The following is a 57,671-nucleotide window of genomic DNA, read 5'->3' as shown; positions in this document are numbered from 1 at the left end:
CCTGAGCTGGCTGCGCTATACCCTGATTCATTTGCCAGCCGTGTTTATGAAAGTAATTGGCAACACTGGCAATTACTGCGTCATCATCATTCATTAAATCTTTTTTAGGATTACCACTGAAATCTGCTGCATAATAGCGATAACTACTTGGCATAAATTGGGGTTTACCCATGGCACCCGCATAAGACCCCAAATATTGGGTGGGGGAAACCCGATGTTCACGACACAACAGCAAATATTCGCCTAGTTCTTTAGTAAAGAATGCTGAGCGCTTGGGATAGTTAAAAGCAAGAGTCGACAAGGCGTCCAGAACGCGATAATTCCCTTGATGTTTACCATAAAGTGTTTCAACACCAATAATGGCAACGATAATATTAGCGGGCACACCGTATTGTTTTTCAGCTTTCTCCAGAGTAGATCGGTTTGCTTGCCAAAATTCCATTCCTGCCTGAACTCGTTGAGGCGTTAAAAATAACTGCTTATAAACATCCCAGTTTTTTTTCTCATAAGGCTTATTCATTGATTCAATGATTTGGGGTTGTAATTGAACATTACTCATGACGTCAGAAAGCTCTTTTTTGTTAAATCCATGCCGTTTAACCATAAAATTGATAAATTGCTGCACGTCTTTACGCTGAGTAAATGCAAGGTCTGCATAAGAGGAATAAGAATTGAACAGGATCAAGAGGCTGAAGCAGAAAGTGATTAGCCGTCGCATGGATTATCCTTCTCTAGGAATTCAAAAAATTTCATTGTAGTAAAAAAATAAATCAGCAGCAAATTTTTTCGTATCTGATCAATAGACCTGCGCAGTTTTTGCAGGGGTTATTCATCTTCTCCCATAATTAAGCTAGAATAGCGCAATTTACCACTAGGTTTTTTCCGTTGACTGATCTAACACAAATCCGCAATTTTTCTATTATTGCCCATATCGATCATGGAAAATCGACTCTCGCAGACCGTTTTATTCAAATCTGTGGCGGCTTATCTGACAGAGAAATGTCAGCACAAGTGCTTGATTCCATGGACATTGAGCGAGAACGGGGAATTACCATTAAAGCCCAGAGCGTTTCTCTCAATTACAAAGCGCGCAACGGTAAAACTTATTTGTTGAATTTTATTGATACACCCGGTCACGTCGATTTTAGTTATGAGGTTTCACGCTCACTGGCTGCTTGTGAAGGCGCTATTTTAGTGGTCGATGCAGCTCAGGGAGTTGAGGCACAGACTGTCGCGGTCTGTTATACGGCTATCGATCAATCATTGGAAATATTGACTGTTTTAAATAAGATTGATTTGCCGCAGGCTGAGCCTGAGCGAGTGATTGCCGAAATTGAAGATATTATTGGTCTTGAAGCGCATGATGCAATTCGTGCCAGTGCCAAGAGCGGACTTGGTGTTGAAGATGTTCTTGAAGCGCTGGTAGAGAAAATTCCACCACCTCAGGGGGATGTTGAGGCTCCCTTGCAGGCTCTCATCATTGACTCCTGGTTTGATAGTTATTTAGGCGTGGTTTCTTTGGTACGCATTGCCAATGGCAGTTTGCGAAAAGGGGACAAAATGCGTGTGATGTCAACTGGTCGTACCTATGAAGTTGATCAAGTAGGTATTTTTACACCCAAACGCACGAAACTTGATGTCTTGCAAGCTGGGGAAGTAGGTTATGTTGTCGCAGGCATAAAGGAAATTCAGGGTGCTCCGGTAGGAGACACCTTAACGCTTGAAAAAAATCAGGCATCGGCTCCTTTACCAGGATTTCAACGGGTTAAACCACAAGTCTATGCCGGACTTTTTCCTATTAGTGCGGATGATTTTGAAGCGTTTCGAGAAGCTTTGGCAAAATTAAGCCTTAACGATGCTTCATTATTTTACGAACCCGAATCCTCTGAGGCTTTGGGTTTTGGTTTTCGTTGTGGTTTTCTTGGCATGTTGCACATGGAAATCATTCAGGAGCGGCTTGAGCGGGAATACAATCTGGATTTAATTTCTACAGCACCCACTGTAGTTTATCAGGTCGTTACCACCAAGGGTGAAACGGTTATGATTGATAATCCTTCTCAATTGCCGCCTACCCAGCAAATAAAACAGATGTTTGAGCCGATTGTGCGAGCGAATATCCTTGTTCCGCAAGATTATTTAGGCTCAATTATCAGTTTATGTATAGAGCGTCGCGGCGTACAGGTTAACATGATGTATAGTGGCCGTCAGGTTTCTGTAAGTTATGATTTACCCATGAGCGAAGTGGTTTCCGATTTTTTTGATAAATTAAAATCAGTCAGCCGCGGTTATGCTTCACTCGACTATAATTTTGTACGTTTTCAGGAAGCTGATTTGGTAAAAATGGATGTATTAATTAATAGCGAGCGGGTAGATGCTTTAGCTGTTATTGTGCATAGAGATTCAGCCTATAGTCGGGGTAAAGCGCTGGCTGACAAGATGCGAGAACTGATTCCACGCCAGATGTTTGATGTGGCCATTCAGGCGGCTTTGGGCAATCATATTATTGCCCGGCAAACCGTGAAAGCGCTACGTAAAAATGTGACTGCAAAATGTTATGGCGGAGATGTCACGCGTAAACGTAAGTTACTGGAAAAACAAAAAGCAGGAAAAAAACGTATGAAACAGGTGGGCCATGTAGAAATCCCACAAGAAGCATTTATGGCCGTTTTTCAAACCGATAGAAAAAAATAGAGTTGTAAAATAGAGTCTTTTTTCTAAAGCTGTAAGCAGAAATATCAGCCAATTTTTAAAATTGGGACCGGTTTCTGTGCAATAGAATAGTAATAAGGAAAAATTAAGCATGAATTTTGCTCTGTTGTTAGTTGTTCTTTCTTTGGTAAGTGGAGTTATTTATTTATTCGATGTGCTTTTTTGGGCAAAAAAACGTACCCCAGAGCAAAAACCGGGGAAAATTATTGAATATTCACGTTCTTTTTTCCCCGTTTTTTTTCTTGTTTTATTATTACGCTCTTTTTTGATTGAGCCTTTTCGTATTCCTTCGGGTTCTCTCGAACCTACTTTATTGGTAGGCGATTTTGTTGCTGTCAATAAGTTTGCTTATGGACTCAGATTACCTGTCTGGGAAAAGAAAATTATTCCTGTTGCTAATCCAAAAACCGGGGAGATTGCTGTTTTTCGCTGGCCGCCCGATCCGGGCTATGATTATATTAAACGCGTTATCGGTGTGCCTGGCGATAAAGTGAGTTATCATAACAAGGTTTTAACGATTAATGGTAAAGAAATGAAGCAGAATTTTCTCGAATATACTATTGATGAAAGTTCAGGCAGGGCAGTTGCTAAATACCGAGAAAATTTAAATGGAATAGAACATGACATTTATATTCGTCCAGATGTTCCCGCCGAAAATTTTGACATTGAGGTACCTCAAGGCCATTATTTCATGATGGGAGATAATCGTGATGATAGTGCGGATAGTCGTTATTGGGGTTTTACCGCTGATAAATATTTACGTGGAAAAGCGTTTTTAGTATGGATGAGCTGGGACGGCAAAACGGATAGGTTACGTTGGTCGAAAATAGGTCGACTGATTAAGTAGACTAAGCTATATGTTTTTAAGAGGTAAAGTTTGGTTCAGATCAATTTACAACGCCTGAGTAGACAACTGGGTTATGAATTTAAAAACCTTGCTCTTTTAAAGCAGGCTCTTACCCATCGGAGTGCGGGTAGTGAAAATAACGAGCGCTTTGAATTTCTAGGCGATGCAATCTTAAGTTTTGTTATTGCTAATACTTTATTCGAAATGTTCCCACAGCAAAGTGAAGGACAATTAAGCCGCTTGCGTGCTCTTTTAGTAAAAGGGGACATGCTGGCAGAAATTGCTACCGAAATTGGATTGGGTGATTATTTATACCTTGGTCAGGGCGAATTAAAAAGCGGTGGTTTTCGTCGTACTTCCATTCTGGCTGACGCTTTGGAAGCGATCATTGCGGCTGTTTTTCTGGATGATGGTTTTCCTGCAAGTCAAAAACTTATACTTAAATTATACAACTCGCGTTTAAATGATGAAAATTTAGGTAACAGTACAAAAGATGCGAAAACGCAATTACAGGAGTATTTACAAGCAAAAAAACAACCCTTACCTGACTACAGTTTAACTAAAGTAGAAGGGGAAGAGCATGAGCAAATTTTTTATGTAACCTGTAAGATAAGTGGTAATAAAAAAATGGCAACTGGCTATGGCACTAGCCGACGTAAAGCGGAACAGCATGCAGCCACCCAGATGTTACAAGCCTTGAAAAAAAATCTATATAGCGGCTGACTTCTTTTATAGAATAACCTGCTTTAAGAGGAGACACACCACTCACGGGTAAATCTGATTTTGAGAAGGATCGCTTTCCTTTTCTATTTCTTCAAGGCTGTACTTTTCTTCATCAATTCGATTGAACGAACCGTCTGAAGACTTCACATATCCCAGTGCACCCCATTTGTTTTCATCAATAGGAGTAGGTGTGAAAAAACTTATTGTTTGTCTTCTAATAACCTTGGCTTTATGAGGGTTGTCTTCTTCTACCAGCCACTCCTCTTTGTTAGATACCCTTGTTGCATGATAAACCTCTGAGGGAATTTCTTTTATTACCACACTAATAGGTTTGCCCGTCATCAATCGCTGAGAGAGTAAATAGGTATTTGTTTCATTTACCTTATTGATATCCCTGATCGATCTATCCTGAAAAGACAATTTATATTTTTTCTCGATGGGAACAGGATTTCTCTGGGGAGGGGTAACCTTCGATACTGCTTTTAATTTATCTAACCGTGTGTCGTCATCAAAGTCATCTATTCGAGCCTGAGGAAATTTACTTTGCACATACAAGCTGGTTGGTTTATGAATATCGCTTCTTGTTAACTCAAGAATGTTTTTAAATGTTATCCACTCTTTTCCGGAACGCTGTTGGTTAGCAATATGGCTGACATGGCGTGAAATCTGGTCAATCAAAATATCAAGAGATTGTTTTTTACTCGCATTAATAACATTGAGAATTTTTTGACTTATCTTAATACTGATTTCGGTAGATTGTAATTTATTATCCACAACAAATTGGCGTAATTCTTCATGAATGATACGATGTATGGTATTTTGATTTTTATCATACACCACCTTTTTAAGTTGCCGAGTTAAATCACACAGAAGAGAGTTAAATTCTTCTTGCTCAATGTTTTTAGTAGTCAGTTCTTGAATATATAAATTTAACACCTCCTGGATGCGAAGTAAGGTATCAGGATCATTAATAATAGTCTGAATTTGTAAACGTAAATTTTCCTGAATAGATGAGACTTGCTCTTTATCGGCATGAAGAAGCTGTTTAGTAGCATGATCTATTATCTCATAGAGCGTTTGTCTATTTCCAAGCTGGTGCTCTTTTGCTTGTTTTTTTTGTTTTTCCCTATTCTCATCAGGTGGTTTATGCCCAACAAGGTTTTCCATTTTCTGTTGCAATTTATTCTTTAATGAGTTGACAAGATTATAATACTGTTGACAAGCAGTAGCATTCCAGTTTGAGGAAATGTTTTCAATTGTATTCGTGTCATTTTTAGTAAGAGATTGGTCTGTACTATCGAGAGCGGTTTGAATCTTTCGCAACTGCTCTTTTATTTTTAGAATTTCACTTTCGTCGGTTGTCATTTTTAATTGATCATCTAACTCTTTAAAAATGTTCTCTAATGTAATTTTTAATTGTTCATTTATCCCTTTAAGCGTTTTCTTTAAATAGGACATTTCGGAGCTTGCCTTTAAAGACGCTTGCACTGTTGCAGGTAAATACGTAAAGACAGGATCATAAGTCAGGTTGCGAATTTGTTGATCAATGGAGAAGGAAATATCTTCGAATTTTAAATGAGTGTTTGTTAATGTTTGAATCGTGTCGTTCAAAATATCCATTACGTTTATATTGGACAGGCGCTGTGTTAGTGTAGTTTGATCTTTTTCGGTGTGCAAAGACCACTCATTATTTGAAAAAGGTTGCAGTGGATCACTCCCTGCATTAAATAATTTCAATGCATAAACCATTGTTGGATGGTTATTATAACCTTGATTTTCGTTGAAAAAGAGGTCGTGGGTCAGGAGTCTACCTAAAGGAGTGACTCCTTTTTTGTTAGACCAATTTAAAGCGGTATGGTTTTTCTCGGTTCTTTTTAACAAATCTTCAAGTAATTTCTCATGATACCAAATACCACGGGCATAATAAGCATTAACGCCCATATGTAGAGCGTTATTGCCTTCATTATCATTGTTATTTAAATCCAAATGAGGTGCAAAAGCAAGTATACGGCCAGTAATGGGGTCAAAATATCCAGATTTGACGTAAACATGGAGTAAAGTGTCGCCGTTTTCATCTTTTTTATTGATTAAATGAGGATTATTAGCTAAAGCCAGGAACAACTCATAGCTATTTTGATGATCAAGTAATTTTTTAAAATATTCAGATTTGGTTTTTGTTTTAGGAATAAAGTCAATTCCAGGTAGAGAAAGTTTACCTAAAATATGGAGTTGCCAAAGTATGTCAATGGTATTTCTATTTTGAACAAGTAATTCAGCTAAATGGTATTCTTTTTCTTTATAGTTAATAACAGCTTGAATGAGCTCCATGTTGTTATTCGGGGCTAGCTGAACGAAGCAGTTGCAAATGAATTGGGGATCTAAATTCAGTGCAAAGGTTTTTTCAACCGCTTTTTTAATTAATAGGCTATCATTTTTTTGTATAATTTGTGCGAATGCATTACTAGCCACATAAAATTGTTCGATGTGTTTGGCATAATTCAAGATTTGAGTATAGACGGAAAGGATTTGTTGTGAAGTACCCTTTTTTGCCAGTTCTGAAAAAGCCTTTTGTATTACAGCATTGAAGCGAGCATTGAATCTTTGTCCGCAAAGAGAAGTAAGAAGTTTATCAAGGGGAGTGATTCCTTTGCTATTCGGTGCATGAAATGTGTCATAATTTATATTTTCTCTTTTTAATAATGCGTTAAATAAAGGCGTGTCAATTCCTATATGTAAGGCATTATTACCTTCATTATCGGTGAGGCTCAAATCTAAATGAGGTGCAAAGGCAAGTAAATGGAGAGATACTTTTTCAAAATGTCTCATCTTGGTATAAACATGTAAGAGCGTATCGCCCTGGTTGTCTTTCTCAGTGGTTAATTCCGGATGATGAGCTAACACTAAAAATAATTCATAATTATTCTCACCATTGAGTAACTCCTGGATAGAGCGAATTGATGGTCTGGAAAGTGAAAGTTTATTCGAGGCTTGGAGTTGCCAGAGTGCTTCGATACTGTCGCTGTGTCTGGAAAGTAACTCAGCTAGAGAATATTCTCTATCTGTAAGCACAATTCTGTTATCAGACTGCTCTATGAGGTCAGCCTTGCCCTCTTTAACCAATTGCACACAACCGTTGCGAATAATTGCTTCGTTTTGATAAGCAATAGATTGTTTGAAGGCTTGTTTAATCAGACTATTGTTCTTTGTTTTTATAATATTTTCAAAGATATCGTTCACAATATAAAATCTATCAGGATTCTTAATGGAAGCCAGAATGGAATCATAGGCGTCAAGAACTTGTGCTGCATTGCTGTTCGTTAATAAGGATGAAAAAGCAAATCGAACCTCATCATAAAATTCCTTGTTAAGCAACGTCTGAAAGAATAAGCTAATCTCGTCCGTCGTATTGTTTTCCAGAGTGTGTAATAGTTCTCTTAGTTCGGCAGAATAGGTTTCAAAATTGTCTTCGGTGTTAATTTTTTCAATAATCTGCTGAATAGTCATAATAATTCCTTTTAAATCTAATTTAAATTGAGCGCCTTTGTACTGGACAAGTTTTCTCTTTCCCGCATAGGCGCTAAGTGATCCTCTCATTTTTTTGTGTAATTGATGTTTAGTCTATTTGAAATTATTTTAACCACCTATGATTTTATTTTTGTCGCGAAGGCGAGGATGGATCTGTCTTTCAATCAGAATAACCGTAATTTGAGAAATAGATTCCCGTTTTCACGGGAATGACTTAAAAATAATTGAAAAAGGTATTTAACAATAACACAAAAAAATGAGAGGATCACTTAGCGCATAGGCGGGAATCTATTCATCACATTACTTTTTCATTTTGTTTGTGAGGTGGTTCGCCTTCGCGGGAACAGGGTATTTGTCTGGCACAAAGACAAATCATTAGAGTTCTTGCATAACCTGCATCTTTTCCTTTATTGCCGCGTTACAAGCGTTCTCCGGTGCTCATTGCTCACCTATAAACTCCGCCCCTCGAACGTTTTGTGCCTTGCACTAAAGCAAAATCTACAGGTTATGCAAGAACTCTATTGAAAGAATCCAGAAGTAAATTAATTGAATTATTTTTTATTGTCTATCTCTGTCTATTCTTTTAGAATAATTTCTTATCATATGCGCGTAAAACCCCGTCCTTTAGAGCGGGGATATAAGTGCCTCCTTGGGCAGCATCGTTGAAGCACGAACCTACTGATGATCTCATCAGGAATCCCTGCACTTTAGGGTGAGGAGGATGTCAATATAATGATTCCAAAGTAGTCATCACTCCCAACCATTCTTCTTCGGCCTGTAAGTATTCTTTTTGAGCGATTTTTTGTTGTTCCAATAACAGCTTCAACGTTTGTCGTTGTCCTTCTTCGTAAAGGGATAAATCAGCTAAAGTGGTTTCGAGTTGTAACAGGCGTTTTTGACCTTGATCAATCATTTGCTCCAGCTTTTTCAGGCGATTCTGTAGACTCTTTTTTTCTCGATAAGGGTTCTCGTTCTGAGTTTGCTGACTTTCTTTATTACCCCCTTTATTGAGTAACCATTGATGATAATCATCCAAATCACCTTTGAATGGTTGCACCTGTTGTTGATAAATCAAATAAAAATCATCCACCGTGGTGCGTAAAAGATGCCTGTCGTGTGATATCAGGATTAAAGCGCCTTCATAACTTTGCAGGGCGATTTCTATCGCGGCTCGCATCTCCAGATCAAGGTGATTGGTAGGTTCATCAAGGAGTAAGAGATTGGGTTTTAACCAGACTAGCTTTGCCAAAGCCAAACGTGCTTTCTCGCCGCCTGAAAAGTAATGAATTGGTTTGGTTGCCATGTCACCGATGAAATTAAAACCACCTAAATAATCACGGATGGTTTGTTCCCTGGCTTCGGGTGTCAGGGCCTGGATTGTTTCCACGGGACTAAATTCATTATCCAGTTCTTCCAACTGGTGCTGGGCATAATAACCTGTTTCCAAATGAGGTGAACGATGAATAGTTCCTGCAAGTGGAAGCAGGGCATTAGTTAATGTTTTAATAAGCGTTGATTTTCCTTCACCATTGGGACCAAGTAAGGCAATTCTATCGCCTGGATTAATGACCAGATTTATCTTTTTTAGAATAGGGTTATCGAGATCATAACCTGCAGAAACCTGTTCCATACGAATTAAAGGATTCCCTGCACGGGGGCAGGGATAAAAACTGAATGAAAAAGGGGAATCAACCTGAGCTTGCGCCACAAGGTCTATTTTAGTAATGGCATTAAGGCGACTTTGAGCCTGCTTGGCTTTCGATGCCTTGGCGCGAAAACGATTCACATAAGCCATCATGTGATTAATTTTTTGCTGTTGCTTTTCATACATCTGCTGTTGTAAGGCTAATTGCTGCGCACGGGTTTGTTCAAAACGACTGTAATTACCGCTGTACAAATTCATTGTTTGATGTTCTATATGCAGAATATGAGTCACAAAAGCATCGAGAAATTCGCGATCATGAGAAATAAGAAGAATGCTGCCAGGGCATTGTTTGAGCCATTTTTCCAACCAGAAAATTGCTTCCATATCCAGATGGTTGGTTGGTTCGTCTAATAAGAGAAGATCAGCCGGTTTCATTAAACAGCGAGCAAGGCTCAAGCGCATGCGCCAGCCGCCTGAAAAACTATTGACAGGCCGTTTTTGTTCGTCAGATTTAAAACCCAGGCCCGCCATGATTGATGCTGCTTGGGCTGGTTTGCTGTAAGCGGCTGTTTGAGTGAATAATTCGTGACAAAGCAGCACTTCAGCATCATTACCTTGTTGTTCTGCTTTAGTTAAGCGGCGTTGGAGTGCTATGTAGTCCTCATCGCCCGCGAGAACAAAATCAAGAGCAGGTTCATCACTATCAGGCAGTTGTTGTGAAAGGTGGCTGATTCGCAATTGAGGATTAAGAAGACATTCGCCAGTATCTGCCGTTAAATGACCTAAAATCAAGGCAAACAATGTGGATTTGCCACATCCATTATGCCCAACCAAACCAATTTTTTGTTTTTCCTGAAGAGTTACATTCGCTTTGTCCAATAATAGTTTATTACCGCGGGATAGAGTAATTTGGCGCAAGGTTAACATAGTGTGAAAACAGTATTAAGTTGCGGCTATTCTACCACAACACAGCTTAAATCCTGACTATTATTTCCATATCACACTACACTTGTTTTTACTGGCTGCCTTAAGCATGTTAATCAAAGGTACAGCCCGGGTTGCCAGACTGATTGGTGGTTCTTCGTCATCGTCTGATTGAACAGAAGGGGTGTTTTGTAGTCTGGTTTGTGCAATCCCATTCTCCAGACGAGCCAAGGCATCAGGTATTTCTTCGGCCTTAAGTGCTCCGGGCACCGTGGCACTATGTCCCATTAAGGTTAATAAGCGTTTTGCAACCTCGCCAAACATCGTGATATTTTCATAAGCCTCACAAGAAAATGTTACCAACATAGGATATTCCTTTATTTGTTTTAATTTACTTTGTGAAAAATAATAAGCGCAAATTTTCTAAAGATTCAAGCAATAATTTAATTCTCCTAATTTGATTGCAGCGCCACATAAACGCTAAGTCGCTTTTTTATTCCATGTGAAGTTAAACTTCGCCCTGCTTTAAGCTATAATGGTTAATTTTAGTTGTCGCTCTCAATGAACAAAAGTGATTTTTATTTTGATTTACCGCAAGAACTGATCGCTCAGTACCCCTTAAAAAATCGCAGTGATTCCCGTTTGCTGACCTATGATCGTAAAACGGGTTTAAGTACCCATCAGCACTTCAAAGAAGTAGGTAATTTTTTTCAGCCTGGCGATCTTCTGGTAATGAATAACTCGAAAGTTATTCCGGCACGTTTGTACGGTCATAAAGCAAGTGGCGGTAAGGTTGAATTATTAGTCGAACGCATGCAGGATAATTATTCCTTTTTAGCGCATATTAAAGCCAGCAAGGCGCCAAAAGCGGGTACGGTTATCCATTTGGAAAATAACTGGCAATTAGAGGTGCTTGGCAAACAGGATGATTTGTATCATTGTCAGGTATCAGGGGATGCTGATACGATGCTTCATCAAATAGGCCACATTCCGTTACCGCCTTACATTACCCGCCCGGACGAATCGATGGATTCAGAGCGTTATCAAACAGTTTATGCAAAACACAAAGGCTCTGTTGCGGCCCCCACTGCCGGGTTGCATTTTGATGCCTCACTTATTCAGCAGTTGCAGGAAAAAGGGGTAAATATTGCCTATTCTACCTTGCATGTGGGAGCAGGTACGTTTCGCCCGGTTCGTTGTGAGGCTATCAAAGAGCATAAAATGCACAGCGAGCAATTTACAGTCAGTGAAGAATTATGCCAGGCGGTACGCCAGACTCAAACAGCGGGCAAGCGAGTAATCGCTGTAGGTACAACGGCATTGCGTTGTTTGGAGAGTGCGGCTATTAATGGCGTATTATATCCTTCCTGTCGTGATACTAATATCTTTATTTATCCCGGTTATCAATTTCAGATTTGTAATGGGTTAATTACCAATTTTCATTTGCCAGAATCTACTTTAGTCATGTTAGTCGCTGCTTTTATAGGTTATGAGCAAACCATGAGACTTTATCGGGAAGCAATAAAAGAAGGTTATCGATTTTTTAGTTATGGTGATGCGAGCCTGTTACTTTAGGTGATTTTAATGAAGCAAAAAAACGACAGAAGTTTTATACCGGTGCTTACGTCACCCGCTGGGTCATGTTTAACTTTAGCCAATTGGCAGGAAGCAGGTATTAACACGGTAGCCTGCTATCTTGATACTTTGTTGATAAAACCCGGGCTTTCTTTTTTAAAATCGCTTAAAAATTTACGTGCTTATTGTGGATGGCAGGGCGAGTTGGTATTAAATGCAAGTACCATAACGGCGACTAGGCGAGGTACATACACAATACGTTCTCCTTATGATGGCAGTATGGTAAGTATTGATAATAAAGCACTTGTATCGTTAATGATTAGTTTACAGCCTGATGTGGTTATTTTACCTGACGATTTTATAGAACATGGTTTCGTTTTGCCTGAAACAATCAAATGGTTTGCCGCTCCAAAAGAAGTGTCTCAGGTTGCTGGATGTGGCAGGTATCTGTTTTATGACGAAAAAAGGCTGTTTTGCGAATTTATTGAACTCATCAGACAGACCAACCCGGAATTGGTTTACGTCAGTGGTAATTTTACGCTATCGCAAATCAGGGAATTATCAATGTTGGGTGTTCTGTTTGTAGAGTCCGATAAACCCGCAACCAATGCTCTTTCAGGTCAAGTGTATACAGAGCAGGGGTTACTTGATTTATGCGATGTAAAAATGGCGCATCAACAGGAACGAATTGAGCCAAACTGTTCTTGTCCTACTTGTACACAAGGATTCAGTCGGGCTTATTTACACCATTTGCTAATACAAACACCACTCCTGTGTCAGCGGTTTCTTATTCATCATAACAGTCATTATTATCAAAATCAGTATGAAATACATAAGACTTCATTTACGTGAGATGGAAATCTCGCTATGATGTCACGCTACTTGCGCCCGTTCAGAATGGCGTACTCATTAAACAGTGAATATGAGGAGAGAAAGGATGAGTTTTTTTATCAGTGATGCAATGGCTGCAGCCCCGATAGCTCAGGCGCCACAGTCTGACGGTATGTTTTCGCTCATAATGATCGCTGCTATTTTTGTACTGTTTTATTTTATGTTAATAAGACCGCAAAACAAACGTGCGAAGGAGCATCGCCAGTTGATTGGCAATTTGAAAAAAGGCGATGAAATTGTAACGTCAGGCGGTTTACTCGCCAAAGTAGTGAATATTGATGAACAATACATCAAAGTATCCATTGCCGAGGGTGTGGAAATCAGTATGCAGCGTGCTGCGGTAAGCGCAGTTTTACCCAAAGGCACTCTTAAATCCCTTTAAGTTTGGATATAGGGACAAACTCATGCAGAACAAATATCCTCTCTGGAAAAATATTATATTAATTGCCGTTGCAGTGATTGGTTTGATTTATGCTATTCCTAATTTATACAGTGAAGATCCGGCTGTTCAGGTCTCTTCACAATTACCGGTCGACATGGAACAGTTAAGTCAACAGGTGGCAACGCTTCTTGATAATGCGCAAATTCCCCATGGGTCAATAGTTACTTCAGGTGATCATTTGGAAATACGTTTTGCCTCGACTGATATTCAGTTATTGGCGCGTGATGCAATAAAAAATGGATTGGGTTCGGAATACACCGTTGCTTTAAATCTTGCTGCCGCTACACCCGGCTGGTTTAGCAAAATTGGTGCAGAACCAATGAAGCAGGGGCTTGATCTGCGTGGTGGTGTGCATTTTTTACTGGAAGTCGATGTCGATAGTGTCATTAATCGTCGTTATGAAGGTCTCATGAAAAGTCTGAGTCAGGATTTACGTGAGGCAGGCATGCGTTATTCGGGAATTCGATATCTTGCCGATAAAGGAATCGATATACGTTTCCGTTCGCCGGAAGTGATGCGTGAGGCTTTTGTAACGCTGAAAAACAAATTTCCTGACTTAAGTTTTACCAAATCTGAAGTAACGAATTCGATATCTGCTTCTCTGCTACCCACAGAACTAAATACTATTCGGCAAAATACTATTGAACAAACGATGAGTATTTTACGAAACAGGGTTAACGAGTTAGGTGTTGGTGAGGCTGTTGTACAGCAGCAAGGCGCTACCCGCATCGGGGTGGATTTGCCAGGTATTCAGGATGCGGCTCGGGCACACCAGATTTTAGGAGGTACCGCAACCTTACAATTCTACCTGGTTGATCAGGAGAACGATGCACAGATTGCCAAACAAACGGGTGTGGTACCTGTGAACAGCAAATTATACATGATGGATGGTTATCCTATTCTTTTAAAACGCCAGATTGTATTAAGCGGCGATTCTATCACCAGTGCCGTGTCCAGCTTTGATCAGCAAACAGCGACGCCTTCTGTCCAGATTCAACTCGGCGGAGGAGGAGAAACGTTGTTTACCCGAATTACGCGGGATAATATCGGTAAGCGGATGGCTATTGTTTATGTAGAAACAAAGTCAACTACCCAAATGGTGGACGGTGTTGAAAAGCGGGTTAACCATCGTGAAGAACGCGTTATTTCTGCTCCTGTCATTCAAAATGCGTTAGGTAACAATTTTCAGATTACCGGTCTTAAGGATAGTAAAGAAGCGAGTGACTTAGCCTTACTATTACGTGCAGGTGCTCTGCCTGCGGTAATTTATCCTGTAGAAGAGCGAACGGTGGGGCCTTCTCTTGGAAAGGAAAATATTCATCGTGGACTGGTTTCTCTTCAGGTGGGGATGGGGCTAATTTTGATATTAATGTTACTCTACTATCATTTTTTTGGCTTGGTTGCTAACCTCGCGCTGTTTTTAAATCTGATTTTACTGAGTGCTTTAATGTCTATTATTGGCGCTACTCTGACCTTGCCTGGTATTGCTGGTTTTGTATTAACAGTGGGGATGGCGGTTGACGCGAATGTTCTCATTTATGAACGAATTCGTGAGGAATTACGTCGTGGTTTAACGCCGCAAGCGGCCATTTACGCTGGTTATGACCGTGCTTTTGCAACGATCATTGATGCAAACGTCACTTCCTTGATTGTGGGGATTATTCTGTTTGCAATAGGGACAGGTCCTGTTCGTGGCTTTGCTGTCATTCTCTGCCTGGGTTTGCTGACTTCCATGTTAACGAGTATCACTTATACACGTGCTATTGTAAATTGGTACTATGGTGGCCGGAATGTAAAAAAATTATCAATCGGTATTTAGACGAGGCGAAACTTAGATGGAATTTTTTAATCCAAATTCAAACATAGATTTCATGGGAGTCCGTAAGTGGACTGCCATTCTGTCTACGTTTATTTTCGTGATGTCCATTGGGGCATTATTAATTAATGGCTTAAAATGGGGTTTGGACTTTACAGGTGGGACACAAATTGAAGTTGCGTTTCCTCAAACTGCTGATTTGGTGGCCATTCGTGATAATCTGTATAATGCAGGCTTCAAAGAAGCACAGGTGGTCAGTTATGGTACTTCAAAAGATGTATTAATCAGCATTGCGCCTCATGCTGATCTGGATCAGACCAAGTTGGTTGACAGAGTTATGCAACAGTTACCAGCCGGGGCAATAAAACAGCGTGTTGATATTGTTGGGCCTCAAGTGGGACAAGAGTTAGCGACCAAGGGGGCTTTGGCCATTATTGTGTCCTTACTTGCCACCATGATTTATATTGGAATGCGTTTTGAATACCGTCTGGCCGTTAGTTCAGCGGTAGCCTTGATTCACGATCCTGTCTTGATTCTTGGTATATTTGCTATGTTTGGTATTGAATTTGATCTCAAAGCCCTTGCAGGTTTGCTTGCAGTCATTGGCTATTCACTTAATGATACTATTGTAGTTTTTGATCGGGTTAGAGAAAACTTTATTAAGATTCGCCGCGCCAGCTCTTTGGAAATCATGAATATTTCTATTAATCAAACCTTATCAAGAACAATCATGACCTCGGTATTAACCTTGTTTGTTGTGGTCGCTTTGTTTATATATGGTGGCGAAACGATTCATGGTTTTTCTTTAGCGCTTATCATAGGGATCGTTGTAGGAACCTATTCTTCTATTTATGTCGCCGGTGCTTTAGCTGTAGTCATGGGATTGGATAAAAAAGATTTTCTGCCGATTCAACGTAAAGAGCTTGACGACAGACCTTGAATGGTTCAGTCAATAGAGCAAGTTCAGGCAGCGGGAATACGGACATCAGGAGGCAAGTTCGGGTTGAATACTAATGGTTTTGCTTAGCCACCTGAGTTATTGCCGGTTAGCATCCTCGTTCTTTGTGTCGATATATGCTGCTTGCTTGACATGATTCAGTTCTCAACTAAAGCATCTACTTTTGCTGCACAGATGAAATCATTATGTGTTAAGCCTTTTAAAGCATGGGTCATAAAGCGCACATGGCAATAATTATAACCAACTTCCAAATCAGGATGGTGATTTTCAGTGTTGGCTATCCAGGCCAGTGCATTGACAAATGCCATGGTTTCATAAAAATTTGCAAATTTAAAAGAGCGCTTAATCTCTTTATGACTACTCTGAATTTGCCAGCTTTTATTAAGTTGTGGCATTAAATTTTGGATCTGTTCTACGGTTAATGCCTGACCTATCCCTTCACAGGATTCACAGTGTTTTCGACTTAAATCACTTTTCATAAGTTCTCCTTAGGATTTTTCACATACTATAGTTTATTTATCCTAATTAGAAAACAGCTTATAAAAGGCGGAGGTTGAACAAATTTACTTGAAAAGTATAGCGTCTGTTTTCAAGACGATTTAATCAAAGGTTAATTGTTGATCCCACTATTAAGATTTAAGCCATCAAAATTTAACTCTTCTGGCTCTGGTATCGGCATATAGGTAGGCAATGATTCTTTTGTGAGTTTGTTTCGTTGAGCGCGAAAGAAGGATGTATTCTCGCTTTTAGAATGATTATGCTTTTCAACAAGTGTGTTCAATACTCTAACATATTCACGGTATTTGCCTTTCACTTCGATTTGAGTATCTAAAAATTTTTGTATGGAGCCGCCTGGCTCAATAGGAAGATTTTTTATTCGGTGACCCTTAAGTGCATTTAGCACCTTACAAAAATGCTCATCCAAGTCTTTTTTACTTTCCTCTGATTCAGAGAAGTGAGAATAAAGCATGTGTAAATTTGTATAAAGGATTTTTAACTTCTTGAAAAGTTCAATTTTTTTATCAATTAAATCCACATCTTCATTATTCTTCAGATCTTTTTTAGTTTGATTGAGGAATTCAGTTAATGGTGTTTCTATCTTTTTTTTAAGATTTCTTCCAAATACTTTGTCAACTATTCCAGATTGCATAATATATTTTTAGTAACTTAATAGATCTTTAATTATACACTGGTTTTTATTTTTAAACAATAAAAGTCTAACAATGGAAGAGAAATAAATTGATTGACTTCGGGACTTCATCGAAGGCTTATTTTTGAAAACAGGCCGCAAGTTTATTAATAAAACGAGAATTTTGTTCCGTAGTACCTATACTGACACGCAGATATTGCATCAGCCCATAAGGTAATAAAGGGCGAACAATAATACCTTCTTTAAGTAAAGTTTGATAAATCGGTAGAGCGTTAGTTTGGCAGTCAATTGTAATAAAATTACAACTGGATGGTATATAGTTTAGTTTTAACTCCTTCAAACCTCGCATCATCTGTTGCATCCCTTGCGAATTAAGCGCCACGCTTCTGATTATAAAACTTTCATCGTCAAGCGCTGCATACGCTGCTGCCAATGCTGCTTGATTCACAGCGAAAGGGAGTTGCACACGTTGCAGAATTTCAGTCAGTTCTGGATGAGCTATGGCATACCCTAAACGTAATCCTGCAAGCCCGTACGCTTTGGAAAAAGTACGGGTGATAATTAAATTTGGATGTTGTGCAAGTAAATTGATGCTTGTTTCATCATCTGGACTAAAGGCATATTCATAATAAGCTTCATCCAGAACAAGAATTGTAGAAGAGGGAACATTGGCTAAAAGTTGTTTGATATGAGGATGAGGAATAAGTACACCTGTAGGATTATTAGGATTAGCCAAAAAAATGATGGCGGGTTTCCTATTACAAACATTAATCATTGCCTCAATGTCAACCTGCCAATCCGACTTCAACGGGGTGACTATTATGGGTATACCTAAAGTTTGCGCTTGAATATGGTAAGAAATAAAAGCATGTTCATGCGTGACCATGCTTTTATCGGTATGCAAGGCAAATGCTGTTAACAAGAAGAAAAAGAGTAAATCGGAGCCGTTACCCACTGTAAGCATCTGTTCACTAATGCCTAATTTCTGACTAAGTTTGGTTAATAAAGGATGATTAGCCGGATCGGGATAATTGGTTATCTGCATGTCAGATAGTTTCGCTAACGCCTCATTGACTAAAGGGCTGCATCCTAATGGATTTTCGTTGCTGGCCAGTTTAATAATATTACTTATTCCTGACTCATTGGCTAATTCTTCAATAGATTTACCTGGTAAATAAGGAGTCAAGGTTTGAATGCCTGCGTGAGGAAGTTGCTGATAATTGCAAGACAAGAGAATTCCTTAGCATTGATATCATGTAATTTATTAATAATACAATAATATTTTGTTAAAGATAGATTTCCAGCTCTTGTTTTTACCGTTCAATAAGCGTTAAGCTACGCATGGCAAACAATCTCAGGAATGGAAAATGATTAAACAGCACGGTTTTTCTCTAATAGAAATAGTAGTTTCCTTTTTACTTATTTCCGGCATAGCACTCACCCTCTTGCGCCAACAGCTCCAACTCAATCAGCTCATGAATCAAATGTTAATCACTTCACACCGGTCAATACAGAAAGATAATAATAAAGAACAGCTATTTACCACCTTATGAGCAGGCAACAAGGTATAAGTTTGGTTGAGTTGCTAATCGGGCTGTTTTTGACAGGCTTTCTGGTCACTATAATGATGCAGCATTATTTAGCTTCTAAACGTCAGTACCGGTATGTGCAAAGCCTATTGGATCAATCTTATGAGTTGCAGTTAGTGAGTGATTTGATTCGCAATAGTGTAAGGCATGCAGGTTTTACACCTTGTAGAGGTCTTAATGCATTACAGGTTGTGGACAGACGGGATAGCCGATCGGCTAGCAATTCTGCAATTGCAATGCAAAGCGGGAAAAAAACGGGATTTTCTATTCATAGAATGAGTGAATATTTCTCCTCAGTGATTAAGTCAATCAGTCCCACTAAATTATTTTTAAAAGCAGGGGTTCTTTATCAAGAGGGACAAACTATCCTGATAGCAGATTGCTATCATGCTGAAATCCAACAAATTGAGCACGTTCAAAGTAATAAGACGGGGAGTATTATTCGTTTAACGAAACCTTTAATGTTTGATTACGTCATGCCCGTTTATGTGGGTGAATGGATAGAAGAAGCTTTTTTTATACAAAAAAATCAACAAGGTCGACAAAGTTTGTTTTACCAGCAAAAACACGCAGAAGAACTTGGCTCTCTAATTAATAATCTGTCAGTCGAAATCAACTCTTTTAAGGAAAAAAAACGGGTAAGGGTCATTTTAAGTATGAACACCTCACAACGTATAGAAATAGACACAGGAATTCGTACCTTGTAATAATTGGATCTTTAAAGGATGTTGCTTGAATAAACAAAGTGGGATGGTTTTAATAACTATTATTCTGTTATTAGCCCTATTGACTCTATTAGTATTATCTCAAATGCAGATGGTGTTTTTATCTTATAAAGGATTGAATCAATTCTATGCGAAGCACCAATCGTTTTACCAATTGGAAGCAGCGGCGTTTAAACTGGCTTCAGTAATTAATCAAGCTTGTATTATTAAAGAGACAGATCCCGATGATTTAATCAGTTTATTAACAAGTAAACAAGGGTGTATCTGGGTAGAAGGACACGAGCAGTTTTTTTATTTAATCGAAAACCTGGGTTTATTTCCTTGTTTGCAAACGAAGATAGGGGAGACAATGTATAGTACACAACATTGGCGTATTACTATACTGAATGCAAAGGATAATCCTGCTTTTTTACAGTTACGGTTTGCCAGAAGAACAAAATTACTTGCCTGCGACAAAGAGCCTGTACCCATTAAAACAGGATTACTTAGCTGGCGTCATGTGCCTGTAATGTCTTTATGAACACTTATATTGAATTGCGTCCTTCCGAGGACGATGGATTTAATTTATACTGTAGTTGTTTAAATTTTTTAATGTCTGTATATTTTATTCGGTTTTTGAACATGGGTGTAAATTATGAAAACTAATAGGATAAGAACAATGTTATTTGTCATTGGCTTACTGATCAGTTTTATTGGCAATGCCTGGCATGGTGGCTATAGAGGACCTTATCATGGTCATGGCGGTGGTTTTTATTTTGGAAGCATTTATCCGGGTAATGGATTTTACTACAATAATGGCGGCTGGAGACCTGATATTGTCATCAATGTACCTCCTCCTCCTCGATATTATGCGCCTGCCTGCGAAACGGTTCGTATCTGTAATCAATTCGATGAATGTTGGTTAGAGAGAGATTGTCGCTGAGCAACTTTATGCAAAAACTGCCTCGAGAATTTTATAACAGAGAAACCAGCAGGGTTGCCAAAGACCTTCTTGGTCATCATATAGTGCATTATTCACAAGGTATAGCGAAAATAGGTAAAATTGTAGAAGTTGAAGCTTATCTGGGGCCGCATGATCTTGCAGCCCATTCTTCCAAAGGACTCACAAAGCGTACAGTGACAATGTTTGGTCCGCCTGGATATGCGTATGTGTATTTAATTTATGGTATGTATCATTGTTTCAATATTGTAACGGAACCTTCGGGTATTGGAGCTGCTGTACTAATTCGTGCTGTGGAGCCGGTTGCAAACATAACTGGACGAACGATGGGACCGGGATTGCTCTGTAGGGCCATGATGATTGATCGTCATTTAAATGCCCATGATCTTTTAAGTGATGATCTTTTTATTACGGATGCTGATTATGAACCACCAGCACACATTGTTGAAGCGCCGCGTGTTGGAGTTCATTATGCAAAAGAATGGGCAAATAAATTATTAAGATTTTATATTCAAGGAAACGCTTTTGTCTCTAAACCTAAAGGCAATTAGCTTCCCGACTCTCGTATATTATTTGAGAAAAACCCATTTTTTATAAAAAATGCCTTTACTTTTGGAGGTAATGAATTTTGAAACCCTTAATAGCAAAGAAAATATCCTGTCTACTTTCGTTGGCCTGATAATATCAACAAACATACAATGCCGTATTTGATCCGAGTAATTGACTGATTGATGTTGCAGGGTATCATCAAAAATAAATAAAGGATTATCCTTCCAGTAATGTTTTTTTCCTCCCACTTGAATATAAATTTCTCCTTCACTGGCGGGAGATAAATTATAAAGTAAACGGAGTGTGATTCTTAAGGGGCCAAAATGAGTGGAAGTAGCTTTATGTTGATTAAACGTGGATACCCCGATTGTTTTGATGAATTGATATTTTCTATGAAAACAGGGTAGAGCAAACGAGGTTTTTAAATTATCTCCATACCATTTGAAAAACAGCATGCCGCGCTCAATTTCCGCAAGTCTGCTGGTCATCGCTTGTTTGATAAACTCTTTATTAGCTTCAACGTCGCGGAGTAACGAGGAAATTTCTTCCTGATAAGCTTGAGGAAAATCATTCACCTGATAAATCCCTTTATTCCTGAATGAAATCAGATCTAAAAATAAATTAAAGGGGGAGAGTAACCAGGTAAAGATGCCATTGCCAGTAAAATAGCGTTTAAAAGTATCAAAATCAGCAGGTTTATTACGACTTACATCGGCCAGACCACAGAGTAAGTAGAAAAAAGAAAAAAAAGGAAAACATACACAAACGGAGATTAATACAGAGATTTTAAGGATTTTCTTTATAATTTTTTTTGTTAATTGGGGTAAATAGTTCATCGATTTTAATGTCCTTAAAAATCGCATTTTAATATAAAATCCGGTCTGTTGTAAAAGATGATCGAAGTTAGAACATAAAGTGGTTCGAAATAATAATTTTTCATTTCTGGTATCAAATACACAATGCGTTAATAAAATACTCGATTTACGTTGTATCGTACAATTATAAAACAGTAAAGGAGTTGATAAAAATAATTCCTTTTCATAAGAGGTTTGGGTCACCCAGGGTTTGTGCTATTATATTAATACGCTATAGAACCTCATTAGAGCATGACTAAAAAACTGAATTCAAAAATAGCTGAATTAATGCATGCTGTTTCCCTGATAGAAAATCAGGAAGAGGCCTTGCGTTTTTTTACTGATCTATGTACGCCTGCGGAACTGGAAGCAATGGCTGACCGCTGGCAAGTGGTTCCTATGGTTCGATTAGGTATTCCCTATCGTACAATTCATGAACGCACAGGGGTGAGTGTTGCAACAATTACTCGTATTGCCCGTTGTATTAACTTGGGTGAGGGAGGGTATTCTCTCATCGCTGACAGACTCGATCACGCTTAAATATCTTCCCATCTCTCTTTAAACGCTATTCTTGATTGTCTAAATCATTGACATTTTTTTAATTCGGGTGTTATTATGTGCTAATGTTATATCATATTAGAACATTATTACATAATTACATGCGAGCAGAATGATGAATACGCGATTGAGAATAGCCTTACAGAAGAAAGGTCGACTTGCAGAGGATTCACTTTTTTTATTGAAACAGTGCGGATTACAGTTTCGATTGAAAAAGAATGGTTTGCTGGCCCATGTTGATAATTTTCCCATTGATTTGCTGTTTGTCCGTGATGATGACATTCCTACTTTGGTATTTGATGGTTTATGTGATGCGGGAATCGTTGGGGAGAACGTGCTCTTGGAAAAGACGGTGGAATCTGATAGTTATCAGTATCAACGACTTGCAAAACTGAACGTTTGTGTTTGTCGCCTATCCCTTGCAGTACCTTTGCAATTTGATTGGCAAGGTCCGCAGAGTCTCCATGGAAAACGGGTTGCGACCAGCTATCCTAATCTATTACGGGCTTATCTCAATCAACATGCAGTGGTTGCAGAATGTGTTGTGCTTTCCGGTTCCGTAGAAATGGCACCTCGAATGGGTATGGCCGATGTGATTTGTGATTTGGTGTCCACAGGTCAAACGCTGGAGGAAAATAAACTGTTGGAAGTTGATACTGTTCTTCACAGTGAGGCAACATTTATTCAAACGATGAAGCCATTGGATCTGCAAAAAGGACAATTACTAGAGATGCTGCTTCGGCGCATGGAGGCTGTCAATGAGGCGGATACGCGAAAATACATTCTATTTCACGCCCCCATCTCAGCCCTTAAAAACATTTGTGAATGCTTGCCGGGGGCGGAAATGCCAACCGTACTGCCTTTAAGTGAATCACAAGATAAAGTAGCGGTACATGTTGTTTCAAGAGAGCAAATTTTTTGGGATACCCTGGAGCGTATTAAGCATTTAGGCGCTACTTCTATCCTGGTTTTACCCATTGAAAAAATGCTGGTGTAGGAGAAAATGATGTTAAAGCCGTTATTTTGGAATAAATTATCCAACGATCAGAAAAAAACGCTGTTACAAAGACCTGGCGCATCGTTGTTTCAAGAAACAAAGCAAGTAAGTGATCTGATTAAAAAAGTTCAAACGCAAGGTGACAAGGCTCTTTTTTCATTAACGCAACAATTTGATAAAGTGCGTCTGAGTACTTTACGGGTCACTCAGGAAGAGTTTGATGCGGCAATGAATCGGGTGCAGCCTTCAGTGATTCAGGCATTGGACCGTGTCATCTCGCAATTGACTGCTTTTCATCAACCACAAAAAATTTCAAATTATACGGTCGAAACATCACCAGGTATTATGTGCGAACGTCTCGTTGTTCCCATTCAACGGGTGGGTATGTATGTACCTGCCGGCAGCGCACCGTTGGTATCTACCGTATTGATGTCAGGTGTTCCATCACGTTTGGCAGATTGTCCATTACGTATAGTGTGCACGCCCCCCAATCAGACAGGAACAATTGATCCTCATATATTGGTTGCAGCACGTCTTTGCGGCATACAGGATGTTTTCAAAATTGGAGGCGCGCAGGCTATTGCAGCAATGGCTTACGGTACAGAAAGTATTCCCAAGGTCGATAAAATTTTTGGGCCGGGAAATCGTTGGGTAACCCAGGCGAAAATGCTGGTTTCACTCGACCCGCATGGCGCACAACTGGATATGCCCGCCGGTCCTTCTGAAGTGATGGTTATTGCAGATGAGGAAGCAAATCCCCAATTTGTCGCCGCGGATTTACTCTCTCAGGCAGAACATGGCGAAGATTCGCAGGCTGTATTGGTTTGCATGAGTGAATCTTTTGCAAAGGCTGTCAATCAACAACTTGAAATTCAATTAAATGCTTTGTCAAGAGCCAATATAGCAGCTCGGTCACTGCAAAACAGCGTATGTATTATTGTAGAAAATCAAAATGAAGCAATAACCATTGCAAACGACTATGCACCCGAGCATTTAATTTTGCAATTAGCCAATCCAAGACATTATTTGTCATTAATTGCTACTGCAGGCTCTATATTTTTAGGATCGTATTCACCGGAATCAGCCGGCGATTATGCGAGTGGAACAAACCATGTTTTACCTACAGCGGGATTCTCAAGAGCTTGCAGTGGCTTGTCCGTGCAGGATTTTATGAGAACGATGTCCGTTCAGGAGCTCACTCAGGAGGGACTTTCATCGATTGCTGAAACAATACGTGTTATGACGGATATTGAAGGTTTGGATGCGCACCAGAAAGCAATTGATATCCGATTACAAGCAGCGCGAGGTGAATAATGGGATCTATTATTCACCTCGCGAGAGAATCCATACAAAAACTGGTTCCCTATAGTTCAGCACGGCTAGAAAGCCTACAGGAAGGAATACATCTGGATGCTAATGAGAATCCCTTTATGCGTCCAGATGGATTAAATCGATACCCCTGTCCTCAACCCGTTTTATTACGGCAGATGTTTGCAAACCTATATGATGTGGAACCAGCACAACTTCTGATGACGCGAGGAAGTGATGAAGGAATTGACTTATTAATACGCTCGTTTTGCGAAGCAAATAAAGAGGCTATTGTCATTACTCCACCTACTTACGGTATGTACGAAGTTGCCGCCAATATTCAGGGGGTACGTATTATTAAGGTACCTTTAGAGCAAGATGCCGGGTTTGCTTTGAATAAAGATACTATTTTAAATCAACGAAATTCCGCTATAAAATTAATTTTTTTATGTTCACCTAATAATCCAACTGGAAATGTTTTAGATAGTAATGAAGTGCTAACACTATGCAAAGCTCTTCAAAATCAGGCTTTAGTGGTGCTCGATGAGGCTTATATTGAATTTTCAACCACAAAGAGCATGAGTGATTTTGTATCCCAATATCCCAATTTAGTAATCTTACGAACACTTTCAAAAGCATTTGGTTTGGCCGGCGCCCGGATAGGCGCGCTGATTGCGAATCAAGAGGTAATTAAGTTACTCATGAAAGTGATTGCTCCCTATCCGATTCCCATCCCGGTAGAGCGAGCAGCGATGGAGGTGTTATCGATAGAACATCAGGCAATAGTACATGCTCAAATTCAAAATATAAGAAGAGAACGAGAAAAGTTGCGGGACTTTCTCATCGGTCTTCCCTCAGTAGAGTGCGTGTATTCCTCTCAAGCTAATTTTTTACTGGTTAAAGTCCATGATGCGTCAAAATGGATGGATACCTGCAAAGCACATCAAATCATTATTCGCTCGCGAGTCCATCTTCTCGGGCTTCACAATTGTGTACGCATTAGCGTAGGCACAGATGAAGAAAATAAACGTTTAAAAGAGGTACTCTCTTATGTCTAAACAAAAAATTCTCTTTATTGACAGAGATGGCACACTCATTGATGAACCAGTCGATAAGCAAATCGATTCATTGGAAAAATTAGAGCTGGAACCTGAAGTAATTCCTGCCTTATTGCAGCTGAAATCACGAGGGTATCGTTTTGTAATGCTCAGTAATCAGGATGGGTTAGGTAGTAGTCGGTATCCGCAAGCGCAATTTGATCGTGTTCAGGAAAAATTATTGAGTCTTTTGAGTTCGCAAGGCATTACTTTTGACGCTATCCATATCTGTCCACATTGGGAGTCTGATGAATGTGAATGCAGGAAACCCAACCTTGGTCTGGTGCTTGATTATTTAGCGATGCCTGATTTGGATCGTCAACGTTCCTATGTGATTGGCGATAGAGAAACAGATTGCCTGTTGGCAAAAAAAATGCGACTCAAGGGTTTTTTGTATCATAAAAAGCAGAATAACTGGGCAGCGATCGTCGCGCAAATAGAGAATAAGAATCGTGTTGCCAGATTAGAGCGCAAAACGTCTGAAACGATGATAGAGGCTTCGGTGGATTTGGATAAAGAACAATTTCTCACTATCGATACCGGTCTTGCCTTTTTTGATCACATGCTGGAGCAGCTTGCGCGTCATGCTGGTATCAGTCTTGAGTTAAAAGCGGTCGGTGACCTGGAAGTCGATGAGCACCATTTAATAGAAGATACGGCCATCGTTCTGGGCGAAGTGCTGCGCCAAGCCTTAGGGGATAAGTGCGGTGCAAATCGTTATGGATTTTTATTACCAATGGATGAGGCCATTGTGGAAGTAGCACTTGATTTAAGCGGGCGTCCTTATTTTGTTTTTGAAGGGGATTTTTCTCGCGAGCGAGTTGGTGATCTGCCCACAGAAATGATCGCCCACTTTTTTCAATCACTCGCCTGTTCATTAAAGGCAACATTGCATTTAAGAATGCGCGGAAGCAATGCCCACCATCAGGTAGAGTGTTTATTTAAAGGATTTGCGCGAGCATTTCGTCAGGCAAAACAATGCGATGGTATTGGCATTCCGAGTACGAAGGGGATCTTATGATTGTTATTGTTGATAGTGGCGGGGCTAATTTGGCCTCGATTAGCAATGCTATAGTGCGTTTAGGTAAAAAAGTGACAGTAAGCGGAGCTATGAAGGATATCGATCAGGCCAGTCATATTATTTTACCAGGGGTTGGATCAGCAGAAACCGTCATGACCCGGTTGAATACTTTGGGATTGGTGGATGCATTAAAAGCAACAACCAAACCAGTTCTTGGAATTTGTGTGGGCATGCAAATTTTATTTGAGTTTTCGGAAGAAGAAACAACAACCTGTTTGGGTATTTTGAAAGGTACTGTCAAAAAGCTATCGTCTGCTGCTAATTGTCGTTTGCCTCACATGGGTTGGAATACGATTAAAATTTGTGCCTCTTCCGTGTTGATGCAAGGTATTCCTCAAGAAGCCTATGTTTATTATGTCCATAATTTTGCCGTACCTGTTTCTGGCAATACCATTGCAGAAACAGAGTACGGCTTCTCTTTCTCTGCCGCGGTACAGCATCGCAATTTTATGGGTGTACAGTTTCATCCAGAGCGTTCGGGAACAACAGGTAGTCAACTATTAAAAAATTTTTTGGAGCAAGCTGTATGATTATTTATCCTGCTATTGATATTCGGGCTGGTAAGTGTGTGCGTTTATACCAGGGAAATTACGCCTGTGAGACAATTTACAGTGAGTCTCCTTTTGATACTGCAAAACAATTTTTAGATCAAGGAGCTACCTGGTTGCATCTGGTTGATTTGGAGGGTGCTAAAAATCCCGGGGCAAATCAAGCAAGTCTCATCAAAGAATTATTACGGCTTATTCCCATCAAGATTCAAATCGGTGGAGGTATCAGAACAAGATCCCAGATTGATACTTATTTGGCAGCGGGTGCAAAAAGAGTTGTTATTGGTAGTTTGGCTATAGAGTCACCTCAACTGGTAGAAACCTGGTTAAAACATTATGGAGCTGAACAAATCGTCCTGGCATTCGATGTTACTTTTGATGGGATTACTCCTTATGTGATGACTGAAGCCTGGCAAAAACTTAATAAGATTGCTTTGTTTGACGTAGTGAGTCATTTCTCAGACGTTGGTGTCAAACATGTTCTTTGTACTGATATCAGCAGAGATGGAGCCTTAAATGGGCCGAATATTGATTTATATCAACAGATGATCACGACATTTCCAACACTCAAAATTCAAGCATCAGGGGGTATTAGTCAGCTTGATGATATTACCCGTCTTAAAAACCTCAATTTGGCAGGTGCCATTATGGGGCGGGCGCTGTATGAGAAAAAATTTGAGTTGTCAGAGGCTTTATCATGTTAAGTGTACGAATAATCCCTTGTCTGGATGTCAAAGAGGGGCGTGTCGTGAAAGGCGTTCAATTTCGTAATCATCGTGATCTTGGGAGTATTGAAGAACATGCTGTTTTTTATAGAGATCAGGGCGCAGACGAATTGGTTTTTTATGACATTACCGCAAGTAGCGAGAACAGAATGCTTGATAAGGATTGGATAACGCGTGTTTCCCAATTGCTCGATATCCCCTTTTGTGTTGCAGGAGGCATCCGATCAGTTTCTGATGCAAGAACGGCATTTAAAGCAGGAGCTGATAAAATTTCCATTAACTCCCCTGCATTAGAAAGACCTCAATTAATCCGTGAGCTAGCTCAGGAGTTTGGCAGCCAATCCATTGTCGTGGGTATTGATAGCTTTAAAAACGAGCAGGATTATGAAGTTTATCAATACACGGGTTCTATAGCAAAGACACAAAAAACAGGCCGAAAAACCATCGAATGGGTGCAAGAAATACAGGCATTAGGCGCGGGTGAAATTGTATTGAATTGCATGAATCAGGACGGTGTAAAAAAGGGTTATGACCTGGCGCAATTAAAAAAGGTTCGCGAGTTAACCCATACTCCTTTAATTGCTTCTGGTGGCGCAGGCAGCGCACAAGATTTTTTGGATGCATTTAAGGAGACACAGGTTGATGGTGCATTGGCTGCAAGCATATTTCACGAGAGAGAATTGTCCATTCGTGATTTAAAGAAATTTTTAGCACAACAACAAATCGTGGTGAGATTATGACAGCATTTAATCCTTCTGATATTGATTGGAAAAAAATAAACGATCTATTGCCCGTTATTATTCAGGATAATCAAACAGGTCAAGTCTTAATGTTAGGTTATATGAATCAAGAGGCGCTTGATTCAACGTGTGAAACCGGACAAGTTACCTTTTATAGTCGAACAAAGAAACGGCTATGGATGAAAGGTGAGACATCAGGCCATATACTTCAAGTGGTGCAAATTTTAACTGACTGTGATAACGATGCCTTACTTATTCTGGCTGAAATTAAAGGTCCTTGTTGCCATTTAAATCAACCGAGCTGTTTTGGTGCTTATTCTGCCGTATTTTCTGCTTTAGTTGAGCTTGAGAAAGTCATTCTTTCCAGATATCAAGAGAGACCAGATCAACATTATACGACTCAGTTATTTGATCAAGGATTGAAGCGGATTGCACAAAAGGTCGGTGAAGAAGGCGTTGAGGTTGCTCTTGCGGCAAGTTGCGGTGACAAAAAGGAAACAATCAATGAAACGGCGGATTTATTATATCACCTTCTAGTATTATTGATTGCAAAACAAATATCTCTGAAAGAGGTCAATAGTCTGTTGAAACAGAGGCAAATGTTATGAAAACAGCGTTTATTTCGGTAAGTAATAAAGAAGGATTGGTTGAGGTTGCCAGGGTTTTGATTAATCTTGATATACGATTAATTGCTTCAAAAGGAACCGCAGCATTTTTAAGCGAAAACAAGATTGAGGTATTGTCGATAGAAGATTATTTAAATTGTTCACCTCTATTGGATGGACGGGTTAAAACATTACATCCAGCATTGTTTAGTGGAATTTTGGCTGATCGAAAGAATGTAAAGCATAGGCAAGAACTTCAACAAATCAATGTCGAACCTATCGATTTTGTAATTATCGACTTGTATGCATTCTCACAATACCAGGACATGGAGCATATCGATATTGGCGGCGTTGCTTTAATACGAGCTGCTGCTAAAAATTATGAATATTGCACGGTTGTTAGTGATGCAAATGATTATCCTCTCTTGATTAAGGGCTTGGAATCATTAGGTGTTGAGACGAATTTAGAGTTCAGGAAAAAAATGGCAGCACGTGCTTTCTCAAAAATTGCACAATACGACGGTGAGATTAGTCAATGGTGTGATGGAGAAAATATCAAATCTCTCCAATTGCAAAAAACAATCGATTTGTCTTATGGTGAGAACCCCCATCAGGCAGCGAATTTTTATAACTGGCGTGATACGTGTCCCAATATTACCCTGCTTCAGGGTAAACCGCTTTCTTACAATAATTTACTCGATCTCGATGCGGGTATACGCTTGATTTCAGAATTTGATACGCCTGCAGCAACGATTATTAAACATACTAACCCGTGTGGTGTTGCATTAGCTCAGTCTGCAAAACAGGCAGTGCAATCTGCATTTCATGCGGATGAAAAGAGCGCATTTGGTGGAATTGTTGTTTTAAATCAAGTTGTTGATAAAGAAACGGCATTATTCTTGAAATCGCATTTTTTTGAAGTGATTGCAGCAGTTGACTACACTTCAGACGCTCGGGAAATTCTTGGAGAAAAAGCAAAATGTCGTATTCTAATCTTTATGAAACAGCACCCTGCAATGGAAATGCGTTCCGTCTTGAATGGTTTTTTAATGCAAAGGTCAGATGCCAATTTTTTAGAGATTGAAAAAGCTGCTGTTCCCACATTAAAAAAACCGGATGCAGCATTGTATTCAGATCTATGTTTTGCATTTCAGGTCGTTCGTCATATGAAGTCAAATGCCATCGTTATTGTGAAGAACGGCATTACCTTATCGATGGGAGTTGGGCAAACCAATCGAGTGGATGCTGTACATCATGCGTTGCAACGTGTAAAAAATTACGACTTACAAGATGCCGTATTAGCTTCTGATGGCTTTTTTCCTTTTGAAGACAGTATTGAGCTGATTGCCCAAACGTCTATCAAAACCATTCTCCAACCCGGTGGTTCACGCCGTGACCACGCTATCATCGAAACGTGTAATAAATATCAGATTAGTATGATGATGACAGGTATAAGAGGATTCAGGCATTGATAAAGGATCATCAGCGACTTCCCTAAGACTCTGTTTTTAGGGCAAAGAGCCTTCGGAGATGCTTGTTTTTCTGGTTCATTTGCGATGTGGATCGACTTGGAAAACCAGATGCTATCTGGAGTCATTCATAGCGGTTAGTTTAAAAATAAACCTGTTAGCAGAGCATAAAGTTGAATATTATTTGGTGAGAAAGTAATACTTTTTTGCCAGAATAAAAAACAACTCCATATTGAAGGTTGCCGGATCAAATCCTGCCAGTTTGTCTGATTTGTTGACTTTAATTTGCCTAAATATTAAAATTTGTGTTCAAAAAATTTCATATATGTGAAAAACTTAAGGGTAGGTTGAAGAAGGTATATTTAATTATGAATAACGAACAAGATATAATCAAACGTGCAGCCCAGCATGTTTATGATAATTTTTTATCCAAACCATATACTGGAACTGCTAATAAAAATAACCAAATCTACCGTTGCAGCAATGACAAAATCATTCACCGTCCCAATCATGGTCTCGCTCATAGTTTGCGTAAAATGAATTATTCAAATTCAGTTATCAACTTTTTCAAGCATCACGGTAAAACTAACGATGCCTCTGCTTTCTGTTTTACAAACGACGAACAGTTGGCTATAAAGCTGTGCTTATTATTTTCGGTCAGTGGCCGAGATGATGAAGCGGGCCATACCGATTCGCCAAAGGCGTATAGAAAGTACTTAGTAGCAAGCGCTAATCATTTTGAGGAGTTTTGCAAAAAGAATACTACTTTTAGTTCAGAAGCCATTGATAGATTTAAAAAAATTATCCTCGCAAAACATGATCAAAATAATCCTGACCCTGCAAGAGCGGTTGTTCACTTCTGTCATGAACTGGATTTACTTCGTTGTTTTCCACCAAAAACCATGATACCTCATTTACGTGCACTTAACTCCAATCTTAACTCAGTGAACAGTCGGGACTTTACGCAGCTAGTTCTATATGCGCAACAATGCATTATCCAAACCGGTGACTGCCTAAGCACTAAATTCAAAGAACGCCATGGACGAGTGCTAACTTTAGATGGGAGTTTTCGAAATAAAATTAGCTTTTCAATGCCTTACTTGAGCTACCGGAAAAGAGATGACCTCCGTTTTGCTGCGTGTAGTCATTCAGTAGTGAAGTGTATGGAAGCGATTGCAGAGGTCTCCTCACCCGTTTCTTATGCTTCCGGGATACCTTATATCACTAAACCTGAAGAAGAAAAGGAAGAGAAAGAGAAGCGAATAGCCGACTTTGATGTTCTCTCAGAGACTAATGCCGTTCTGGAGTTAATAAAAAGTACCGAAGCTTGCATCCGACTGATAAATTTCAAGCCAGGCAATGAAAAAAACTTTGCTTTTGAAATGAAGCAAATTTGCGATCCTGTGTTTTTTCGTCCAACGAAACCAGAGCATAGCCATCAAAAGATCGGTGATAGAAGGCACTATATCGACCAGACGAAAAGACATTATATTTATCGCTCGATCAAAGATTATGAACCGATAGAAAGTCAGCCTCTTGTTGATAATAATCCTCCCCGTTCCGACTACTTTCACGAGCTTGGGCAACCTTTAGTTCGCTCTATTCACAAAGAAGAGGACCGTGGTAAGCCTAAAAATACCGTTTTTGCTAAGAAAAAAGCATACTCATTATTACGACCGGATGGTAAACACATGCACTTTCAAGGGACTACTTTTAAACGAGCCAAATTTAATCCCATAGGTATTATCAATGATGTGCGGCAAATGCATCTGCATGGCGAGCGCTATATTTGGCTAAAAGATGTGTGTAGTGATGATAAATTTTGGACAGGCGAAAAGGCTCGTCAAGCTCATGAGTATGAAAAAGTCTATTATGATGCATCCGTGGGAAAAGTCATCGATGTATCTGAGCGTCATCAAGGAGTTAGCTTACAAAGACTACAAGATAATCTCAAACAGAAAACATTAGAAAATCTCCCGGCAGATAGGCGAAATGAAATGCTGATAGGACCATCTAAAGCATCAATGCGAGGATTGTTTGCACCAGAAGATACGATTTATTCCAGACTGAATGTGCTGTATGCAAATTTGTTATTACGAGAAGATTACGGAAAGTCTGTGGCGATGCTCATTATCGACGGAGAACAATCGCCAAAAGCATACACTCCTAGAATGATCCAAAAAGATTTAGTTGCATTGGTGTCTAATTATGCCACTCCTTCCCCATGGATTTCATTTAAGCAACTTTTGGGATTTTCTGATCAAGGTAAAGATTTATTTGATGCCCTGTCGCAAACAACCTCGGTTCACCCCAGACATGATCCAAACGAATTTATTTCGTCGATATTAACTAATGCTGGCATTGCCAATGATTTATTACTGAAAGACCGCTCTGCCGTTCGCTTAGCATCTACTTGGGAATGGTTTTTTAAACGCTTTCCTCTACGGTTTGTCGTTGAACTATTAAAAACATTAGCCGCAACCAGCGCTGTCTTCGTTTGTTTGATACCGCTGATAACCTACACCTTTTTGGCTGCGATGGCTACATTGTTCATTGCACCGTTCACTGGTTTTATGAAGGCATGGGAATTGACAACCAAGCCGATATCAAAACTATGCGCTTACTTCATTTTTCCTTCGCGACACAGGGCTCGACTGACCGAAGATCCTAAGGTGTCGTCAATTAGTCGGATAGACCCCAAACTGCAAACACATAGAGGCGATAAACTAGAGGCCGTTCAATTTAACCCGAATAACTTTGCACAGAGAAATCCAGCTGATCAAAAATACATAATATGTATTAACGGTCGCGATTCGTTGTTTGCTGATGATGATAAACTTTCTCAGATGCAGGAAGATAGTAAAGTCACTGATGCGGCCGTGATGTCCTTTAACATGCCTGGCATGGGAAATAGCAAGGGTAGTTCATCGCACGCCGCAGATTTGGTAATAATTACAACAGATATCGTAAAAACGCTAATCAATAGAGGAGTTAAGCCTGAAAACATTATACTTAAAGGCCATTCTTTAGGTGGGGCTATTGCCACATTAACTGCCGCCAATTTACACCAGGAAAAGCATCCAGTTCGTCTTTTTGTTGATCGTTCCTTTTCTTCTTTGTCGAATGTCATGAGTGATAAGCTTACGACTATTTGGGGTGGTAAATTACTTTTTAAACCAGTAATTAACTACTTGCTATCGCTTGCCGGATGGAACATAGATTCTGCTGCTGCATGGCACACAATTCCAGATGAATATAAAACCTATGTCACTATTCAGGGGAGAGCTGGGCATCACCGAGAAGAGAAACGATATGATGGCGTGATCACTGATAGCGGCGCTCTTCATAATGATCCCAAAATCAAAGAAGATCGAAAACACACTAAATATATCCTAGAGCAATTACGATATCGCCCACAATACAAAGAACTAGCCGAAGCTAAACTCAACCTGATGAAAAACAGTAAATTGGTTAAATTGGAAGATGCAGCGCAAACAAGCTTACCAACTGGAAGCCATAACCTATCGTTAGCTCACCTCAGATCAAGAGGAGCACGAAATACTTCAGCAGCATGTTTTTTTCATAGTTATGCACGTCAAACACCTGAGAATATTAAAAGTATACATCAGCTTGATGAAGCCTGTTCTAACATTTAGGATATTTCCAAGCATAATTCTGGCTCCACCCCAAATGTAGGGCGGCTTGGAAAACCTATGTTATTTTTGAGTCATTCATAGCAGTTTAGTTTAAAAATAAACTTATTGGCAGAGCATAAAGTTGAATATTAGGTAATACTTCTTCCATATTGAAAGGCTGGGGGATTAAATTCTGCCAGTTTGATTAGTCCTTTAAAGTCATGTGCTTTATAGTAAAAGAAGCCTATGCTTTGTTAAAGTATACTTCTGTTTATTCCGAAAAATCCAATATTCTATCCCGATATTTCCGTGAGAAATACATTGAAATACAAAGTCGAGTTGAATGAATTTATCGCAAAATTTCCGGGGGAGAAACATTTAAATGCTTTAGAGATTAGGCAACATGATGAGGTTTTTATTTTTGGGTAACCACCACGTAATTGTTTGACTTACATGGTGGCCAGAGGCAGAATCGAACTGCCGACACGAGGATTTTCAGTCCTCTGCTCTACCGACTGAGCTATCTGGCCCCAAGAGGTTGCTATTAAACTCTGATAATGATTTTGAGTCAAGAATTGTTTGTTGTTTTTTTATAAAAAAATAATTACCTGGAAAAATTTGTTTAATAGTATTTCGAAGAGAAATAAATTTAATCGATTACGTTTAAGTCGATGCAGAGGTTATTGTTGTTGCTGGTAAGCAATGGCAATTTGTGCGCCTAGAAGCGCATTATTTTTAATTAGTTCGATATTTGCCTGTAAGCTCTGACCGGCAGTTAATTCGGCTATGCGACGTAATAAAAAAGGAGTGATGGATTTGCCGTTAATATGTTGGGCTTCGGCTTGTGCCTGCTTGATAATGGGGGTAATCTTTTCATCAGGAATTTCTGCCAGTTTAGGAATGGGGTTGGCAATAACTATACCGCTATTAATAGCCAGCTTGCGCTGATGATGCATTAGAGTAGCGATTTCTTTGGGGTTATCTAATCGATGAACAAGCGATATACCGCTTGATTGACTATAAAAGGCAGGAAACTCATCAGTACCGTAACCAACAACCGTAACTCCATAAGTTTCTAATACTTCCAGTGTTTTTGGTAAATCCAGAATAGATTTTGCGCCTGAACAGATAACAGTAACAGGCGTGGAACCCAGCTCAATTAAATCAGCGGAAATATCAAAACTTTCTCCCACATGATGATGTACTCCTCCAATACCGCCGGTTACAAAAACGGACAAGTTTGCCAGATGGGCACAAAACATGGTTGCTGCCACCGTAGTACTGGCAGTCAATTTTCGGCTTAACGCAAAAGCAATATCTCGTTTCGATGCTTTTACCACGTCTTCACAAGTTGCCAGATTTTCCATAATCTTGTGATTGATTCCAATATGAATTTTTCCCTTATAAAGGGCAATGGTCGCGGGTATTGCCCCATTGTCACGAATAAGTTGCTCGACTTTTTTTGCCGTGGTCAAATTGTCTGGATAGGGCATACCATGAGAGATAATGGTGGATTCTAATACAACAACGGGTTGTTGTGCATGAATTGCTTCAGCGACTTCTTCACCCATCTGTAACAGTTCATGAACCATAGTCTGCCTTATTATTCAGGAACAAAACCTGCCGGTTTCGTTGAACCCTCGCCAAAGAAGTATTTTTGCATCTCTTCCTGTAGAAACTCTTTGGCTTTTGGATCAATTAAGCTAAGCCGATATTCATTAATCAGCATGGTCTGATGAGATAGCCACATTGTCCATGCCTGTTTGGATACGTGATTAAAGATTTTTTCTCCTAATGATCCTGGAAAGGGAGGGGTGTTCAATCCTTCAGCCTCCTGGTTTAATTTGCAACAAAAAACATATCTTGTCATGTTATAATCCCGACTTAATCATAATAAACCTTAGCGTACTGAGACATTAAAATCAGTTTAAACTCCATAGTAATGAATTCAGGGAAGCATGGCAATCTGCTTTAAGAAGGAAATGAACGTGCCAAGCTGACTTCTTAAGTGAGCAAGAACAAGATTAAAAGAGCTTGCTGAGTAAATATAGCACATACAAGTGAACAGGATAATAAAAATAAAAAAATTGACGGATTCTAGGTAAATGTAATTCAATTTTTGTTGCGATTACCAGAAGAGGTAAAGTCAGTAAAGCCCAATTATTGCCGTTTAATTGATTTAATAGTCCATAAGCTATCAGACTAGCTAACAAAGAAAAAAGACCAGGTTTTTTACAGTATAACCACGCCGAAATACAAAAAAAAAGTCCTACCCAATTATATTCTACAAATAGCCCCCCTGCTAAAAAAATAAAAATAGCCAGTATTTTATTTTTACCTCCTTTTTCATAGAAAAACAGGGTGGCAGTTGCGAAAGCCAGCATAAACATAATATTCAAGGGTAACCAGTACAATAAATGCCGCATGGCCACATAACCCGGTGTTGCGATTAAACCGAAAATGAGCAGGCGTTTTAAAGTCTTACTGTAAAGTCCGCGCGAAAAGGCACCAGGTTGAGCAAGATTATAGGCAAAAATGAAGGCAAATAAGGGCATTGCAATTCGGCCAGCACAATAAGCTGAATGAAGCATGGGATTAAAAAAAAACCGATTTGCATGATCAATTGTCATGGATAACAGGGCTAGCCATTTAATCGCTTCCATTGTACCACTGCTGATATGAACAGAAGGAAGATTAGGAAGGCTTGTCCATTTCAGATTTTTCCCTAACAATGAAACTCTCCAAATTCAATGATTTTTACTGTTTGTTTATCTTCTTCTTTACATTACCTCGTAGTATTTATTGTTTCAACGCTATTGGAGATCACCCATTTAATAAAGAGTGAATTATTTTCTTGAGTCTTATTTTTTTGTTCTGTAACATAAGTCAGCTAAATCAAGTAAGGATAGATACAATGGATGGTCATACAATAAAATCATTAAAAGTAATTACGTTCTTGATTGCAGGGCTAAGTGCTTCGGTTGCCAGCTCAGGTACAATGGGTGAGGCACCTGTTTCTCGTTCAAATTATATTGCTACTATTAGTGCTGGACCTGTATGGCAACGTGGGGGGCAAACGCAGACTTTTTATCTGACCCCTGAAATTGAAAAGACTTATGCCGCCAATAAATCGACTAAAGCGTTGGGTGAGGGGGAGTTTTTTTTAGGATTACAGAGTCCATTATACGCGTCTTTCCTGGGACAGTTGGGAGTCGCTGCAGGAGCAACTAGTAATCCAAGGCTAAGAGGCGAAATTTGGGATGATGCTGATCCTGTGTTCAATAACTATATTTACAGTTACAGGGTGCAGCATACTTATGTTGTCTTAAAAGGTAAATTGCTCGCGGATGCAGGCTATATGCTCACTCCGTGGATAAGTGGCAGTGTAGGGGTTGGATTTAACCGCGCTTCATCTTTTAGCAACACGCCTACTATTTTTGAAGCGCTTCCTAACCCTGATTTTTCATCGCATACCAAAACCAGCTTTACTTATGCTGTTGGTGCCGGGGTGCAGACCTCAGTGAGTAATAACTTGCAGGTGGGTATTGGTTATGAATTTGCAGATTGGGGCAGAAGTCAATTAGGCAGAGCGGCAGAACAAACCTTAAATAGCGGACTTCGTCTGAATCACTTGTACACTCACGGATTTTTATTCAATCTTACTTATCTTGTATGAAAATTTTAAGTGGAAATGGATCAGTCTGTTTTCCACGGCGATTTGATGACCGGTCTTCACAAAGACCCACTTTTTACATTTGAATTTTGAGCCGGATGATATCGCCCGGCTTACTTTTTAGAAAGAATGATAACATTCGCGTTTTTATAGGTATTAGCTATATCCTGATCCATTAAATTTCACTACAATGGATTTTTCTATGAAATTCATTAACTATGTTTAAGCCACTGGCACTTTATATCGGATTGCGTTATACGCGGGCCAAAAAACGCAATCATTTTGTTTCTTTCATCTCATTAAGCTCCATGCTTGGAATTGGTCTTGGCGTGATGGTATTGATCACCGTTCTTTCGGTAATGAATGGCTTTGATATAGAAATTCACAAACGTTTTTTTGGTATGGCGCCTGAAATTACTATTAGTGGTCGAGATGGCAAAATCAATAATTGGCCCTTGCTGGCACAGAAAGTAAGTCATATGCCCGGAGTCGTAGCCGTTTCTCCTTATGTGGGAGGACAAGGATTACTTGCTCATGAAGGACAGGTTTTACCTCTGGTATTGACGGGCATTGATCCAGCAAAGGAAGAGGCTGTTACTCATTTAAAAGACAAATTATTGGCAGGTGATATTGCTGACATTGATCATTTTGGTATCATTTTAGGTCGTGGTTTGGCAGATACACTTGGCGTAATGGTGGGGGATAAGGTCACCATCATGATTCCACAGGCGACTGTGACTCCTGCAGGCATGATTCCTCGTTTTAAACGTTTCAATGTCGCCGGCATATTTTCAGCAGGCACCGGTTTTAATTTTGATGGAAAACTTGCTTTTATTGACCTCGTCGACGCACAGAAACTTTTTCAGTTAGGTGATAGTATTACCGGACTTAAAATGAAAATCAAAAATATCTATGAGGCTCCTGTTCTTAGTGAGCAATTAGGGTATCAGCTCGGTGAGAATTATGAAGTAGGCAACTGGACTCAACAGTTTGGCGAGTTTTTTCATGCGGTTAAACTGGAAAAAACCATGATGTTTCTTATTTTACTCCTGATTATTGCCGTTGCTGCGTTTAATCTGGTTTCTTCTTTGGTTATGGTTGTTAATGATAAACAATCAGAAATTGCTATTTTAAGAACGATTGGAGCAACCCCATCCACTATTCTTTGGATATTCATTGTGCAGGGGATGATGGTAGGGCTAGTCGGTACGTTGCTTGGATTATTGGGAGGGGTACTTTTAGCGTCCAACGCTACCTCTATAGTCAGTGCTTTGCAATCGCTTTTTCATACTCAAATTTTATCGTCAAATATTTATTTTGTGGATTATTTGCCCTCAAAAATCATGTTGAGTGATTTATGGCAAATTTGTGTTGTAGCCTTATTAATGAGTTTTTTGGCCACTATTTATCCGGCCTGGCGCGCCTCAAGAACAGTGATTGCGGAGGCTTTGCATTATGAATGATGTTATTTTTAATTGCCAAAATCTTGGTAAATCCTATTATGACGGTAATGAAACAGTAGAGGTCTTAAAAGGGGTCAATTTAATCATCAAGCGTGGAGAAAGAATTGCAATTATTGGTCCTTCCGGTTCAGGTAAAAGTACCTTATTGCATCTTCTTGGGGGATTAGATAAACCGACCACTGGTTTATTATTAACTCAAGATGTGAATTGGCAAACACTTTCGGAAAAACAGCGTTGTACCTTACGTAATCAACGCTTGGGTTTCGTTTATCAATTTCATCATTTGTTACCCGAATTTACTGCATTAGAAAATGTTGCCATGACGTTGTTATTGGCCAATAAAACCGTAATGGAAGCTGAAACTCAGGCAAAAATAATATTAGAGAAAGTAGGATTATCTCATAGGTTGCAACATAAACCTTCACAATTATCGGGAGGAGAACGGCAGCGAGTAGCAATTGCCAGAGCGTTGATCCATCAGCCTCAATGCGTTTTGGCAGATGAACCTACAGGAAATCTGGATCACGCTACCGCAGCCAGGGTTTTTGACCTTATGCTTGATTTAAATGAGCATTTGGATACTGCATTAATTATAGTAACACATGATCAACAATTAGCTTCAAGAATGGATAAAGTGCTGACTATTCAAAATGGTTATATAGCTGAAGGATAATTTTTTTCTTTTTTTATCCTTAAATACGCTTGACTTGAATTGCCCCCACTTTCTCTGGCAATATGCTGATTGATTGATATTCCAGTGAGGACTCATGAAAATTCTGGTTGCAGTGAAGCGCGTGATAGATCCTTATGTTAAAATACGGGTCAAAGAAGATGCAAGTGGGGTGGAAACTCGACAAGTTAAAATGTCGATAAATCCCTTTGATGAAATTGCATTAGAAGAAGCAATACGCCTGCAGGAACGGCAAATTGCTACAGAGATAGTAGTAGTAACAATTGGTCCCGATGCAAGTCAGGAAGTGTTGCGGCATGCATTGGCATTAGGCGCGAATCGAGCGATTCTGGTGAATACTGACAAACGTTTTCCCAGTATCAATATTGCTCAAATATTACAAAAAATTGTTATTGATGAACAGCCTGATTTAGTATTGATGGGTAAACAGACCATTGATGGGGACAATAATCAAACACCCCAAATGCTGGCTGGTTTGCTCGATTGGCCACAGGCAACTTTTGTCTCTAAACTTGATATAAATGGACGGTCTATTGAAGCGACTCGAGAAATAGACGGGGGGCTGCAAACCTTAAGCATGCCTTTACCCGCAGTGGTTAGCACAGATTTGCGTTTGAATGAGCCACGCTACAGTACTTTACCCAACATCATGAAAGCCAAAACCAAACCTCTTCAAACAATTGCCCTGGAGACTCTGGGTTTAACTTTAAACGATCATGTTGAAATAATTAAAGTAACTTCGCCTCCTTCCCGTAGTGGCGGGGTGAAAGTAAATTCTGTGGAGGAATTAATTGATAAATTGCAACATGAAGCCAGAGCGCTTTAATAGGGAAGCTAATTATGAGCACTTTAGTAATCGTTGAACACAATAATAAGGTCATGCATCCTGCAACAGGTAGTACGCTTGCGGCTGCTTTGCAACTGGAACAAAAGGTGGTGGTATTAGTTGCTGGTTATAAATGTCAAAGTGTAGCAGAACAGGTTGCGAAAATAGCTGGCGTAAAAGAAGTATGGTTAGTCGATCATATTGTTTATGAACACCCACTGGCAGAAACAATCACTGAATTAGTTATCTCCATGGTCGATTCCTTTTCGGCTATATTGGCACCTGCAACTACTTTTGGAAAGGACGTATTACCTCGTATAGCGGCTCAGCTAGGCGTGGGACAAGTATCTGATGTTAGTCGAATCCTTGACCAATCCACTTTCGAACATCCTGTCTATGCAGGGAATGCCATTGAAACAATCCATGTTTTGGATGCGATCAAGGTTTTAACTATTCGTACCACTGCTTTTGATAGCGTAACTGCTGAACAAAACTCCTGTGTTATAGAGCATATGAATGCGGTTATAAAGGAAAATAAAACGCAATTTATTAAACAGGAATCAAGTAGTACGGGTCGACCTGATCTGGGTAGCGCAAAAATCGTGGTGTCGGGTGGTCGTGGCTTGCAGGATAAGGAAAAATTTAAATTAATCGAAGAACTTGCGGATGTGTTAAATGCCGCTGTAGGCGCATCTCGGGCTGCAGTCGATGCCGGTTTTGTGCCGAATGATTATCAGGTGGGTCAAACCGGACGAATAGTTGCACCTGCTTTATATATTGCGGTAGGCATTTCGGGTGCGGTTCAACATTTAGCGGGCATGAAAGATTCAAAAACTATTGTTGCTATTAATAAAGATGAAGAAGCGCCTATTTTTCAGGTGGCGGATTATGGGTTGGTGGGTGATCTGTTTGAAGTGGTTCCCCAATTAATTACTCAACTAAAAAAGAAACAGGCTGTTCATCAGGGATAATAATTTTTTACAGACAGGATTATTGGTTTACAGTGGTGCTAAACAATTTTTAAAAGGATGAAACTATGTTCGTTGGCGTGCCTAAGGAAATTAAATCTCAGGAAAATCGAGTTGGTCTTGTGCCTGCCAGTGTAAGAGAAATCGTAAGAGCCGGGAGTGTTGTTTTAGTTGAAAAAAGTGCTGGCTTGGGCATTGGTATCAGCGATGAACAGTATCAGACGGCCGGTGCTGAAATTGTAGATACGGCTGATGAACTTTTTGAGCGCGCTGAACTTATTATTAAAGTAAAAGAACCTCAGCCTATTGAATGCCACCGTTTGCGAGAAGGACAAACTTTATTTACTTATCTGCATCTTGCCCCCGATCCGCAGCAGACACGTTTGCTTAAGGAATCAGGGGTGACTGCGATTGCCTATGAAACGGTCACCCAAAATAATGGAGGACTTCCTTTACTGACTCCTATGTCGCAGGTGGCCGGCCGTATGTCTATTCAGGCCGGTGCGCATTGTCTTGAGATGGCTCAAGGTGGATCAGGTGTTTTATTAGGTGGTGTGCCCGGAGTTGCACCGGCTAATGTCGTTGTAATTGGTGGCGGGGTGGTTGGTACCAACGCAGTGCGTATGGCCATGGGAATGGAGGCGCGGGTTATTGTTTTAGATAAATCGCTCTGTCGTTTACGTGAACTGGATTTTCAGTTTGGTTCAAAGTTAAATACCATTTTTGCTACGGTAGAAGCATTAGAGCATTATGTTGCTGAAGCTGATTTGGTCATTGGAGCGGTTCTTGTACCGGGTGCCGCTGCACCAAAATTGGTATCTCGAAGCATGCTAAAAACTATGCGTCCAGGCTCCGTAGTAGTGGACGTTGCTATTGATCAGGGAGGATGTTTTGAAACCAGTCGACCAACTACGCATCATGAACCCACGTATGTCGTCGATAATGTTGTACATTACTGTGTAGCCAATATGCCAGGCGCTGTTCCACGCACTTCAACTTTTGCGCTAAATAATGCCACCTTACCTTTCATCACGAGCTTGGTAACCAAAGGAGTGAAATTAGCTTTATTAAGCGATGGTCATTTATTAAATGGTCTAAATGTTCATAAAGGCATGATCACCTGTGAAGCTGTAGCTCGTGATCTTGGTTATGAATATATTGCAGCGACCGATGCTTTAGCCAGTTGATTGGCTATAGCATTTCGTAATTAAAGAAAATGGCGCAATAAGACGAGCTAATATATCAAAATTTGATAGAAAGTAAGGAATATTAGATGTCTAAACCTATCAGAATAATCGATTCACATATTCACTTTTATGATAACAAAGCAAATGTGCATCCTTTTCTAAATGAATACGATGCAAATTATGCTGCGTTTGTGGGTGATTACTCAACAATGGCAAGAAAATATTTGTTAGACGATTACTTACGAGATAGTTTTGACTATCAAATTGATGGGGTTGTTTGGCATGAGTTTTTATCGACAGATCCTATTAAAGAAGCAAACTGGGCACAAAATTTGGCTAACCAATCCAGTCTAGCTCAATCTATGGTAGTGATAGTTGATTTTCTTGATCCAACATTGGAGAGGAAACTGGAGTTTTATAGCAGCTTGTCCAATGTAACCGCTATACGCGAACACATGGTCTGGGATAATGAAAACCCTAAGAAACGCTTCGCAAAACGCCCAAATCTTTTATCTGATCCTACCTGGCAAAAAGGGCTTGAGGTATTAAATAAATATGATTTTAAATGTGGTCTAGAAGTATTTGCACCGCAGTTGAACGAGCTTATGAATGTTATTCAGCGTTATCCGAATGTTGGTTTTACTCTTGCGGTAATGGGATGGCCATTGGATGTCAGTATAGAAGGTTATAAGCAATGGAGGCAAGATATAAAACGATTAAGCCAGTATCAAAATATATGTGTCGATATCTCAGCAATTGAATGTATTTTTGGAATGGATTGGACGTTAAATCAGGTAAGACCATGGATTTTGAGTGTCATTGAATTTTTTGGTACTACACGGTGCATGTTTGGAAGTCACATGCCTATTGCGAAACTGTCACGCAGTTTTGCTAATCTCTATAACACTTATGAAAATCTAACCGCTAATTTTTCCTCTACTGAAAAAGCGAATTTATTTCATAACGTTGCAGCCAATTGGTTTAAACTTTTTAAAGAATAAGCTCATCAGGTTTGAATTCTGCGATGATTAAAGGTTTCAATAAAGAATCAGCAAGAAAAATGGATGCCAAGGGAGAAAGATGTCCATAGTCAAAAGTAATGAGTCCTTCTTGCTTATTATTTCCCAAATAAGTGAGACATCCTTTTTTGTTACAGAAAAAATCAAATAGAGAAATATAGTCCCCTTTATTTTTATTTTGGGAATATTTTTCCTTCATTGCTTTATCGCTTACTATAATTTCTGGTATTAAATGAGTACCGATTCTTTTGGGTGTATGTTCCCAATATTTTCTGGCGATTAATTTGAATAAATAAGGTTCCCATTGAGGGACTGGTCCTAAAATTATAATGCGCGATACGCCAAGCCGTTTTAATTTTGCGGATATTTTCTGTAAATCATTATTTTTTTCATGGCCTCGTGCCTGAGCTAAAATGACAACTTTAGGTTTTTGTTTACGAATAACCTCTAAGGCAAATTTATTGGCTTTGGTACAAAAATCATGATTGGAATTAGTTTCATCAACAAGGTGTGGGATACAAGCTGAACTTGCTACTTGTAATATTGAAATTTCTTTGGGCAGAGTAGTTGCCAAACCATGATAGAGATGTTGTGCATGCGAATCCCCCCAAATAAATAGGGAATGATCTGTTTGGGGCGTATAGCATTCAGCATCAATATTACCTTCCGGATCTTGCAGTGCTTTTTCATAAAAATCACAATTGTGTCTGTATTTTTCCAGAATGCCATTGTTAATCACAAACTTCAGATTGTTGTTATCAAAAAAACTGACAAATTCGCTGCGATCTTTCAGGCGAAAATGGAAACCTTCATGTTTGTAAGTATTGTAACCCGTGAAACCTGTTAACATTAATAAGAAAATTAATCCTGGTTTTAGCTTGCGATGGGGATAGTGATTAAAACGAACAGGTATTTCAATGAATCGATAAGTAAGCCAGGCTAAAGCAATGCTAATGCCTACGATAATGATACGTGCTTTGATTGTAAGTTCAAATTCGAGAATTCGAGCAAAAGATAATAAAGGCCAATGCCATAAATATAAAGGAAAACTAATCAAGCCAAACCAAACCAATAAACGATTGGACAAAAATTTACGATTCACCCAGCTGTGAGGTCCTGCAGCAATTAATAGACAGGTACCCGATACCGGTATTAAAGCTCGCCAGCCAGGAAAAGCTTGTTTTTTGTCAATAAAAAGTAATGCTGCTGAAATTAAGAGAAAACCTGCTATAGCCTGGCAATTATTAAATAGTTTTCTTTTTTCAGCATTTGGATAGAAACATCGGGTTAATAAGGCATCCCAGCGTTGTAAGGGATAGAACGAGAGAACGCTTAACAGGCTACCCATTAAAAGTTCCCAGAAACGAGTTGCCGGTGAATAAAAAACTGCTACAGGATGTTGATGAACAGTTACAAGGTTCAAGCCAAAAGACAGTGACAGGGTGGTAATACACAGAGCCAACACATTAAATTTATTTTTCCACGCTAACCATAACAGTAAAGGCCAAATAATATAAAATTGTTCTTCAATCCCTAAAGACCATAAGTGTAATAAAGGTTTGGTATCTGCGGCGGCATCAAAATAACCTGCTTCTTGCCAAAAAATAAAATTGGCTATAAATCCTGACCCTGCTGCTATATGCTTGCCAAGTTGTTTGTATTCATCGCCTAACAGTTGAAACCAGCCTGACAGATAGCAACTTATTAACACCACAATAAGGGCAGGAAAAATACGTTTAATACGGCGAGAATAAAATTCAGCAAAACTGAAAGAACCTTTGTCCAGATTTTCCAGAATAATTTTGCTAATTAAAAAACCGGATAAGACAAAAAAAATATCGACGCCAACAAACCCCCCTTTTAGCCATAAGGGAAAAGCATGGAAGCTCACTACTGATAGTATTGCAATGGCGCGCAAACCATCTATGTCAGCGCGATATTTGGGTGATAGCAAGAGGAAACCTTTCTCATACTATAAGAAGATATCCTGCATTGTACTTAATAAAAATAATAATTTCGATAGAAGTCAAGGCGTGTTTATAATGACTTTTATAGCATTGAAGGCTACCTCCCCATCAGTCCTCCAAAATGCAAAAGTGCCTTTAGTAATTTGAGAGTAAACACCTAATGTTAATATATGGAAGATACTTTCTAAAAATCGCATTCCCACGGAGGAGTGATGTGTTGCTAAAATAGAAGCGGGAGTCATATATCCATACTCTTTACTCTTTGTACGCAAAAAAAGATCTACATATATAATTTTTGTATCATCATTCTTACTGGAATGTAATATATCCATTAGGGTAATTACAATTGATTGTTTAAATTCAGAGAGTTCAACTTTAGAAAAAGAAGTTAGTTTTTTCCCTTTTTTTAATTCATCCTTCCCTAAATCTAACATGACAGTATGTAGTATATCCCAACCTTGACTGATAGTTTTTTTATCTAAATGATTATAATAATTCTGGCATACAATAAGTAATCGCTTAATTTTTTCTTTGCTTGAGACCATATTACTTTTCTTAATTAAAACATATTATACAAATGATGGTTTAAGGAGTATTAAAAAGATTATGTCATAAAATCCCTGTCTTTTTATAGAAAATAATCGTATACCAGTAAGCGTTAACCGTTCGCCAAGTGATCTGAAGTATTCAAGTTATGTGTCATATCGTATTGTTGTTGATTTGTGAAAAAGGAAAAGGAATTATTGTTCATCCATGATTTATACTCATGTTCTCCCTAGGTTCATGCTCTAGCACGTTGTCGATAAAATGCCAGGTGGTTCTTATCGAACTTAAAATAGATCCTCCTGCTCTTCCTGCACTGCCGTTAAGGGTTGATTGCCTGTATTTTCCGGCGACTCCGAAGAATTATCGCTATAAAGAGAAGGAGCAGAAGATTCTTCAGCGCCAGGGATCTCTTGTTCGCGAAAATATTCAATAATAGAATTTGTTTGATTGTACCTGGCTAGTAAGCCGGTGGATGGATCAATTCGAACAGCCACTATATTTTGTGGTTGCGGCAGATTGAATTCTGAAGTGTTGGCAAGAGCACTTTTCATAAAGTCTATCCATAATGGCAGAGCAAGGTTAGCTGCATATTCATGTAAGGATTGTGGTGTATCAAAACCAACCCAGGTCGTGACTACGAGTTCGGAATTAAAGCCAGCAAACCATGCGTCCACCTGATCGTTGGTGGTACCGGTTTTACCTCCAAGGTCAGAGCGGTTTAACACTTTTGCCGCGTGTGCAGTGCCGTGCTGAATCACGTCTTTTAATGCGGAATTCATTAGAAAGGCAACATCGGCAGGGATCACACGAGGGGCTTGAGTAGAGGGATCAATATTTGAATTGTCACAGTTAGTATTGCAAACTACCATCGGTCTGGCTTGCAGAAGAATTTTACCGTCATTGTCTGTAATATGATCAATAAGATAGGGATCAATTTTAAAACCGCCATTTGCAAATACGGCGTAAGCAATAGTCAAGTCCATGGGACTGACTGATAAACTACCCAACGCTAACGACAATGCTTTAGGCAGACTTGATTTGCGAAATCCAAAATTACTGATGAAATTAATAGCGTAATCAAAGCCTATATCATCCAAAACGCGAATGGAAACCAAATTTCGGGAATGAACCAGCGCGTCTTTAAGGCGGGTTGGTCCGTTGAAAGTAAGATTATCATTATGAGGACGCCAGAGATTAGCCTGGCTGGGGTCATCTACCACGACAGGCGCATCATTAACAAGAGTCGCCAAAGTATATCCTTTATTTAAAGCCGCAGCATAAATAAAAGGTTTGAAACTGGAACCGGGTTGTCTTTCGGATTGGGTTGCACGGTTAAATTTACTTTTTTGAAAATTAAAACCCCCTACCAATGCTTCCAAAGCTCCATTATTAGGATTTAAAGCAACTAGCGCGGCTTCTACTTGAGGAACCTGAGTTAATTCCCATTGATCATTGTGGTTTCGTACATAAACGATATCTCCCACGCGGACTACTTGTCCTGCGTTGGTGGGTGCTTTGCCTGTCCAACCGTTTCTCAGAGCAGGTCTGGCCCAGGACAGACCTTGCCAGGGAATAGTAAATTTTTGACCATGTCGAATAGCAGCAGTCACTTCTTTTTCATTTACCGACAAAATAACAGCGGGTTCCAGATCATGTATGATAGGATATTGAACCAGAATTTTGTGTAAGGCGTCGGGTGACTGATCGCCAATATCATTAATATGAGCAACCGGCCCTCTATAACCGTGTCGGTGGTCGTAAGCAAGAAGATTATCAGTAACTGCTTTGTTAGCTGCAGTTTGGAACGAACCTTTAATGGTAGTATATACTTTATAGCCTTTAGTATATGCTTTGGGTCCAAAATGATCAAAAAGTGATTGGCGGATCATTTCTGCGACATAAGGCGCATGTACCTGAATGTTAGTGCCATGATATTTAGCAGTGATGGGTTGGTTTATTGCTTCTTCATATTGTGTATCGGTAATGTACTTTTCTTCAAGAAGGCGTTCTAACACATGATCGCGGCGTTTTTTGGCGGCAACAGGGTTGGCAATAGGATTTTGAGTAGAAGGGGCTTGAGGTAAACCGGCAATCATGGCCAGTTCGGCCAGATTTAATTCTTTTAAAGGCTTACCATAGTAAACCATTGCAGCGGCCCCTACTCCATAAGCCCGGTTACCCAGGTAAATTTTATTAAGATAAAGTTCGAGTATTTTTTCTTTACTTAATTCGCGATCTATTTTAATGGCCAGTAAAATTTCATTGAATTTACGTAAAAAGGTTTTTTTACGACTTAGAAAGAAATTACGAGCTACCTGCATGGTAATAGTACTGCCACCTTGAGATTTGGTGCCAGTCTGAATCATGCGGACAGTAGCTCGTCCCAAGCCTAAAATATCAACACCCGGGTGTTCAAAAAAACGTTGATCTTCTGTAGCAAGTAAGGCATGAATGAGCGTGGGCGGAATTTCTTCATAGGTAACCGGGATGCGTCTTTTCTCCCCATATTCCTGAATGAGCAAACCATCTTGTGTGTAAATGCGCAAAGGAACTTGCAAATGAACAGTTTTAAGCGAATCAACATTAGGTAACTGGCTTTCAAGATAAAGATAAAGCAAGCTTCCACCGACGAGAATTAGAAAAAAAAGGCTAGATAGCGCCCAAAAACCTTTGCGCCAGAAGTATGCTGGTTTTTTCATGGTGTAAATAGTGTAAGTCCACTGGCTTTAAAATAAGTTGATTATAACGCTAAATGATAATATTTTGCGAATTTTAAACTAAAAAAGCTTAAATAAAATGAGTTTTGAATTCTCTGGCACTAATATTTATCCATTTTAAATACATTGGGTGCTTAATTTATTTAATTTTCCCATGAAGGAGGGCTAGTTATGATGGATAATGGGAAGAATAGGTCTTTGGAAGTAAAGACGGCCTCAAAGGTGGTTGTGGCTTGGGAGGGGGAATGCGGTTTTGTTCCTGTTTTGATAAAGAAAGAGTTGTTAAATGTTTCTTTTTATCAAGCGCTGAGTTAATATTGCTTCGCTGTTAGAGGCTTAAGGAAACAGGCACTGGCAGTAACAGGATATAGTCCAACAAATTAATGGAGAACTTATGATGTTTCTGCAGTTCAGATCCAGGCGTTGTGCAATGCTGGGTATCGATATGAATCCAACATCAGTCAATGTTGTGGAAATTTCTCGTCAAACAACGGATCAATTTCGGGTGGAAAATTATGGACAGAGATCTCTTCCTCTTGGTCTTATCGAAGCAGGAGCAATTAAAAACACTGATATTTTAGCTTCTTGCATTGAAAATCTTCTTACGCAGATTAATTCATCTTGCCATCGTGTTGCTCTCGCATTGCCTGATTCAATAGTCATTAGCAAAACTGTCCAATTTATTAAGGGATTAAGTAATGGGGAACTTGAAGAGTTAGTGCGATATGAAGCAGAGAAATATTTAGCCTGTTCTTTGGATGAAATTGCCATCGATTTTACTGTGCTTGGGTCCAGTAGCAAAAAAGCAGGTATGCTTGATGTGCTATTCGTCGCTTCCAGGAGAGAAAATATCTCGAAGCGTATTGAGAGCCTACGTTATAATAATCTAAATGTTGAAATAGTCGATATTAAATCTTATGCAATTGCACGAATTATTAGCCGATTAATCAATAGAGACAAGGATAAGAGCAACATTATAGCTGCCATTAACATCAGTGGATGCTCTATTAATGTACTTGTTTTTTCTAACGGAAAATTAGTTTATACCAAAGAAGAGCTTTTCGAGTGCAGGCTTGCTCCTCGTGAGGGATTAGCCTTTCCCCAGGAACATTCGCATATTATGTCTCAAATAAAGCGAATGATACAGTATTTCCTATCCACAAATAATTACGATTTAATCGAGTGTTTTTTCCTGTCAGGAGAATTAGAGTTTATTGTGAATATTTCCTGTTTGATTCAGGAAGAAATGAAGACCAAAACAGTTATTGTTGATCCCTTTCAGTATATGGATATAGCGCCTCATATTAATTTAAAATTGCTTAAAAAAATTGCCCCGTCTTTCTTGATATCTTGTGGTTTGGCTTTGAGATAATTAATGATTGTTGAAATTAATTTATTGTCTTGGCGTAAGCGTGCGCGTGAGAGAGAAAAAAAGAAATTCATCCGGATTTTTTTAAGCCTTTTAATCTTTGCGGTAAGTATTGTTCTGTTCATGAATCATAAATTACATTCGAATATTAACAGGCAAGTTGAAGAGAATCAGTACCTAAGAAAAGAAATTGATAGATTAAATGACAAACAAAAAGCAATAAAAAGAATAAAAAAGAAGAATAAATTGTTACTACATAGACTTATTTTTCTAAAAAATATTCATAACAATCGTTTATTAACGGTACATTTATTTGATGAGATTATTAAAGTGATGTCCAAAGATATTTACCTGACGAAAATACAGCGGATAGGCAATAAAATAATTATAACCGGTTTTTCGCAGACAACGAATGCTATAACACTTTTAACGCAACGCATGGAATCTAACCCATGGATGAAATCTCCTGCCGTTATGGCGGTGAAAAATAAACATATGGAAGGCAATATTTTTAAATTAAGTTTTATTCTTCAGCAAAGAACTCAGGCATATGAATAAAATGACTACTCCTTATTTAAGATTTAAGAATTTTAACCAATGGCCTTTTGTTCAAAACTATTTATTACTTGGCCCTTTGGCTATTATTATTTTAAATTGCTGGTTAGTTTTATGGCCTGCTCATTTGCACTATAGTACATTAATTAATCAAGAAAGGTTGATGCGTTCTGAATTTGAAAAAAAATATTATTTAACCAATACAACAGCCTATTATAAACAGTTGAATTTGCTTAATAATGAATACAGAAGTTCTTTAAAATTATTAGTTAATAGTAAGGAAATGAATCAGATCCTTGATAACATTTGGCAAGCGGGAATTAAAGCGGGTCTTACTTTCAAATTATTTATTCCGGAAACAGAAAAAATACGTAAATTTTATATTGAAAAACGAATTAACATTATTGTAGTAGGCGAATATCAGTCATTCGCATTATTTTCCAGTTATATGGCTCAGTTAAGTCGTCTTGTAACCTGGTCTGATTTTAATATTACGCCAAGACCAGATGATTTATTACAGATGAAATTAACTGTAAAAATGTATAAATCAATCAATAAAAAATTAAACCATGAAAATAAATAAATTATTAATGGCATTTATTTCATTAATGTTAATGTCTTGTAATGCAGATAATGACAAAAAATTAACGAATTATATTAATAAAATAAAGATTAAAAATACATTACCAATAAAGCCAATTAAATCGTTAAAAATATTATCTGATTTTCATTATATTAAATATAAAAACAACCCTAATCCATTTAAAAAAATATTTGAAGTAAAAAAACAAACGTTGGGTCAATTTCCTCTATCATCTTTGCATTTTGTTGGTGTATTAAAAAAAGGAAGTGTTGTATGGGCTTTAATTTGCCCTGAAAGTGGGGATGTATTTCATGTTAAAAATGGAGATTATATAGGAGAAAATAATAATATTATATTAAAAATAAGCGACAAATTTATTCGGATAGAGGAAAGCGTTAATGTGGGGGGAAGGTCTATAAGGAAAATCAAGGAACTTACTTTAAGTTCCTCTGAATAGGGGCTAATTTTGCGTAAAATCATACTGTTTTTATTCGTTCTGGAGTGGGGTGGTTTATTTGCTAAAGATAATACAGCCGTTTTTTCAGAAACCACTTTTTTATCTGAACCTGTAGCGCAAGTAAAAAGAGTGACGCCTAAAATGGTTCAGCACAAACGGATTTCTCTAAATTTTCAAGATATTAAGATAAGAGCCGTTCTGCAAATACTGGCGGAATTTACTGGTATAAACCTCGTGGTCAGTGATACAGTAACAGGTAATATTACAATTCGTCTGGATGATGTTCCCTGGGAACAGGCTTTGGATATTATTTTAACAACCCAGTCGTTAAGTAAACGAAATATAGGGAATGTTACGCTTATAGCGCCTGCTGACGAAATAATAAACCATGAAAAAAAAGAGTTTAATATACAATTAAACAAAGGGAATTTAACCCCGTTAAGTTCTGTTTTATTACAAATTAACTATGCCAGAGCTTCTGATATCGCTATGTTACTGAATGCGCAAAACGCTGGATTTTTATCGTCCCGAGGCCGACTAAGTGTAGACACCAGAACGAATACGATATGGGTACAAGATACAGATACCAGCCTTAAAAAGATAAAGAAGCTGATAAAACAGCTTGATGTGCCAGTGAAACAAGTGTTGATTGAAGCCCATATTGTTAACGTGAGCAAAGATTTTACAAGGGATTTGGGAGTACGTTTTGGAATTTCAAATTTGAATCATCTGGGTGGGCGCTTAAGAGGAGCCAACCGGTTAAATACAGAAGCGCCCGATACTGTGCCTTTGGCTGATCGTTTAAATCTTGATCTTGCTGCGGCACCGCTGTCCGGATCACCGGCATCAATCGGAATTGCTCTTGCCAAATTGGGAAATGGAATCCTCCTTGATTTGGAACTCTCGGCGCTTGAAAGTGAAGGAAAAGGAGAAATAATATCAAGTCCTAAACTTATAACGACCAATCAACAAGAGGCTATTATTGAGTCGGGCGAAGAAATTCCCTATCAGGAAGCAACGGCTAGTGGAGCAACGGCAATTGCTTTTAAGAAAGCGGTATTAAGCTTGAAAGTAACGCCGCAGATTACCCCTGATAATAAAATTTTAATGGATTTGCATATTAATCAGGATATACCATCAGTAAAAGTATTTAATGGAGTACCCGCTATTTTAACCAAGGAAATTCAAACGGGTGTTTTAGTTAATAATGGACAGACTATTGTTTTAGGCGGTATTTATAAGCAGGATAAGCATCATGCGATTAATCGTGTTCCTTTCCTGGGTAATTTACCGATTGTGAGAAATTTGTTTAGAAATCATTCTACAATGATTAGAAATGAGGAGTTGCTCATTTTCATTACTCCTAGGATAATAACGAACAATTTGTCAGGAGCGATGTTTAAAGGACAATGAGAAGTGTTCACATGAGGGCGTCAACTTAAGGCTAATTTTTATTACCCATGTCCCACGGTTTGTTCGTGAGGTACAGGATTGACACGCGTTCTGGATTCCACGGATAGGTCGTGGAACGCAGGTATTCTTCTTAAGTTGACACTATTGAGTGTTCACAGGCAATGTTGAGTTGAGTAAGTTTGGTAAGCCAGTAGGATTAACTCATTAGATTTGAGTGGCTGATATTTGAAAATTCGCCAAAAAATCAAGATTTTTTTGGATAGGATAGTAGAAATGTCAGCATGTACTCATTAAAATCGAAAACTAATCCTATGCGTACTACGTTAATCAAACCTGGGGGTGATTCCCCAGGTTTCCGTTGAAGGGGTATGTAATTAAAAATGAGCATAGTTAAAGTACGAAATATATTTCTGATAGGGCCGATGGGAGCGGGTAAGAGCACAATAGGCCGTACTTTGGCAAAAGAGCTCAAACTTGAGTTCTATGATTCTGACGAAGTGATAGAGGAGCGTGCTGGAGCTGATATTTCATGGATTTTTGATATCGAAGGCGAAGAAGGCTTTCGTCGCCGCGAGCAAAAAGTAATCGATGAATTAACGCAAAAAACCAATATAGTGCTGGCAACGGGCGGTGGTGTAATAATGACTCCTGAAAACAGGAATGCCCTGGCTGGTCGTGGTACTGTTATCTATCTTAAAACTTCTTTGCAACAACAATATGAGCGAACCAAGCGGGATACTAAACGTCCCTTATTACAAACTGATGACCTCGAAGGTCGATTGGAAATGTTACGTGACGAACGTGAGCCTTTTTATGATGAACTGGCAGATATTAGTTTTGAAACAGATAAATTAACAGTGAAGGCTGTTGCAAATAATATTATTAAATATATTTATGGTGAAATCTGATTTGCATCAGCAATTGGTTGTCCGTATACAAGACTATGAATATCCCATTATTATGGGATATGGTACATTAACAGATCCAGAAATACTGCATGGTTATTTGCTTTCGGATCAAATACTGATAGTCACCAATGATACGATAGCGCCTTTGTATCTGAAGAGCTTAAAATCTGTTTTGACAGGCAGACAATGTGATGTAGTTATTTTGAATGATGGTGAAATGTTTAAAAACCAGCAAAGCCTGTTTGCTGTTTATGATACTTTAATAGCTCATCATCATCATCGTGATACCACCTTAATCGCTTTAGGAGGAGGAGTGATAGGGGATATCACCGGTTTTGCTGCCGCCACTTATCAGCGTGGAGTTCATTGTGTGCAAATTCCAACTACATTACTTGCTCAGGTTGATGCGTCTATTGGTGGAAAAACAGCGATTAATCATCCTCAAGCCAAGAATATAATTGGCAGTTTTCATCAGCCAGGTGCTACCATCATTGATTTTAACACGTTGCAAACCTTACCTTCGCGGGAGTTTCGTGCAGGACTTGCCGAAATAATTAAATACGCTTTTCTGACAGGTGGGGCGTTTTTAGAGTTACTTGAGAATGCTTTAAGAGAAGGTTTGGATGCCAGATCTGACAAATTGCCTGCAATTATTAACCAATGTTGTCAGATTAAAATTAAATTTATACAGGAAGATGTGTATGAAAAAGGAGTACGTGCTTTATTAAATTTGGGGCATACGTTTGCTCATGCGCTTGAAACTTATAGTTGTTATAAGCGCTGGTTGCATGGAGAAGCGGTGGCTATTGGTCTGTATTGTGCAGGTATGTTATCACATCGGTCAGGTCTGCTTGATGAGAAATCATTATATCGGATTGACAATGTACTCACGATGGCCGGATTACCCTCAAGAATTCCAGGAGATATTGACCTGATTAAGCTACGTGCATTAATGTCACAAGATAAAAAAATTAAAAATAAAAATTTGCGCTTTATACTGATGAAGGCGATAGGAAACTGTTACATCCAGGAGGGGGTGTCAGAGGATAATTTGCGTTCAGCATTGCAAAGTGCAGTCGAAGGAGATTAACAAATGCAAAATGAGGCGATTGAGCGAGGCAATCAGGATGAAACTGCCAAACCGATTTTTAAGCCTGATTCGTGGTTGACTAAAATAGACTATATTAATCACCTTGTCTTGTTTAATAATGTTTTAATCGCTGTTTTAGCCGAACAAGGGGCAGGTAAGACAACATTTTGCCACTTATTGCAGGCCAATCTGGATTCCCAAATAAAATCCCATCTTATGAAAGCAACAGTTCCTTTCTCTCAGGCTGATTTTTTAGTTCAGCTTGATAGTGCTTTCCATTTGCGTATTGACTCAAAGGCCACTCTTGCCCATATAGTCAGGCAGATTAACGAACGGAAATCGCATGTATTAATGATTATTGACGACGCTCAGAATTTATCTGATGCTTTTTTACAGGAAGCTTTATTTGAGTTAAAACATCAGGGCGATCACGGTTATTTTCATCTTTGTCTTATATCTGATTTTTCTTTGGTAGCAAGTCTGAACAAATTGGAGGCGAACTTAATTCATACTTTAGAACCCGGATCGTTAACAGAAAGCGAAACAAAGACCTATGTTCTGAATTCTCTGCCTGCTCCCAGACGACTGGATCAAACAATGACTGAGAAACGTCTGGAGCAGTTTTATCAGCTCACAGGGGGTAACATTGCGCGTATCAATAATCAAATGATCAATTACTTCTGTCCTGAACCACTAAAATCACAACCACAGCATAAGTCGCGGGTAAAAAATATCGGTTTTGTGACTGGTGCAGCAATGACTTTAATTGTTTCCTCCTATATTTGGCATCATCACTTTTTGCCTTCATCCGAAAAAACAACCGAGCAGGATTTAGCACCCTATATTGCTGAAATAAGACCCCCTTTGCCGTCTATCTTGCCTGTTGTTCCTGCTTCTGGAGATGAGGCTGCTGTTTTAATCAGTCAACTGCCTGATATCGGTTATGAATTAGCTCATCGTGCAAGCCATCTTCCAGCATGGTATGTCGAAGCGGTGAGAGAGCCGGCACAACCTTCGCCAAGACGAGCTACCGATATTGCGCTTGATGATGGAACGGATGATTTGCTGGTTGTTAGAGACAGGGTGGTAGTCATACCAAAAACATTACCTGCTCATAAACCAACATCTATAAAAAAAGTGGTTTTAAATAAAGCGACTTCGGTTAAAACAGTAAAAAAAGTACTCCCTTCAGGGGCGAGCCGCTATACTATTCAATTATTAGCCAGCCCCAATCGAGAGGATGTCAAACGGTTTTTCAAACGTCTTTCTATGAAAAAAGGCGCTAAAATAAGAACAACAAAGCGAAATGGCTTAAATTGGTATGTGCTTACCCTTGGCGATTACGATCAATATAAACAAGCTCAGGTCGCAATAAAACAGTTACCTCCTGAGTTTGGGCGTTACAATCCTTGGGTTCGTTCGCTCAGCCAACTTAAGATGATTGGATAATTTCCAATCGAGATGATAACGTGGTATGTCAATGCTCTGGCAGAGTGGAGAAGTATTTGCAGAGACAACCATCTATTATTGCTCGATGCATGAATGTAATGAACATTATTATTTTGAGTCATTCCCGTGAAAACGGGAATCTATTTTCAACATACTTCATCACTT

The 57,671-nt window shown here is 39.1% G+C and carries 53 protein-coding genes, 1 tRNA gene and 1 pseudogene (1 of these 55 running past the window's edge); 40 read left to right on the top strand and 15 right to left on the bottom strand.

Features of this window, described 5'->3' with window-relative positions; all coding sequences use genetic code 11:
• A protein-coding gene (mltB, locus tag T345_RS0106980; RefSeq protein WP_028388715.1) for a lytic murein transglycosylase B crosses the window boundary here: on the bottom strand, window positions 1–718 show its 5' portion. It extends 305 nt beyond the left edge of the window; only the first 718 of its 1,023 coding nucleotides appear in the window; the start codon lies at window positions 716–718; its stop codon lies beyond the left edge, outside the window.
• A gap of 167 nt (window positions 719–885) precedes the next feature.
• Between mltB and lepA the strand changes: the two genes are divergently transcribed.
• From lepA to rnc, 3 genes are all read left to right on the top strand, one after another.
• Window positions 886–2,691, top strand: coding sequence for a translation elongation factor 4 (lepA, locus tag T345_RS0106975; RefSeq protein ID WP_028388714.1), 1,806 nt, complete (start codon window positions 886–888; stop codon window positions 2,689–2,691).
• Window positions 2,692–2,800: 109 nt separating this feature from the next.
• Window positions 2,801–3,556: a signal peptidase I gene (gene lepB, locus T345_RS0106970; protein WP_028388713.1), complete on the top strand. Its 756-nt coding sequence runs from the start codon at window positions 2,801–2,803 to the stop codon at window positions 3,554–3,556.
• Between the two features lie 30 nt (window positions 3,557–3,586).
• Window positions 3,587–4,279, top strand: coding sequence for a ribonuclease III (rnc, locus tag T345_RS0106965; protein WP_028388712.1), 693 nt, complete (start codon window positions 3,587–3,589; stop codon window positions 4,277–4,279).
• Between the two features lie 42 nt (window positions 4,280–4,321).
• Here the strand turns inward: rnc and T345_RS0106960 are convergent, their stop codons facing one another.
• From T345_RS0106960 to T345_RS0106950, 3 genes are all read right to left on the bottom strand, one after another.
• The gene (locus T345_RS0106960) at window positions 4,322–7,783 is read right to left on the bottom strand and encodes a hypothetical protein (protein ID WP_028388711.1); all 3,462 of its coding nucleotides are present in this window, start codon (window positions 7,781–7,783) and stop codon (window positions 4,322–4,324) included.
• A gap of 745 nt (window positions 7,784–8,528) precedes the next feature.
• Window positions 8,529–10,376 (bottom strand): ABC-F family ATP-binding cassette domain-containing protein, encoded by a 1,848-nt coding sequence (locus tag T345_RS0106955; RefSeq protein ID WP_028388710.1) that lies wholly within the window; start codon window positions 10,374–10,376, stop codon window positions 8,529–8,531.
• Between the two features lie 60 nt (window positions 10,377–10,436).
• Window positions 10,437–10,739 (bottom strand): DUF1840 domain-containing protein, encoded by a 303-nt coding sequence (locus tag T345_RS0106950; RefSeq protein WP_028388709.1) that lies wholly within the window; start codon window positions 10,737–10,739, stop codon window positions 10,437–10,439.
• Window positions 10,740–10,934: 195 nt separating this feature from the next.
• On the opposite strand from T345_RS0106950, the gene queA reads away from it, so the two are divergent.
• The 5 genes from queA to secF all read left to right on the top strand — a co-directional run bounded on the left by queA (window position 10,935) and on the right by secF (window position 16,037).
• Window positions 10,935–11,948 carry a tRNA preQ1(34) S-adenosylmethionine ribosyltransferase-isomerase QueA gene (gene queA, locus T345_RS0106945; protein ID WP_028388708.1) on the top strand — a complete coding sequence of 338 codons (1,014 nt, stop codon included), beginning with the start codon at window positions 10,935–10,937 and terminating at the stop codon, window positions 11,946–11,948.
• A 9-nt stretch (window positions 11,949–11,957) separates the two neighbouring features.
• Window positions 11,958–12,800 (top strand): tRNA guanosine transglycosylase family protein, encoded by an 843-nt coding sequence (locus T345_RS0106940; protein WP_051555177.1) that lies wholly within the window; start codon window positions 11,958–11,960, stop codon window positions 12,798–12,800.
• 85 nt (window positions 12,801–12,885) lie between these two features.
• Window positions 12,886–13,221 (top strand): preprotein translocase subunit YajC, encoded by a 336-nt coding sequence (gene yajC / locus T345_RS0106935; RefSeq protein ID WP_028388706.1) that lies wholly within the window; start codon window positions 12,886–12,888, stop codon window positions 13,219–13,221.
• A gap of 22 nt (window positions 13,222–13,243) precedes the next feature.
• Complete coding sequence (gene secD / locus T345_RS0106930; RefSeq protein ID WP_028388705.1) at window positions 13,244–15,100, top strand: protein translocase subunit SecD; 1,857 nt, start codon at window positions 13,244–13,246, stop codon at window positions 15,098–15,100.
• Between the two features lie 16 nt (window positions 15,101–15,116).
• Complete coding sequence (gene secF, locus T345_RS0106925) at window positions 15,117–16,037, top strand: protein translocase subunit SecF (RefSeq protein WP_028388704.1); 921 nt, start codon at window positions 15,117–15,119, stop codon at window positions 16,035–16,037.
• 155 nt (window positions 16,038–16,192) lie between these two features.
• Here secF and T345_RS0106920 read toward each other — a convergent pair whose 3' ends face one another.
• From T345_RS0106920 to hisC (T345_RS0106910), 3 genes are all read right to left on the bottom strand, one after another.
• The gene (locus T345_RS0106920) at window positions 16,193–16,534 is read right to left on the bottom strand and encodes a 4a-hydroxytetrahydrobiopterin dehydratase (RefSeq protein ID WP_028388703.1); all 342 of its coding nucleotides are present in this window, start codon (window positions 16,532–16,534) and stop codon (window positions 16,193–16,195) included.
• Window positions 16,535–16,665: 131 nt separating this feature from the next.
• Complete coding sequence (locus T345_RS0106915) at window positions 16,666–17,205, bottom strand: hypothetical protein (RefSeq protein ID WP_028388702.1); 540 nt, start codon at window positions 17,203–17,205, stop codon at window positions 16,666–16,668.
• Between the two features lie 118 nt (window positions 17,206–17,323).
• Window positions 17,324–18,436, bottom strand: coding sequence for a histidinol-phosphate transaminase (hisC, locus tag T345_RS0106910; protein ID WP_028388701.1), 1,113 nt, complete (start codon window positions 18,434–18,436; stop codon window positions 17,324–17,326).
• A 136-nt stretch (window positions 18,437–18,572) separates the two neighbouring features.
• On the opposite strand from hisC (T345_RS0106910), the gene T345_RS13770 reads away from it, so the two are divergent.
• The 5 genes from T345_RS13770 (at window position 18,573) to T345_RS0106880 (ending at window position 21,010) form a co-directional block, all read left to right on the top strand.
• Window positions 18,573–18,758, top strand: coding sequence for a prepilin-type N-terminal cleavage/methylation domain-containing protein (locus tag T345_RS13770; RefSeq protein ID WP_035918394.1), 186 nt, complete (start codon window positions 18,573–18,575; stop codon window positions 18,756–18,758).
• Complete coding sequence (locus T345_RS13765; protein WP_051555176.1) at window positions 18,755–19,501, top strand: PilW family protein; 747 nt, start codon at window positions 18,755–18,757, stop codon at window positions 19,499–19,501. Before T345_RS13770 ends, T345_RS13765 begins: the two co-directional genes overlap by 4 nt.
• A 25-nt stretch (window positions 19,502–19,526) precedes the next feature.
• A complete protein-coding gene (locus tag T345_RS0106895; RefSeq protein WP_028388700.1) occupies window positions 19,527–20,039 on the top strand; it encodes a hypothetical protein in 513 nt (170 codons plus the stop codon).
• Window positions 20,040–20,153: 114 nt separating this feature from the next.
• Window positions 20,154–20,441 carry a hypothetical protein gene (locus T345_RS0106885; RefSeq protein WP_028388699.1) on the top strand — a complete coding sequence of 96 codons (288 nt, stop codon included), beginning with the start codon at window positions 20,154–20,156 and terminating at the stop codon, window positions 20,439–20,441.
• Window positions 20,442–20,449: 8 nt separating this feature from the next.
• Window positions 20,450–21,010, top strand: coding sequence for a DNA-3-methyladenine glycosylase (locus tag T345_RS0106880; RefSeq protein WP_028388698.1), 561 nt, complete (start codon window positions 20,450–20,452; stop codon window positions 21,008–21,010).
• Between the two features lie 18 nt (window positions 21,011–21,028).
• Here the strand turns inward: T345_RS0106880 and T345_RS0106875 are convergent, their stop codons facing one another.
• The gene (locus tag T345_RS0106875) at window positions 21,029–21,844 is read right to left on the bottom strand and encodes an aspartyl/asparaginyl beta-hydroxylase domain-containing protein (protein ID WP_028388697.1); all 816 of its coding nucleotides are present in this window, start codon (window positions 21,842–21,844) and stop codon (window positions 21,029–21,031) included.
• A gap of 270 nt (window positions 21,845–22,114) precedes the next feature.
• Between T345_RS0106875 and T345_RS0106870 the strand changes: the two genes are divergently transcribed.
• The 11 genes from T345_RS0106870 (at window position 22,115) to T345_RS0106820 (ending at window position 34,646) form a co-directional block, all read left to right on the top strand.
• The gene (locus T345_RS0106870; RefSeq protein WP_035918391.1) at window positions 22,115–22,402 is read left to right on the top strand and encodes a YerC/YecD family TrpR-related protein; all 288 of its coding nucleotides are present in this window, start codon (window positions 22,115–22,117) and stop codon (window positions 22,400–22,402) included.
• Between the two features lie 130 nt (window positions 22,403–22,532).
• The gene (gene hisG / locus T345_RS0106865) at window positions 22,533–23,417 is read left to right on the top strand and encodes an ATP phosphoribosyltransferase (RefSeq protein WP_242604585.1); all 885 of its coding nucleotides are present in this window, start codon (window positions 22,533–22,535) and stop codon (window positions 23,415–23,417) included.
• Between the two features lie 6 nt (window positions 23,418–23,423).
• A complete protein-coding gene (gene hisD / locus T345_RS0106860) occupies window positions 23,424–24,731 on the top strand; it encodes a histidinol dehydrogenase (protein WP_242604584.1) in 1,308 nt (435 codons plus the stop codon).
• Window positions 24,731–25,783: a histidinol-phosphate transaminase gene (hisC, locus tag T345_RS0106855; protein ID WP_035918388.1), complete on the top strand. Its 1,053-nt coding sequence runs from the start codon at window positions 24,731–24,733 to the stop codon at window positions 25,781–25,783. Before hisD ends, hisC (T345_RS0106855) begins: the two co-directional genes overlap by 1 nt.
• Window positions 25,776–26,843: a bifunctional histidinol-phosphatase/imidazoleglycerol-phosphate dehydratase HisB gene (gene hisB / locus T345_RS0106850; protein WP_028388692.1), complete on the top strand. Its 1,068-nt coding sequence runs from the start codon at window positions 25,776–25,778 to the stop codon at window positions 26,841–26,843. The genes hisC (T345_RS0106855) and hisB overlap by 8 nt, the downstream gene beginning before the upstream one ends.
• Window positions 26,840–27,433, top strand: coding sequence for an imidazole glycerol phosphate synthase subunit HisH (gene hisH / locus T345_RS0106845; protein WP_028388691.1), 594 nt, complete (start codon window positions 26,840–26,842; stop codon window positions 27,431–27,433). Before hisB ends, hisH begins: the two co-directional genes overlap by 4 nt.
• A complete protein-coding gene (hisA, locus tag T345_RS0106840) occupies window positions 27,430–28,155 on the top strand; it encodes a 1-(5-phosphoribosyl)-5-[(5-phosphoribosylamino)methylideneamino]imidazole-4-carboxamide isomerase (RefSeq protein ID WP_035918386.1) in 726 nt (241 codons plus the stop codon). The genes hisH and hisA overlap by 4 nt, the downstream gene beginning before the upstream one ends.
• Window positions 28,149–28,916 carry an imidazole glycerol phosphate synthase subunit HisF gene (hisF, locus tag T345_RS0106835; protein ID WP_028388689.1) on the top strand — a complete coding sequence of 256 codons (768 nt, stop codon included), beginning with the start codon at window positions 28,149–28,151 and terminating at the stop codon, window positions 28,914–28,916. The genes hisA and hisF overlap by 7 nt, the downstream gene beginning before the upstream one ends.
• Window positions 28,913–29,524, top strand: coding sequence for a bifunctional phosphoribosyl-AMP cyclohydrolase/phosphoribosyl-ATP diphosphatase HisIE (hisIE, locus tag T345_RS0106830; protein WP_035918384.1), 612 nt, complete (start codon window positions 28,913–28,915; stop codon window positions 29,522–29,524). Before hisF ends, hisIE begins: the two co-directional genes overlap by 4 nt.
• Window positions 29,521–30,993 carry a bifunctional phosphoribosylaminoimidazolecarboxamide formyltransferase/IMP cyclohydrolase gene (gene purH / locus T345_RS0106825; protein WP_028388687.1) on the top strand — a complete coding sequence of 491 codons (1,473 nt, stop codon included), beginning with the start codon at window positions 29,521–29,523 and terminating at the stop codon, window positions 30,991–30,993. The genes hisIE and purH overlap by 4 nt, the downstream gene beginning before the upstream one ends.
• A 365-nt stretch (window positions 30,994–31,358) precedes the next feature.
• A complete protein-coding gene (locus tag T345_RS0106820; RefSeq protein ID WP_028388686.1) occupies window positions 31,359–34,646 on the top strand; it encodes a SidE phosphodiesterase domain-containing protein in 3,288 nt (1,095 codons plus the stop codon).
• A 433-nt stretch (window positions 34,647–35,079) separates the two neighbouring features.
• Here the strand turns inward: T345_RS0106820 and T345_RS0106815 are convergent.
• The 4 genes from T345_RS0106815 to T345_RS0106800 form a co-directional block, all read right to left on the bottom strand.
• A tRNA-Phe gene (locus tag T345_RS0106815) sits at window positions 35,080–35,155 on the bottom strand.
• A gap of 150 nt (window positions 35,156–35,305) precedes the next feature.
• On the bottom strand, window positions 35,306–36,217 hold the full coding sequence (locus T345_RS0106810) for a pseudouridine-5'-phosphate glycosidase (protein ID WP_028388685.1): 912 nt from the start codon (window positions 36,215–36,217) through the stop codon (window positions 35,306–35,308).
• Window positions 36,218–36,228: 11 nt separating this feature from the next.
• Window positions 36,229–36,495: an oxidative damage protection protein gene (locus T345_RS0106805; RefSeq protein WP_028388684.1), complete on the bottom strand. Its 267-nt coding sequence runs from the start codon at window positions 36,493–36,495 to the stop codon at window positions 36,229–36,231.
• Between the two features lie 154 nt (window positions 36,496–36,649).
• Window positions 36,650–37,357 (bottom strand): TraX family protein, encoded by a 708-nt coding sequence (locus T345_RS0106800; protein WP_051555172.1) that lies wholly within the window; start codon window positions 37,355–37,357, stop codon window positions 36,650–36,652.
• Between the two features lie 182 nt (window positions 37,358–37,539).
• Here T345_RS0106800 and T345_RS0106795 point away from each other — a divergent pair, with 182 nt between their 5' ends.
• The 7 genes from T345_RS0106795 to T345_RS0106765 all read left to right on the top strand — a co-directional run bounded on the left by T345_RS0106795 (window position 37,540) and on the right by T345_RS0106765 (window position 44,434).
• The gene (locus T345_RS0106795; protein ID WP_131777747.1) at window positions 37,540–38,301 is read left to right on the top strand and encodes an outer membrane protein; all 762 of its coding nucleotides are present in this window, start codon (window positions 37,540–37,542) and stop codon (window positions 38,299–38,301) included.
• A gap of 215 nt (window positions 38,302–38,516) precedes the next feature.
• Window positions 38,517–39,761: a lipoprotein-releasing ABC transporter permease subunit gene (locus T345_RS0106790; RefSeq protein WP_028388681.1), complete on the top strand. Its 1,245-nt coding sequence runs from the start codon at window positions 38,517–38,519 to the stop codon at window positions 39,759–39,761.
• Window positions 39,754–40,434, top strand: coding sequence for a lipoprotein-releasing ABC transporter ATP-binding protein LolD (lolD, locus tag T345_RS0106785; protein WP_028388680.1), 681 nt, complete (start codon window positions 39,754–39,756; stop codon window positions 40,432–40,434). The genes T345_RS0106790 and lolD overlap by 8 nt, the downstream gene beginning before the upstream one ends.
• Window positions 40,435–40,528: 94 nt before the next feature.
• Window positions 40,529–41,278 (top strand): electron transfer flavoprotein subunit beta/FixA family protein, encoded by a 750-nt coding sequence (locus tag T345_RS0106780; protein WP_028388679.1) that lies wholly within the window; start codon window positions 40,529–40,531, stop codon window positions 41,276–41,278.
• Window positions 41,279–41,292: 14 nt separating this feature from the next.
• Window positions 41,293–42,249 carry an electron transfer flavoprotein subunit alpha/FixB family protein gene (locus T345_RS0106775; RefSeq protein ID WP_028388678.1) on the top strand — a complete coding sequence of 319 codons (957 nt, stop codon included), beginning with the start codon at window positions 41,293–41,295 and terminating at the stop codon, window positions 42,247–42,249.
• A gap of 65 nt (window positions 42,250–42,314) precedes the next feature.
• The gene (ald, locus tag T345_RS0106770) at window positions 42,315–43,433 is read left to right on the top strand and encodes an alanine dehydrogenase (protein ID WP_028388677.1); all 1,119 of its coding nucleotides are present in this window, start codon (window positions 42,315–42,317) and stop codon (window positions 43,431–43,433) included.
• 86 nt (window positions 43,434–43,519) lie between these two features.
• Complete coding sequence (locus T345_RS0106765; protein ID WP_028388676.1) at window positions 43,520–44,434, top strand: amidohydrolase family protein; 915 nt, start codon at window positions 43,520–43,522, stop codon at window positions 44,432–44,434.
• Here the strand turns inward: T345_RS0106765 and T345_RS13760 are convergent.
• The 3 genes from T345_RS13760 to T345_RS0106750 all read right to left on the bottom strand — a co-directional run bounded on the left by T345_RS13760 (window position 44,424) and on the right by T345_RS0106750 (window position 49,664).
• Entirely contained in the window at window positions 44,424–46,406 is a 1,983-nt protein-coding gene (locus T345_RS13760) for an acyltransferase family protein (RefSeq protein WP_035918381.1), read from the bottom strand. The two genes, T345_RS0106765 and T345_RS13760, sit on opposite strands and share 11 nt — an antisense overlap.
• A gap of 72 nt (window positions 46,407–46,478) precedes the next feature.
• Entirely contained in the window at window positions 46,479–46,964 is a 486-nt protein-coding gene (locus T345_RS0106755; protein ID WP_028388675.1) for a hypothetical protein, read from the bottom strand.
• A 285-nt stretch (window positions 46,965–47,249) separates the two neighbouring features.
• Window positions 47,250–49,664: a penicillin-binding protein 1A gene (locus T345_RS0106750; protein ID WP_028388674.1), complete on the bottom strand. Its 2,415-nt coding sequence runs from the start codon at window positions 49,662–49,664 to the stop codon at window positions 47,250–47,252.
• Window positions 49,665–49,853: 189 nt separating this feature from the next.
• Between T345_RS0106750 and T345_RS15010 the strand changes: the two genes are divergently transcribed.
• The 9 genes and pseudogenes from T345_RS15010 to T345_RS0106710 all read left to right on the top strand — a co-directional run bounded on the left by T345_RS15010 (window position 49,854) and on the right by T345_RS0106710 (window position 57,506).
• Window positions 49,854–49,997, top strand: a complete 144-nt coding sequence (locus tag T345_RS15010) for a hypothetical protein (RefSeq protein WP_156935631.1) — start codon at window positions 49,854–49,856, stop codon at window positions 49,995–49,997.
• Window positions 49,998–50,076: 79 nt separating this feature from the next.
• Window positions 50,077–51,054: a type IV pilus biogenesis protein PilM gene (pilM, locus tag T345_RS0106740; RefSeq protein ID WP_028388673.1), complete on the top strand. Its 978-nt coding sequence runs from the start codon at window positions 50,077–50,079 to the stop codon at window positions 51,052–51,054.
• A 3-nt stretch (window positions 51,055–51,057) separates the two neighbouring features.
• Window positions 51,058–51,609, top strand: coding sequence for a PilN domain-containing protein (locus tag T345_RS0106735; RefSeq protein WP_028388672.1), 552 nt, complete (start codon window positions 51,058–51,060; stop codon window positions 51,607–51,609).
• On the top strand, window positions 51,602–52,189 hold the full coding sequence (locus T345_RS0106730) for a type IV pilus inner membrane component PilO (RefSeq protein ID WP_028388671.1): 588 nt from the start codon (window positions 51,602–51,604) through the stop codon (window positions 52,187–52,189). The genes T345_RS0106735 and T345_RS0106730 overlap by 8 nt, the downstream gene beginning before the upstream one ends.
• Window positions 52,176–52,646, top strand: coding sequence for a pilus assembly protein PilP (locus T345_RS14545; RefSeq protein WP_051555171.1), 471 nt, complete (start codon window positions 52,176–52,178; stop codon window positions 52,644–52,646). The genes T345_RS0106730 and T345_RS14545 overlap by 14 nt, the downstream gene beginning before the upstream one ends.
• A 150-nt stretch (window positions 52,647–52,796) precedes the next feature.
• Window positions 52,797–54,059 (top strand): annotated as a pseudogene (locus T345_RS13750) (type IV pilus secretin PilQ); the annotation flags it as partial.
• A 380-nt stretch (window positions 54,060–54,439) separates the two neighbouring features.
• Window positions 54,440–54,967: a shikimate kinase AroK gene (gene aroK, locus T345_RS0106720; protein WP_035918379.1), complete on the top strand. Its 528-nt coding sequence runs from the start codon at window positions 54,440–54,442 to the stop codon at window positions 54,965–54,967.
• A complete protein-coding gene (gene aroB / locus T345_RS0106715; protein WP_028388669.1) occupies window positions 54,954–56,057 on the top strand; it encodes a 3-dehydroquinate synthase in 1,104 nt (367 codons plus the stop codon). The genes aroK and aroB overlap by 14 nt, the downstream gene beginning before the upstream one ends.
• A gap of 3 nt (window positions 56,058–56,060) precedes the next feature.
• A complete protein-coding gene (locus tag T345_RS0106710) occupies window positions 56,061–57,506 on the top strand; it encodes an AAA family ATPase (RefSeq protein WP_028388668.1) in 1,446 nt (481 codons plus the stop codon).
• Window positions 57,507–57,671: the final 165 nt, after the last annotated feature.

This window comes from Legionella fairfieldensis ATCC 49588 (assembly GCF_000621525.1).
GTDB lineage: Bacteria > Pseudomonadota > Gammaproteobacteria > Legionellales > Legionellaceae > Tatlockia > Tatlockia fairfieldensis.
Note: the sequence above shows the minus strand (reverse complement) of the source record. Positions and strands in the feature narration are given on the sequence as shown.

Excerpts from the sequence above, each read along its gene's own strand:
- T345_RS0106885 (WP_028388699.1), top strand. The coding sequence starts at position 20,154 with ATGAAAACTAATAGGATAAGAACAATGTTATTTGTCATTGGCTTACTG.
- T345_RS0106775 (WP_028388678.1), top strand. The coding sequence starts at position 41,293 with ATGAGCACTTTAGTAATCGTTGAACACAATAATAAGGTCATGCATCCT.
- T345_RS15010 (WP_156935631.1), top strand. The coding sequence starts at position 49,854 with ATGATGGATAATGGGAAGAATAGGTCTTTGGAAGTAAAGACGGCCTCA.
- hisB (WP_028388692.1), top strand. The coding sequence starts at position 25,776 with ATGTCTAAACAAAAAATTCTCTTTATTGACAGAGATGGCACACTCATT.
- T345_RS13765 (WP_051555176.1), top strand. The coding sequence starts at position 18,755 with ATGAGCAGGCAACAAGGTATAAGTTTGGTTGAGTTGCTAATCGGGCTG.
- T345_RS0106915 (WP_028388702.1), bottom strand. The coding sequence starts at position 17,205 with ATGCAATCTGGAATAGTTGACAAAGTATTTGGAAGAAATCTTAAAAAA.
- hisIE (WP_035918384.1), top strand. The coding sequence starts at position 28,913 with ATGACAGCATTTAATCCTTCTGATATTGATTGGAAAAAAATAAACGAT.
- ald (WP_028388677.1), top strand. The coding sequence starts at position 42,315 with ATGTTCGTTGGCGTGCCTAAGGAAATTAAATCTCAGGAAAATCGAGTT.
- T345_RS0106795 (WP_131777747.1), top strand. The coding sequence starts at position 37,540 with ATGGATGGTCATACAATAAAATCATTAAAAGTAATTACGTTCTTGATT.
- T345_RS0106735 (WP_028388672.1), top strand. The coding sequence starts at position 51,058 with ATGATTGTTGAAATTAATTTATTGTCTTGGCGTAAGCGTGCGCGTGAG.
- secD (WP_028388705.1), top strand. The coding sequence starts at position 13,244 with ATGCAGAACAAATATCCTCTCTGGAAAAATATTATATTAATTGCCGTT.
- aroB (WP_028388669.1), top strand. The coding sequence starts at position 54,954 with ATGGTGAAATCTGATTTGCATCAGCAATTGGTTGTCCGTATACAAGAC.
- T345_RS14545 (WP_051555171.1), top strand. The coding sequence starts at position 52,176 with ATGAAAATAAATAAATTATTAATGGCATTTATTTCATTAATGTTAATG.
- T345_RS0106955 (WP_028388710.1), bottom strand. The coding sequence starts at position 10,376 with ATGTTAACCTTGCGCCAAATTACTCTATCCCGCGGTAATAAACTATTA.
- lepB (WP_028388713.1), top strand. The coding sequence starts at position 2,801 with ATGAATTTTGCTCTGTTGTTAGTTGTTCTTTCTTTGGTAAGTGGAGTT.
- T345_RS0106765 (WP_028388676.1), top strand. The coding sequence starts at position 43,520 with ATGTCTAAACCTATCAGAATAATCGATTCACATATTCACTTTTATGAT.
- T345_RS0106710 (WP_028388668.1), top strand. The coding sequence starts at position 56,061 with ATGCAAAATGAGGCGATTGAGCGAGGCAATCAGGATGAAACTGCCAAA.
- pilM (WP_028388673.1), top strand. The coding sequence starts at position 50,077 with ATGATGTTTCTGCAGTTCAGATCCAGGCGTTGTGCAATGCTGGGTATC.
- aroK (WP_035918379.1), top strand. The coding sequence starts at position 54,440 with ATGAGCATAGTTAAAGTACGAAATATATTTCTGATAGGGCCGATGGGA.
- hisC (WP_035918388.1), top strand. The coding sequence starts at position 24,731 with ATGGGATCTATTATTCACCTCGCGAGAGAATCCATACAAAAACTGGTT.
- T345_RS0106875 (WP_028388697.1), bottom strand. The coding sequence starts at position 21,844 with ATGAACTATTTACCCCAATTAACAAAAAAAATTATAAAGAAAATCCTT.
- T345_RS0106780 (WP_028388679.1), top strand. The coding sequence starts at position 40,529 with ATGAAAATTCTGGTTGCAGTGAAGCGCGTGATAGATCCTTATGTTAAA.
- hisA (WP_035918386.1), top strand. The coding sequence starts at position 27,430 with ATGATTATTTATCCTGCTATTGATATTCGGGCTGGTAAGTGTGTGCGT.
- T345_RS13770 (WP_035918394.1), top strand. The coding sequence starts at position 18,573 with ATGATTAAACAGCACGGTTTTTCTCTAATAGAAATAGTAGTTTCCTTT.
- hisH (WP_028388691.1), top strand. The coding sequence starts at position 26,840 with ATGATTGTTATTGTTGATAGTGGCGGGGCTAATTTGGCCTCGATTAGC.
- T345_RS0106880 (WP_028388698.1), top strand. The coding sequence starts at position 20,450 with ATGCAAAAACTGCCTCGAGAATTTTATAACAGAGAAACCAGCAGGGTT.
- purH (WP_028388687.1), top strand. The coding sequence starts at position 29,521 with ATGAAAACAGCGTTTATTTCGGTAAGTAATAAAGAAGGATTGGTTGAG.
- T345_RS0106960 (WP_028388711.1), bottom strand. The coding sequence starts at position 7,783 with ATGACTATTCAGCAGATTATTGAAAAAATTAACACCGAAGACAATTTT.
- T345_RS0106920 (WP_028388703.1), bottom strand. The coding sequence starts at position 16,534 with ATGAAAAGTGATTTAAGTCGAAAACACTGTGAATCCTGTGAAGGGATA.
- hisD (WP_242604584.1), top strand. The coding sequence starts at position 23,424 with ATGATGTTAAAGCCGTTATTTTGGAATAAATTATCCAACGATCAGAAA.
- secF (WP_028388704.1), top strand. The coding sequence starts at position 15,117 with ATGGAATTTTTTAATCCAAATTCAAACATAGATTTCATGGGAGTCCGT.
- T345_RS0106810 (WP_028388685.1), bottom strand. The coding sequence starts at position 36,217 with ATGGTTCATGAACTGTTACAGATGGGTGAAGAAGTCGCTGAAGCAATT.
- T345_RS0106755 (WP_028388675.1), bottom strand. The coding sequence starts at position 46,964 with ATGGTCTCAAGCAAAGAAAAAATTAAGCGATTACTTATTGTATGCCAG.
- T345_RS0106950 (WP_028388709.1), bottom strand. The coding sequence starts at position 10,739 with ATGTTGGTAACATTTTCTTGTGAGGCTTATGAAAATATCACGATGTTT.
- T345_RS0106805 (WP_028388684.1), bottom strand. The coding sequence starts at position 36,495 with ATGACAAGATATGTTTTTTGTTGCAAATTAAACCAGGAGGCTGAAGGA.
- T345_RS0106790 (WP_028388681.1), top strand. The coding sequence starts at position 38,517 with ATGTTTAAGCCACTGGCACTTTATATCGGATTGCGTTATACGCGGGCC.
- T345_RS0106820 (WP_028388686.1), top strand. The coding sequence starts at position 31,359 with ATGAATAACGAACAAGATATAATCAAACGTGCAGCCCAGCATGTTTAT.
- T345_RS0106870 (WP_035918391.1), top strand. The coding sequence starts at position 22,115 with ATGACTAAAAAACTGAATTCAAAAATAGCTGAATTAATGCATGCTGTT.
- T345_RS0106750 (WP_028388674.1), bottom strand. The coding sequence starts at position 49,664 with ATGAAAAAACCAGCATACTTCTGGCGCAAAGGTTTTTGGGCGCTATCT.
- lolD (WP_028388680.1), top strand. The coding sequence starts at position 39,754 with ATGAATGATGTTATTTTTAATTGCCAAAATCTTGGTAAATCCTATTAT.
- yajC (WP_028388706.1), top strand. The coding sequence starts at position 12,886 with ATGAGTTTTTTTATCAGTGATGCAATGGCTGCAGCCCCGATAGCTCAG.
- T345_RS0106730 (WP_028388671.1), top strand. The coding sequence starts at position 51,602 with ATGAATAAAATGACTACTCCTTATTTAAGATTTAAGAATTTTAACCAA.
- T345_RS0106940 (WP_051555177.1), top strand. The coding sequence starts at position 11,958 with ATGAAGCAAAAAAACGACAGAAGTTTTATACCGGTGCTTACGTCACCC.
- hisG (WP_242604585.1), top strand. The coding sequence starts at position 22,533 with ATGATGAATACGCGATTGAGAATAGCCTTACAGAAGAAAGGTCGACTT.
- queA (WP_028388708.1), top strand. The coding sequence starts at position 10,935 with ATGAACAAAAGTGATTTTTATTTTGATTTACCGCAAGAACTGATCGCT.
- hisF (WP_028388689.1), top strand. The coding sequence starts at position 28,149 with ATGTTAAGTGTACGAATAATCCCTTGTCTGGATGTCAAAGAGGGGCGT.